Annotated in this window: 51 protein-coding genes and 1 riboswitch (1 of these 52 running past the window's edge); of the genes, 16 read left to right on the forward strand and 35 right to left on the reverse strand. The window is 73.5% G+C overall.

Features of this window, described 5'->3' with window-relative positions:
• On the reverse strand, window positions 1–2,041 hold the 5' portion of the coding sequence (locus ACFYNO_RS02500; RefSeq protein WP_388003912.1) for an alpha/beta fold hydrolase. Its footprint begins 695 nt before the window's first position; only the first 2,041 of its 2,736 coding nucleotides appear in the window; the start codon lies at window positions 2,039–2,041; the stop codon falls past the left edge of the window.
• Window positions 2,042–2,160: 119 nt separating this feature from the next.
• Here ACFYNO_RS02500 and ACFYNO_RS02505 point away from each other — a divergent pair, with 119 nt between their 5' ends.
• A complete protein-coding gene (locus ACFYNO_RS02505) occupies window positions 2,161–3,159 on the forward strand; it encodes a mechanosensitive ion channel family protein (RefSeq protein ID WP_388003915.1) in 999 nt (332 codons plus the stop codon).
• A gap of 7 nt (window positions 3,160–3,166) precedes the next feature.
• On the opposite strand, the gene ACFYNO_RS02510 is transcribed toward ACFYNO_RS02505, so the two are convergent.
• The 5 genes from ACFYNO_RS02510 to ACFYNO_RS02530 form a co-directional block, all read right to left on the reverse strand.
• Entirely contained in the window at window positions 3,167–3,652 is a 486-nt protein-coding gene (locus ACFYNO_RS02510) for an LURP-one-related/scramblase family protein (protein WP_388003918.1), read from the reverse strand.
• Between the two features lie 30 nt (window positions 3,653–3,682).
• Window positions 3,683–4,141 carry a GNAT family N-acetyltransferase gene (locus tag ACFYNO_RS02515; RefSeq protein WP_388003921.1) on the reverse strand — a complete coding sequence of 153 codons (459 nt, stop codon included), beginning with the start codon at window positions 4,139–4,141 and terminating at the stop codon, window positions 3,683–3,685.
• Entirely contained in the window at window positions 4,141–5,079 is a 939-nt protein-coding gene (locus tag ACFYNO_RS02520; protein ID WP_388003924.1) for an RluA family pseudouridine synthase, read from the reverse strand. Before ACFYNO_RS02520 ends, ACFYNO_RS02515 begins: the two co-directional genes overlap by 1 nt.
• Window positions 5,080–5,107: 28 nt before the next feature.
• A complete protein-coding gene (lspA, locus tag ACFYNO_RS02525; protein ID WP_388003927.1) occupies window positions 5,108–5,680 on the reverse strand; it encodes a signal peptidase II in 573 nt (190 codons plus the stop codon).
• Between the two features lie 191 nt (window positions 5,681–5,871).
• Complete coding sequence (locus tag ACFYNO_RS02530) at window positions 5,872–6,384, reverse strand: TraR/DksA family transcriptional regulator (RefSeq protein ID WP_388003930.1); 513 nt, start codon at window positions 6,382–6,384, stop codon at window positions 5,872–5,874.
• 616 nt (window positions 6,385–7,000) lie between these two features.
• Between ACFYNO_RS02530 and ileS the strand changes: the two genes are divergently transcribed.
• Window positions 7,001–10,147, forward strand: a complete 3,147-nt coding sequence (gene ileS, locus ACFYNO_RS02535) for an isoleucine--tRNA ligase (protein ID WP_388003933.1) — start codon at window positions 7,001–7,003, stop codon at window positions 10,145–10,147.
• 119 nt (window positions 10,148–10,266) lie between these two features.
• On the opposite strand, the gene ACFYNO_RS02540 is transcribed toward ileS, so the two are convergent.
• The 15 genes from ACFYNO_RS02540 to rsmH form a co-directional block, all read right to left on the reverse strand.
• Entirely contained in the window at window positions 10,267–11,619 is a 1,353-nt protein-coding gene (locus ACFYNO_RS02540; protein WP_388003936.1) for a DivIVA domain-containing protein, read from the reverse strand.
• Window positions 11,620–11,669: 50 nt separating this feature from the next.
• On the reverse strand, window positions 11,670–11,960 hold the full coding sequence (locus tag ACFYNO_RS02545) for a YggT family protein (protein ID WP_388004326.1): 291 nt from the start codon (window positions 11,958–11,960) through the stop codon (window positions 11,670–11,672).
• A 91-nt stretch (window positions 11,961–12,051) separates the two neighbouring features.
• A complete protein-coding gene (locus ACFYNO_RS02550) occupies window positions 12,052–12,669 on the reverse strand; it encodes a cell division protein SepF (protein WP_388003939.1) in 618 nt (205 codons plus the stop codon).
• A 271-nt stretch (window positions 12,670–12,940) separates the two neighbouring features.
• On the reverse strand, window positions 12,941–13,684 hold the full coding sequence (locus tag ACFYNO_RS02555) for a YggS family pyridoxal phosphate-dependent enzyme (RefSeq protein ID WP_388003942.1): 744 nt from the start codon (window positions 13,682–13,684) through the stop codon (window positions 12,941–12,943).
• 111 nt (window positions 13,685–13,795) lie between these two features.
• Window positions 13,796–14,995, reverse strand: coding sequence for a cell division protein FtsZ (gene ftsZ / locus ACFYNO_RS02560; protein WP_388003945.1), 1,200 nt, complete (start codon window positions 14,993–14,995; stop codon window positions 13,796–13,798).
• Between the two features lie 368 nt (window positions 14,996–15,363).
• A complete protein-coding gene (locus ACFYNO_RS02565; protein ID WP_388003948.1) occupies window positions 15,364–16,155 on the reverse strand; it encodes a cell division protein FtsQ/DivIB in 792 nt (263 codons plus the stop codon).
• Window positions 16,148–17,254, reverse strand: a complete 1,107-nt coding sequence (murG, locus tag ACFYNO_RS02570) for an undecaprenyldiphospho-muramoylpentapeptide beta-N-acetylglucosaminyltransferase (protein ID WP_388003951.1) — start codon at window positions 17,252–17,254, stop codon at window positions 16,148–16,150. The genes ACFYNO_RS02565 and murG overlap by 8 nt, the downstream gene beginning before the upstream one ends.
• Window positions 17,255–17,260: 6 nt before the next feature.
• Window positions 17,261–18,574: a putative lipid II flippase FtsW gene (gene ftsW, locus ACFYNO_RS02575; protein ID WP_388004329.1), complete on the reverse strand. Its 1,314-nt coding sequence runs from the start codon at window positions 18,572–18,574 to the stop codon at window positions 17,261–17,263.
• 85 nt (window positions 18,575–18,659) lie between these two features.
• On the reverse strand, window positions 18,660–20,117 hold the full coding sequence (gene murD / locus ACFYNO_RS02580) for a UDP-N-acetylmuramoyl-L-alanine--D-glutamate ligase (RefSeq protein WP_388003954.1): 1,458 nt from the start codon (window positions 20,115–20,117) through the stop codon (window positions 18,660–18,662).
• Window positions 20,117–21,178, reverse strand: a complete 1,062-nt coding sequence (mraY, locus tag ACFYNO_RS02585; RefSeq protein WP_388003957.1) for a phospho-N-acetylmuramoyl-pentapeptide-transferase — start codon at window positions 21,176–21,178, stop codon at window positions 20,117–20,119. The genes murD and mraY overlap by 1 nt, the downstream gene beginning before the upstream one ends.
• Window positions 21,175–22,581, reverse strand: coding sequence for a UDP-N-acetylmuramoyl-tripeptide--D-alanyl-D-alanine ligase (gene murF, locus ACFYNO_RS02590; protein ID WP_388003960.1), 1,407 nt, complete (start codon window positions 22,579–22,581; stop codon window positions 21,175–21,177). The genes mraY and murF overlap by 4 nt, the downstream gene beginning before the upstream one ends.
• Complete coding sequence (locus tag ACFYNO_RS02595) at window positions 22,578–24,239, reverse strand: UDP-N-acetylmuramoyl-L-alanyl-D-glutamate--2,6-diaminopimelate ligase (protein ID WP_388003963.1); 1,662 nt, start codon at window positions 24,237–24,239, stop codon at window positions 22,578–22,580. Before ACFYNO_RS02595 ends, murF begins: the two co-directional genes overlap by 4 nt.
• Window positions 24,240–24,243: 4 nt before the next feature.
• Complete coding sequence (locus ACFYNO_RS02600) at window positions 24,244–26,328, reverse strand: peptidoglycan D,D-transpeptidase FtsI family protein (RefSeq protein WP_388003966.1); 2,085 nt, start codon at window positions 26,326–26,328, stop codon at window positions 24,244–24,246.
• Window positions 26,325–26,951, reverse strand: coding sequence for a cell division protein FtsL (locus tag ACFYNO_RS02605; protein WP_388003969.1), 627 nt, complete (start codon window positions 26,949–26,951; stop codon window positions 26,325–26,327). Before ACFYNO_RS02605 ends, ACFYNO_RS02600 begins: the two co-directional genes overlap by 4 nt.
• Before the next feature lie 45 nt (window positions 26,952–26,996).
• Window positions 26,997–27,962, reverse strand: a complete 966-nt coding sequence (gene rsmH, locus ACFYNO_RS02610) for a 16S rRNA (cytosine(1402)-N(4))-methyltransferase RsmH (protein WP_388003972.1) — start codon at window positions 27,960–27,962, stop codon at window positions 26,997–26,999.
• 343 nt (window positions 27,963–28,305) lie between these two features.
• Between rsmH and ACFYNO_RS02615 the strand changes: the two genes are divergently transcribed.
• The 4 genes from ACFYNO_RS02615 (at window position 28,306) to ACFYNO_RS02630 (ending at window position 33,721) form a co-directional block, all read left to right on the forward strand.
• Window positions 28,306–28,839, forward strand: a complete 534-nt coding sequence (locus tag ACFYNO_RS02615; protein ID WP_388003975.1) for a beta-class carbonic anhydrase — start codon at window positions 28,306–28,308, stop codon at window positions 28,837–28,839.
• A 154-nt stretch (window positions 28,840–28,993) separates the two neighbouring features.
• Entirely contained in the window at window positions 28,994–29,971 is a 978-nt protein-coding gene (locus tag ACFYNO_RS02620) for an AAA family ATPase (protein ID WP_388003978.1), read from the forward strand.
• 1 nt (window position 29,972) lies between these two features.
• The gene (locus ACFYNO_RS02625) at window positions 29,973–31,310 is read left to right on the forward strand and encodes a DUF58 domain-containing protein (RefSeq protein WP_388003981.1); all 1,338 of its coding nucleotides are present in this window, start codon (window positions 29,973–29,975) and stop codon (window positions 31,308–31,310) included.
• Entirely contained in the window at window positions 31,307–33,721 is a 2,415-nt protein-coding gene (locus ACFYNO_RS02630) for a transglutaminaseTgpA domain-containing protein (protein ID WP_388003984.1), read from the forward strand. The genes ACFYNO_RS02625 and ACFYNO_RS02630 overlap by 4 nt, the downstream gene beginning before the upstream one ends.
• Before the next feature lie 97 nt (window positions 33,722–33,818).
• On the opposite strand, the gene ACFYNO_RS02635 is transcribed toward ACFYNO_RS02630, so the two are convergent.
• The 3 genes from ACFYNO_RS02635 to ACFYNO_RS02645 form a co-directional block, all read right to left on the reverse strand.
• A complete protein-coding gene (locus tag ACFYNO_RS02635; protein ID WP_388003987.1) occupies window positions 33,819–34,211 on the reverse strand; it encodes a DUF3040 domain-containing protein in 393 nt (130 codons plus the stop codon).
• Window positions 34,212–34,453: 242 nt separating this feature from the next.
• Entirely contained in the window at window positions 34,454–35,206 is a 753-nt protein-coding gene (locus ACFYNO_RS02640; RefSeq protein WP_388003990.1) for a methyltransferase domain-containing protein, read from the reverse strand.
• Window positions 35,207–35,309: 103 nt separating this feature from the next.
• Window positions 35,310–35,753: an SAV_6107 family HEPN domain-containing protein gene (locus ACFYNO_RS02645; RefSeq protein WP_388003993.1), complete on the reverse strand. Its 444-nt coding sequence runs from the start codon at window positions 35,751–35,753 to the stop codon at window positions 35,310–35,312.
• A 176-nt stretch (window positions 35,754–35,929) separates the two neighbouring features.
• On the opposite strand from ACFYNO_RS02645, the gene ACFYNO_RS02650 reads away from it, so the two are divergent.
• Complete coding sequence (locus tag ACFYNO_RS02650; protein WP_388003996.1) at window positions 35,930–37,324, forward strand: phytoene desaturase family protein; 1,395 nt, start codon at window positions 35,930–35,932, stop codon at window positions 37,322–37,324.
• 10 nt (window positions 37,325–37,334) lie between these two features.
• Here the strand turns inward: ACFYNO_RS02650 and ACFYNO_RS02655 are convergent, their stop codons facing one another.
• Together ACFYNO_RS02655 and metF are read right to left on the reverse strand one after the other, a co-directional pair.
• Window positions 37,335–38,138 (reverse strand): hypothetical protein, encoded by an 804-nt coding sequence (locus tag ACFYNO_RS02655; protein WP_388003999.1) that lies wholly within the window; start codon window positions 38,136–38,138, stop codon window positions 37,335–37,337.
• A 98-nt stretch (window positions 38,139–38,236) separates the two neighbouring features.
• Window positions 38,237–39,151 (reverse strand): methylenetetrahydrofolate reductase [NAD(P)H], encoded by a 915-nt coding sequence (metF, locus tag ACFYNO_RS02660; RefSeq protein WP_388004002.1) that lies wholly within the window; start codon window positions 39,149–39,151, stop codon window positions 38,237–38,239.
• Between the two features lie 123 nt (window positions 39,152–39,274).
• Here metF and ACFYNO_RS02665 point away from each other — a divergent pair, with 123 nt between their 5' ends.
• The gene (locus ACFYNO_RS02665) at window positions 39,275–40,381 is read left to right on the forward strand and encodes a polyprenyl synthetase family protein (protein ID WP_388004005.1); all 1,107 of its coding nucleotides are present in this window, start codon (window positions 39,275–39,277) and stop codon (window positions 40,379–40,381) included.
• Window positions 40,382–40,431: 50 nt separating this feature from the next.
• Here the strand turns inward: ACFYNO_RS02665 and thiE are convergent, their stop codons facing one another.
• From thiE to ACFYNO_RS02680, 3 genes are read right to left on the reverse strand one after another with little or no spacing between them, the layout of a single operon-like run.
• Window positions 40,432–41,088 carry a thiamine phosphate synthase gene (thiE, locus tag ACFYNO_RS02670; RefSeq protein ID WP_388004008.1) on the reverse strand — a complete coding sequence of 219 codons (657 nt, stop codon included), beginning with the start codon at window positions 41,086–41,088 and terminating at the stop codon, window positions 40,432–40,434.
• Complete coding sequence (locus ACFYNO_RS02675) at window positions 41,085–41,453, reverse strand: Rv2175c family DNA-binding protein (protein ID WP_388004011.1); 369 nt, start codon at window positions 41,451–41,453, stop codon at window positions 41,085–41,087. Before ACFYNO_RS02675 ends, thiE begins: the two co-directional genes overlap by 4 nt.
• A 16-nt stretch (window positions 41,454–41,469) precedes the next feature.
• Window positions 41,470–42,660 (reverse strand): NAD(P)/FAD-dependent oxidoreductase, encoded by a 1,191-nt coding sequence (locus ACFYNO_RS02680; RefSeq protein WP_388004014.1) that lies wholly within the window; start codon window positions 42,658–42,660, stop codon window positions 41,470–41,472.
• A gap of 77 nt (window positions 42,661–42,737) precedes the next feature.
• Window positions 42,738–42,850: riboswitch (TPP riboswitch) on the forward strand.
• Between ACFYNO_RS02680 and thiO the strand changes: the two genes are divergently transcribed.
• The 4 genes from thiO (at window position 42,842) to pknB (ending at window position 47,004) form a co-directional block, all read left to right on the forward strand.
• The gene (thiO, locus tag ACFYNO_RS02685) at window positions 42,842–43,996 is read left to right on the forward strand and encodes a glycine oxidase ThiO (protein WP_388004017.1); all 1,155 of its coding nucleotides are present in this window, start codon (window positions 42,842–42,844) and stop codon (window positions 43,994–43,996) included. It overlaps the preceding riboswitch by 9 nt.
• On the forward strand, window positions 43,993–44,202 hold the full coding sequence (gene thiS, locus ACFYNO_RS02690; protein ID WP_388004020.1) for a sulfur carrier protein ThiS: 210 nt from the start codon (window positions 43,993–43,995) through the stop codon (window positions 44,200–44,202). The genes thiO and thiS overlap by 4 nt, the downstream gene beginning before the upstream one ends.
• 2 nt (window positions 44,203–44,204) lie before the next feature.
• Window positions 44,205–45,002 (forward strand): thiazole synthase, encoded by a 798-nt coding sequence (locus ACFYNO_RS02695; RefSeq protein WP_388004023.1) that lies wholly within the window; start codon window positions 44,205–44,207, stop codon window positions 45,000–45,002.
• A 76-nt stretch (window positions 45,003–45,078) separates the two neighbouring features.
• Window positions 45,079–47,004, forward strand: a complete 1,926-nt coding sequence (gene pknB, locus ACFYNO_RS02700; protein WP_388004332.1) for a Stk1 family PASTA domain-containing Ser/Thr kinase — start codon at window positions 45,079–45,081, stop codon at window positions 47,002–47,004.
• A gap of 28 nt (window positions 47,005–47,032) precedes the next feature.
• Here pknB and ACFYNO_RS02705 read toward each other — a convergent pair whose 3' ends face one another.
• Window positions 47,033–47,662 (reverse strand): sulfite oxidase-like oxidoreductase, encoded by a 630-nt coding sequence (locus ACFYNO_RS02705; RefSeq protein ID WP_388004026.1) that lies wholly within the window; start codon window positions 47,660–47,662, stop codon window positions 47,033–47,035.
• 205 nt (window positions 47,663–47,867) lie between these two features.
• Here ACFYNO_RS02705 and bfr point away from each other — a divergent pair, with 205 nt between their 5' ends.
• Entirely contained in the window at window positions 47,868–48,350 is a 483-nt protein-coding gene (bfr, locus tag ACFYNO_RS02710) for a bacterioferritin (RefSeq protein WP_388004029.1), read from the forward strand.
• 33 nt (window positions 48,351–48,383) lie between these two features.
• Here bfr and ACFYNO_RS02715 read toward each other — a convergent pair whose 3' ends face one another.
• Both ACFYNO_RS02715 and ACFYNO_RS02720 read right to left on the reverse strand, forming a co-directional pair.
• The gene (locus ACFYNO_RS02715) at window positions 48,384–48,656 is read right to left on the reverse strand and encodes a bacterioferritin-associated ferredoxin (protein WP_388004032.1); all 273 of its coding nucleotides are present in this window, start codon (window positions 48,654–48,656) and stop codon (window positions 48,384–48,386) included.
• Window positions 48,657–48,777: 121 nt separating this feature from the next.
• Window positions 48,778–50,112: a class II 3-deoxy-7-phosphoheptulonate synthase gene (locus tag ACFYNO_RS02720; protein WP_388004035.1), complete on the reverse strand. Its 1,335-nt coding sequence runs from the start codon at window positions 50,110–50,112 to the stop codon at window positions 48,778–48,780.
• A 288-nt stretch (window positions 50,113–50,400) separates the two neighbouring features.
• On the opposite strand from ACFYNO_RS02720, the gene ACFYNO_RS02725 reads away from it, so the two are divergent.
• Together ACFYNO_RS02725 and ACFYNO_RS02730 are read left to right on the forward strand one after the other, a co-directional pair.
• Window positions 50,401–52,353: an anthranilate synthase family protein gene (locus tag ACFYNO_RS02725; RefSeq protein ID WP_388004038.1), complete on the forward strand. Its 1,953-nt coding sequence runs from the start codon at window positions 50,401–50,403 to the stop codon at window positions 52,351–52,353.
• 164 nt (window positions 52,354–52,517) lie between these two features.
• On the forward strand, window positions 52,518–53,174 hold the full coding sequence (locus tag ACFYNO_RS02730) for an NADPH-dependent F420 reductase (RefSeq protein ID WP_388004041.1): 657 nt from the start codon (window positions 52,518–52,520) through the stop codon (window positions 53,172–53,174).
• Window positions 53,175–53,196: 22 nt separating this feature from the next.
• Here ACFYNO_RS02730 and ACFYNO_RS02735 read toward each other — a convergent pair whose 3' ends face one another.
• The 3 genes from ACFYNO_RS02735 to ACFYNO_RS02745 are packed head-to-tail and all read right to left on the reverse strand — an operon-like array spanning window position 53,197 to window position 55,929.
• Window positions 53,197–53,850: a response regulator gene (locus tag ACFYNO_RS02735; RefSeq protein WP_388004335.1), complete on the reverse strand. Its 654-nt coding sequence runs from the start codon at window positions 53,848–53,850 to the stop codon at window positions 53,197–53,199.
• Between the two features lie 40 nt (window positions 53,851–53,890).
• Window positions 53,891–55,054: a MacS family sensor histidine kinase gene (gene macS, locus ACFYNO_RS02740; protein ID WP_388004044.1), complete on the reverse strand. Its 1,164-nt coding sequence runs from the start codon at window positions 55,052–55,054 to the stop codon at window positions 53,891–53,893.
• A 41-nt stretch (window positions 55,055–55,095) separates the two neighbouring features.
• The gene (locus tag ACFYNO_RS02745; RefSeq protein WP_388004338.1) at window positions 55,096–55,929 is read right to left on the reverse strand and encodes a lysophospholipid acyltransferase family protein; all 834 of its coding nucleotides are present in this window, start codon (window positions 55,927–55,929) and stop codon (window positions 55,096–55,098) included.
• Window positions 55,930–56,096: 167 nt separating this feature from the next.
• On the opposite strand from ACFYNO_RS02745, the gene ACFYNO_RS02750 reads away from it, so the two are divergent.
• Complete coding sequence (locus tag ACFYNO_RS02750; RefSeq protein WP_388004047.1) at window positions 56,097–56,879, forward strand: alpha/beta hydrolase; 783 nt, start codon at window positions 56,097–56,099, stop codon at window positions 56,877–56,879.
• Window positions 56,880–56,896 lie beyond the last annotated feature (17 nt).

Raw genomic sequence — 56,896 nt, forward strand, 5'->3', positions numbered from 1 at the left:
GGGAGAGCACCGGAGCACCGGGCCGCACGGCGTGCCCGAAGATCTGGATCTCGCCCTGGTCGGGGCGGATCAGGCCCATCAGCATCCGCAGCGTGGTGGTCTTGCCCGCGCCGTTCGGCCCGAGCAGGCCGAGCACCTGGCCGGGCTCGACGGTGAACGAGAGGTCGCGCACGGCGTACCGGTCCTGGGCGCCCTTGTAGCGCTTGCTCAGGCCGGTGATCTTCAGCGGCACCCCGGCCAGCTCCGGGTCCGGCGGCGGCATCGCCCGGCGGCGCCGCCCGGTGAGAAGCAGCGCGGCGGCGATCGCCACGGCGACCAGCGGCAGGATCCAGACCCGGTCGGGCAGGGTCAGCGGTTCGGCGGCCAGCAAGCTGTCGGTCGGGATGCCGATCGCACCGGAGACGGCGACCTTGTAGGTGGCCGGCTCGGCCGGCGAGGCGTAGGCCAGGTCGGTGCTGGCCAGGGTGAGCCGCAGCCTGTGGCCGGCCGGGAAGGAGTAGTCCACGGCCGGCAGCCGCACCGTGACGGTCCGTCCGCCCGGCGCGTCGGCGCCGGTCACCCGCAGCGGGGCGGCGAGCTGCTGGGGCAGCGTGGTCTTGCCGTCGGGGGCGAGGTCGTAGAGCTTGGCGAAGAGCACCGCGTCCGGCCGGTCGGCCTCGACGGTGAGGCTGACCTCGGGCGCGCCGGTGAGCTGCAGCGAGCCGTCCAGCGGCGCGGAGTCGAAGCCGGCGGACTGCCCGGGGAAGTCCATCGAGAGGCTGAGGCCGAGCTGTGCGGCCTGGGTGAGCGCACCGAGGCCGGGCACGGTGGAGATGGCGGGCGGTGCGCCGCCGGGCGGGTTGGCGATCGCCTGCTGACCGCCGGTCAGCGGGACCTGGCGGGTGGCGGTGCCGGAGAGGCCGGGGTAGCGGTCGGCGTCGGCGCCGTTCAGCACGGCCTGGAAGCCGGTGGAGTCCACCCCGCCGGTCCGGGTGACCCGGAAGGCCGGGCCGGTGGAGACCGGTTTCTGCTTGAGGTAGCGGTCGAACCAGGCGGTCACCCGGTCCTGCACCCGGGCGCTGGTCTCCAGCCCGCCGTCGTGGCCGCCGGCGAACCAGTCCACCGAGACCGGCTGGCCGTTGGCGGCGATCGCCTTGGCCATCTGGTCGCCCTGGTCGAGCGGGAAGAGCGAGTCCTGCTGGCCCTGCACCACCAGGGTGGGCACCTTGATGGCCGAGGCGTAGGCGGCGGGGCTGGACTTCTCCAGCAGCGCGGCGGCCGCCGCGTCGGGCCGGCCGGCGGCGGCCACCCGGTTGTACATCGCGCACAGCTCGGGGGTAAACCGGCCGCAGCCGATCGGCCCGCTCTGCTGCGCGGGCTTGCCACTGCCGGAGAGGTCGCCGGCCGAGCCGGTGGTGAAGAAGATGCCGGCCCAGAGCTTCTTGAAGACCCCGTCGGCCGGCTCGGCGCCCTGCACGGCCTGCGGGAAGAGCGCCTGCGGCAGGTCCCACCAGGTGATCGCGGGCGCGATGGCGTCGATCCGCGGGTCGGCCGAGGCGCTGAGCAGCGCGATCGCGCCGCCGTAGGAGCCGCCGGCCATGCCGACCCGGGGGTCGCCGGGGTGGTCCAGCTGCACCTCGGGACGGGTGGCCAGCCAATCGACCAGCTGCTTGACGTCCTGGACCGAGCCGTCCATCGAGTTCAGGTCGATCTGGCCGGTGGACCTGCCGAAGCCGCGGGCCGACCAGGTGAGCACGGCGTAGCCGGAGCGGGCCAGCGCGCGGGCCTGGTCCGCCTCGTCGGTCTTGCTGCCGCCGAAGCCGTGGGCCAGCAGCACGGCGGGGCGCGGGCTGCCGCCGGTGGTGAAGAAGGAGGTGTCGATGCTGACCTGGTCGCTACTGCCGGGCGCGGCGGGCACCGAGAGGAACTGGTCCTGCTCGCGCACCGGTGCCGGCTGGTTCGCCACGGCGGTGGCGGTGCCGATGCCGGCCACGGCGATCAGGGCAAGTCCGGCCGACAGCACCCGGCGCCGGGTCAGCTGGATACGTCCGCGCAGCCTCATGGTGAGTGATCCTATGCGGCGGCCGTGAGGAACAGCTAAAACTTTCGAGTACGCACCAATCACTCGGCGATTTGCCCGAGTTGTCGGGAAACAACCGGTTGGCGGCGTATCGTGGTGCCGTGCTCTGGCTGCTGCTCCTGCTCGCCGCCCTCGCGGTCACGCTGGCGGTCGGCTGGGCGGTGGACCTGACGCTGCGCCGGCTGAGCGAGCGCCACCCGGGCGAGCGGGTCTGGGCGCCGCTGCGGCGCTGCCGCCTCCCGCTGCAACTGGTGCTGCTGCTCGGGCTGCTGATGGCCAGCGGGCCGGTCCGCCGCACCGACCACGAGCTCTGGCACGCGCTGCTGCTGGGGCTGATCGCCGCCGTCGGCTGGCTGGCCGCCCGGGTCGCGGCGGCCGTGCTGGAGGCGGCGCTGGCCCGCTACGAGGCGGTCACCGGCGACCCGGCCCGGCTCAGCCGGGTGCGCACCCAGCTCGGCCTGGCCCGCCGGGTGCTGACGGCGCTGATCGCGGTGGTCACCGTCGCGGTGATGCTGCTGACCTTCGGCGCGATGCGCACCGTCGGCGCCAGCCTGCTGGCCTCCGCCGGGATCATCGGCATCGTGGCCGGCATCGCCGCCCAGTCCACCCTGGGCAACTTCTTCGCCGGCCTGCAGATCGCCCTCGGCGACACCGTGCGGATCGGCGACACCGTGGTGGTGGACGGCCAGCAGGGCATGGTCGAGGAGATCACCCTGACCACCCTGGTGGTCCGGCTCTGGGACGACCGGCGGCTGATCGTGCCGATCTCCTACTTCGTCAGCAAGCCGTTCGAGAACTGGACCCGGCGCGATCCCTCGCTGCTCGCCTCGGTGCTGCTGCACCTGGACCACTCGGTGCCGGTGCCCGAGCTGCGCGAGCGGCTGCGCGCGGTGCTGGCCGACTGCCCGGCCTGGGACGGGCGGGACTGGGGCCTGGTGGTGCTGGACACCACGCCCAGCACCCTGCTGCTGCGGGCCACCATGACGGCGGCCGGGCCCGACCAGGCCTTCGTCCTGCGCTGCGCCGTCCGCGAGCGGCTGGTGGCCTACCTGTACGAGCGCCACCCGGGGGCGCTCCCCCGGATCCACACCGGCGACTGACCGGCGCTCAGTCCCGCTGCTCGTGCAGGATGTGGTCGACGCAGACCGCCAGCACCAGCAGCAGGGTGGCGTCCGGCGGGCTCAGCACGTCCACCGTGTAGGAGTCCCGGATGCTGAACCAGCGCCGGGAGATGTGCGCCAGCGTGGTGCCCTGGAACTGGATGTCGAACTCGCGGTCCCACAGGTTGCCGACGATCTTCAGCCGCCGGCCGTCCTGCAGCTTCACCACGAACCGGTCGCCGAAGATCTTCAGGAACCTGCGGCTGACCGTGGCGATCCGCTGCCCGTCGTGCTTGATCAGGATGGTGTGGTGCCAGGTCAGCGCCTTGCGGACGATGGTCGCCACCACCTCGCCCCGGGTGTCCACGAAGGCGAAGGTGTTGCGCAGCCGCAGCAGCTTCTTGTTGACCTTGAACACCTTCTCGCGGTGCTCGGTCTCGATCCAGGCTTCCTCGTGGAAAGCGAACATGCGGTCGCGCACCAGGTAGCGCACGGACGTTCCCCCCTGTGTGACGGGTCGCGGCTACAGCGCCTTGACCATGGTGCGGTGCGGGATGCCCGCGTCGTCGTAGACCGGGCCCTCGGCCGTGTAGCCGAGCCGCTCGTAGAAGCCGAGTGCCTGGACCTGGGCGTGCAGTTCGCACTCCTTGGCGCCCAGCTCCCGCCCGGCCCGCTCGACCGCACGGACGAGCGCCGCCCCCAGTCCGGTTCCACGCGCCGCGGCCAGCACGGCGAGCCGGCCCAGCAGCACCCGGCCGGCGATCCCGGTCAGCGCGAGCGCCTGCTCGCCGCTGATCAGCCGGGCGGTGCCCAGCGGGGTGCCGTCGGCGGCGCGGGCCAGCAGGTGGGTGCTGGTGGCGTCCAACTCGTCGTACTCCAGCTCGGCCGGGATCTCCTGCTCGACCACGAAGACCGCCTGGCGCACCGCGAAGGCCTCGTCCAGCGCCTGCTGCCCGACCGCCACCTCGATCGCGACGGTCATCAGCTCTCCCCGGCGATCACGTCGAGGGCGCGCTGCAGGTCGTCCGGGTAGGTGCTGGAGAACTCCACCCACTCGCCGTCGGCCGGGTGCTCGAAGCCCAGCGAGACCGCGTGCAGCCACTGCCGGGTCAGGCCCAGCCGCTTGGCCAGCACCGGGTCGGCGCCGTAGGTGAGGTCGCCGACGCAGGGGTGGCGCAGCGCCGACATGTGCACCCGGATCTGGTGGGTGCGGCCGGTCTCCAGCTTCACCGCGAGCAGCGAGGCGGCCCGGTAGGCCTCGATCAGGTCGTAGTGGGTGACCGAGGGCTTGCCCTCCCGGGTCACCGCCCACTTCCAGTCCGAGCTGGGGTGGCGGCCGATCGGGGCGTCCACCGTGCCGCTCATCGGGTCGGGGTGGCCCTGGACCAGGGTGTGGTAGCGCTTGTCGGTGATCCGGTCGTGGAACTGCCGCTTGAGGTCGGTGTAGGCGCGCTCGGACTTGGCGACCACCATCAGGCCCGAGGTGCCGACGTCCAGCCGGTGCACGATGCCCTGGCGCTCGGCGGCGCCGGAGGTGGAGATCCGGTAGCCGGCGGCGGCCAGGTGGCCGATCACGGTCGGGCCGGTCCAGCCGGGGCTGGGGTGGGCGGCGACCCCGACCGGCTTGTCGACCAGCACGATGTCCTGGTCGTCGTGGACGATCCGCATGCCCTCGACGTGCTCGGCGACCACCTGCACGGGGGCGGCGGGCGCCGGGATCTCGACCTCCAGCCAGGCGCCGGCCATCACCCGGTCCGACTTGCCGGCCGGGGAGCCGTCGATCCGGACCTTGTTGTCGGCGGCCAGCTCGGCCGCCTTGGTCCTGGAGAAGCCGAACATCCGGGCCAGGGCTGCGTCGAGGCGCTCGCCCTCCAGGCCGTCCGGGACAGGGAGGGTACGGATCTGCGCTGCGGTACTCACCCGTACGAGTATGCCGTAACGGCGCCTCCTACTCGGCCCGCTCCTCGGGGCGGGGCTCCTCGCCCGACGGCTCGGCCGGCGCCGCGGGCTCCTCGGGAGCGGCGGTGCGGTGCGTGGTCCCGTCCGGATTGCTGCCGCGGAAGGAGAGCAGCACCACCAGGATGCCGCCGCAGACGATCGCCGAGTCGGCCAGGTTGAAGACCGCGAAGTGCTGCACCGAGATGAAGTCGACCACGTGGCCGCGGAAGGTGGCCGGCGAGCGGAAGATCCGGTCCGCCAGGTTGCCGACCGCGCCGCCGAGCAGCAGGCCGAGCGCGATCGCCCAGGGCAGGCTGTAGAGCCGGCGGGAGATCCGCCAGATCACCACGACCACGGCGGCGGCGATCACGGTGAAGACGATGGTCATCGTCTGGCCCATGCCGAAGGCGGCACCGGAGTTGCGGATCACCTGGAGGGAGACCGCGTCGCCGATGATCCGGATCGGCGAGCGGCCCTCCAGCTTGGCGACCACCAGCAGCTTGCTGCTGAGGTCGATCAGGAAGACCAGCAGGGCGACGGAGAAGAGCACGGTGAGCCGGCGGCGGCGGACCGCGGCCTTCACTCCGGTCGCTCCGGCCGCCTCGGGGGCGCCTGCGGCTCGGGACTCCTCGTCCTGCGTCTGGGGAGAACCTGGGGTAGTGATGATCCGCTCCGCTGCCGAGAAAGGGGCCGACGTTACGAGGTCGAGCGTACGGCACGCACCCGGCGGCCCGGCTCGACCCCGCCCCCGTGGGCCCCCTCGGTCCCCCTGGGTCAGCGGCGCTCCTGCTTCGCCTTGCAGGAGATGCAGAGCGTGGCGCGCGGGAAGGCCTGCAGCCGGGCCTTGCCGACCGCCTGGCCGCAGGACTCGCAGACGCCGAAGCCGACGCCCTCCAGCCGGGCCAGCGCGCGCTCGCTCTGGTCCAGCATGTCGCGGGCGTTGTTGGCCAGCTGCAGCTCGCTCTCGCGGTTGATGTTCTTGGTGCCCGCGTCCACCTGGTCGTCGCCGGCGCCGTCGTTGGAGTCGCGCATCAGGCCGGTGAGCGCGGCCTCGGCGGCCTCGATCTCCTGCTTGAGCCGCTGCACGTCGTCGGCCAGCTCGGCGTGCACCTCGGCGACCTCGGCCGCGGTCCACGCCTCCTCGCCGGCCCGGACCGGCAGCTCGGCCGGGTCGACCGACTCGGCCCCCGCCGCCCGGGCCCCGCCGCCCGCCGGGGTGTGGTTGCGGCCGGCGGCCGCGGAGCGCCCGCTGGTGGTGCTGGTCTTCCGCCGTGTCGTCGTGGTCACGGAACCCTCCCCTTGGTCGCCTGCCACGGCCTTCCGGATCCGCCTGGTGGCGGTACCCGCGCCCGTTGCCTTCTCAGCCATGGCTCGACCCCATCTACGAATGACTCCGGCCGCCGGTTCCCGGCGGCCGCCGGTGCCGGAACGATAATCCTGATCGAATCCGGTCACAACGGGACATACCGATGTCACACGGCGAACCCACTCGGGCAGCCGTGACCACCGCAGTCCCCGGGCAGTGACAAGGTTGTGCCCAGCCCGGCTCCGGTTAACCGCCCAGCTCAGCCCGCGCACGGGCGGCGCGGGCCCGGTTGGCCGAATCCGGTTGCCCCGGGTCTGTAGACTGGGCCGGCAAGGCGCAGATGGGACGAGTACCGACGTACGCAGCCATGAGCGACCCGGGGACGGTGTGAGCCCGGGGGTGTGCGCGGCGGGAAGATCACCCCGGAGCCGCCGGAAGAACGGCCGAAAGCGCGTTTCGGCCCACTAGACCCGGCAGCAAAGCCCAAGGAGTGGGCCGTCGGCAGTGCGCGGCGGCCAAGGAGGGTGGTACCGCGGGGCGCCGTTTCGCCTCGTCCCTCCGTCGGAATGCCCGTCCACGCATCCGCCGGAGGCGCCAGTGAGCACGTACAACCCCGTCCCCGCCCAGGTCGACCTGCCCGCCCTCGAGCACGGCATCCTCAGCTTCTGGCGGGACCAGGACGTCTTCCGGCGCAGTCTGGAGCAGTCCGAGGGCCGCCCCGAGTGGGTGTTCTACGAGGGTCCGCCGACCGCCAACGGCATGCCGGGCGCGCACCACATCGAGGCCCGGGTCTTCAAGGACGTCTTCCCGCGCTACCGCACCATGAAGGGCTACCACGTGGCCCGCAAGGCCGGCTGGGACTGCCACGGCCTGCCGGTGGAGCTCGCGGTGGAGAAGGAGCTGGGCTTCTCCGGCAAGCCGGAGATCGAGAAGTACGGCATCGCCGAGTTCAACGCCAAGTGCCGCGAGTCGGTGACCCGGCACACCGACGAGTTCGTGAAGCTCACCGAGCGGATGGGCTACTGGGTCGACCTCGACCAGGCCTACCGGACTATGGACCCGTCCTACATCCAGTCGGTCTGGTGGTCGCTCAAGCAGATCTTCGACAAGGGCCTGCTGGTCCAGGACCACCGGGTGGCGCCCTGGTGCCCGCGCTGCGGCACCGGCCTGTCGGACCACGAGCTGGCCCAGGGCTACGAGACCGTGGTGGACCCCTCGGTCTTCGTGCGGTTCCCGCTGACCAGCGGTCCGCTGGCCGGCCGGGCCGCCCTGCTGGTGTGGACCACCACCCCGTGGACCCTGGTCTCCAACACCGCCGCCGCCGTGCACCCGGAGGTCACCTACGTGGTGGCCACCGACGGCACCGAGCAGCTGGTGGTCGCCGAGCCGCTGGTCGGCAAGGCGCTGGGCGAGGGCTGGGAGACCACCGGCGAGTCCTTCACCGGCGCCGAGATGGAGCGCTGGGCCTACCGGCGCCCGTTCGACCTGGTCGCCATTCCTCCTGTCGAGGGGGGCGTGGACGCGCACTACGTGCTGAACGCCGACTACGTCACCACCGAGGACGGCACCGGCATCGTCCACCAGGCCCCGGCCTTCGGCGCCGACGACCTCGCGACCTGCCGCAAGTACGGCCTGCCCGTGGTCAACCCGGTGGAGAGCGACGGCACCTTCGCGCCCGAGGTCCCGCTGGTCGGCGGGGTCTTCTTCAAGAAGGCCGACGAGGCGCTGGTGGCCGACCTCAAGGAGCGCGGCCTGCTCTTCCGGCACCTGCCGTACGAGCACAGCTACCCGCACTGCTGGCGCTGCCACACCGCGCTGCTCTACTACGCGCAGCCGTCCTGGTACATCCGGACCACCGCCGTCAAGGACGCGATGATCCGGGAGAACGAGGCCACCAACTGGTACCCGGAGACGGTCAAGCACGGCCGCTTCGGCGACTGGCTGAACAACAACATCGACTGGGCGCTCTCCCGCAACCGCTACTGGGGCACCCCGCTGCCGATCTGGCGCTGCGAGGAGGGCCACCTCACCTGCGTCGGCTCGCTGGCCGAGCTCTCCGAGCTGACCGGCACCGACCAGAGCGGCCTCGACCCGCACCGCCCGTTCATCGACGAGGTCGCCTTCGACTGCCCGCAGTGCGCCGGGCGGGCCGTCCGGGTGCCCGAGGTGATCGACGCCTGGTACGACTCGGGCTCGATGCCGTTCGCCCAGTACGGCTACCCGTACCAGAACAAGGAGCTGTTCGAGAGCCGCTACCCGGCCCAGTTCATCTCCGAGGCGATCGACCAGACCCGCGGCTGGTTCTACACGCTGATGGCGGTCGGCACCCTGGTCTTCGACAAGTCCTCCTACGAGAACGTGGTCTGCCTGGGCCACATCCTCGCCGAGGACGGCCGCAAGATGTCCAAGCACCTGGGCAACATCCTGCAGCCGATCCCGCTGATGGACCAGCACGGCGCCGACGCGGTGCGCTGGTTCATGGCGGCCGGCGGCTCGCCCTGGTCGGCCCGCCGGGTCGGCCACGGCACCATCCAGGAGGTGGTCCGCAAGACCCTGCTCACCTACTGGAACACCGTCGCCTTCCAGGCCCTGTACGCGCGCACCGCGGGCTGGGCGCCGAGCGCCTCGGACCCGGCGCCGGCCGACCGGCCGCTGCTCGACCGCTGGGTGCTCTCCGAGCTGAACCAGCTGGTCAAGGAGGCCGACGCGGCGCTCTCCGACTACGACACCCAGCGGGCCGGCAAGCTGCTCTCCGGCTTCGTCGACGACCTGTCCAACTGGTACGTGCGGCGCGGCCGCCGGCGGTTCTGGCAGGGCGACGCCGCCGCGCTGGCCACCCTGCACGAGGCGCTGGAGACGGTGACCCGGCTGATGGCGCCGCTCACCCCGTTCATCACCGAGCGGGTCTGGCAGGACCTGGTGGTGCCGGTGGCCCCGGAGGCGCCGCTCTCGGTGCACCTGGCGAGCTGGCCGGAGGTGGACGAGGCGCTGATCGACACCGACCTGTCCCGGCACATGGCGCTGGTCCGCCGGCTGGTCGAGCTGGGCCGGGCCACCCGCGCCGAGTCCGGGGTGAAGACCCGTCAGCCGCTCTCCCGCGCGCTGATCGCGGCCCAGGGCTGGGAGGAGCTGCCCGCCGACCTGCGCGCGCAGATCGCCGAGGAGCTGAACGTGGCGGCGCTGGAGTCGCTGGCCACCGTCGGAGGCTCGCTGGTGGACACCACGGCCAAGGCGAACTTCCGGGCGCTGGGCAAGCGGTTCGGCAAGGGCGTGCAGGAGGTGGCCAAGGCGGTCGCCGCCGCGGACGCCGCCCGGCTGGCCGCCGAGCTGCGCGCCTCGGGCGGGACCTCGGTGCTGCTGGAGGGAGAGCCGATCACCCTCTCGCCCGATGAGGTGATCATCACCGAGACCCCGCGCGAGGGCTGGGCCGTGGCCAACGAGTCCGGGGCCACCGTCGCCCTCGACCTGGCGATCACCCCGGAGCTCAAGCTGCTCGGCATCGCCCGCGACGCCATCCGCCAGATCCAGGAGGCCCGGAAGAACTCCGGCCTGGACGTCGCCGACCGGATCGTGCTGCGCTGGCGGTCCGAGGCCGCGGAGACCGTGACCGCGCTCACCGAGCACGGCCCGCTGGTCGCCGAGGAGGTGCTGGCCACCGACTTCGCCGCCGGTGCGGCGGACTGGGAGTCGGAGAGCTTCACCGACGAGGGCACGGGGCTGGTGTTCCAGTTGCGCAAGGCCTGATCGGAGAACGGCGCCGGGGTCCGGGATGCTCGGCCTCGCTTGCCGGTGGCATACGAAAACCGAGGGCGCCCCCACCGCATCGCGGTAGGGGCGCCCTCGGTGGTGCTACTGGCGCGGCGTCAGTTGTCGCCGTCCTCGTCGATCAGGAAGCCGCGCATCGGGGCCGGGGCCTGCTGCATGGGCTGCATCGGCTGCGGCGGCTGCGGGCGGACCGAGGCCATCGGCTGGGTCATGCCGGCCGGGGCCATCTGCTGGGCGCCGTTGGGAGCCTGCTGGCCGCCGAAGGCGGGCTGGCTGCCGCCGCCGAACGAGGGGGTGTTGCCGCCGAAGGACGGGGCGCTCCCGCCGAAGGAGGACTGGCCGCCGAAGGACGGGGCGCCGGTGGAGGCCATCGAGGAGGCCGCCGGCGGCAGCGAGGCCGTGGCCGGGATCCGCGGCGGCGCCAGCGAGTCGTCCGCCTGCGACTCCAGCTGGCGCAGCTGGGTCTCCAGGTAGGACTTCAGGCGGGTGCGGTACTCGCGCTCGAAGGCGCGCAGGTCCTCGACCTTGCGCTCCAGGGTGGCGCGGGCGGACTCCAGGGAGCCCATCGCGACGCGGTGCTTCTCCTGGGCGTCCCGCTCCAGGGCGTCGGCCTTGGCGCGGGCGTCCCGCTCCAGGCCCTCGGCGCGGCTGCGGGCCTCGCCGACGATCTTGTTGGCCTCGGAGCGCGCCTCGGAGATCGCCTGGTCGGCGGTCTGCTGGGCGAGCGCCAGCACCCGGGCGGCGCTGTCGCCGCCGGGGCCCTGCTGCTGCATCGGGGCGCCGAGCGGACCGCCCAGCGGGTTGCCCATCGGCGCCAGCTGCTGCTGGCCGCCCATGGTGCCCATGCCCTGCTGCGGCATGCCCTGCTGCATCTGCTGCATCGGCTGCATCTGGCCGGGGCCGCCCTGCATCGGGCCGCCCATCGGCATCATCTGACCGCCCATCGGCTGCACCAGCTGCTGCTGGCCGCCCATGGTGCCCATGCCCTGCTGCGGCATGCCCTGCTGCATCTGCTGCATCTGCTGCATCTGACCGGGACCCTGCTGGCCCGGCAGCTGACCCTGCTGGGGCTGCATGCCCTGGCCGGCCGGGAGCTGCGGCGCGCCGGACGGCAGGCCGAGCGGCTGGCCGCCCATCTGCTGCTGCTGCGGCTGCTGCTGGCCCGGGCCCTGCTGGCCGGGGACCGGCGGGCCGGATATGGCCGCGGGAACCGGGGCACCCGGACGCTGACCGTCCTGCGGCTGCTCCTTGCGCATGTTCGCCTGGTTCTGCGCGGCGGCCCGGGTCGCGGCGGCGAGCTTGGCCCGCAGGTCCTCGTTCTCGCGCAGCAGGCGGGTCAGCTCGGCTTCGACCTCGTCGAGGAAGGCATCGACCTCGTCCTCGTCATAGCCTTCGCGCAAGCGGACGGTCGTGAACTGCTTGTTCCGAACGTCCTCGGGGGTCAACGGCATCTCTTCACCTCAACGTGATCGTCGGCACAGATGGCATCCTGCCGCATCGCTCACCACGGCAGACGCTGCACGAGCGAGATCAGGGCATACACAATGATCATCAGTACGAAGAAGGACAGGTCGAGCGCCACGCCCCCGAGACGCAACGGCGGGATAAACCGCCGAAGAAGCTTGAGTGGCGGATCCGTGACAGTGTACGTGGCCTCCAGCAGCACCACCATGGCCCTTCCGGGTCGCCACGAGCGGGCGAACTGGAAGACCCAGTCCATGACCAGGCGGAACAGCAGAATCACCAGGAAGACGGTCAGTGCGTAGTAGAGCACTGCCCCCACGATCCCCATCGGGTATCCCACTCCCAGCTTCTGCTTGTTCCACGTACTACTGCTTGGTCACGCACTGTCCATCAGGTCCACACATGACGTCGTGGCCGGGTCAGCTCTGGTTGAAGAACCCACCCTCGGCGATCCGAGCCTTGTCCTCCGCCGTGACATCGACGTTAGCAGGAGACAGCAGGAACACCTTCTGCGTCACGCGCTCAATGCTGCCGTGCAGACCGAAGACGAGTCCAGCGGCGAAGTCTACGAGTCGCTTGGCGTCCGTGTCGTCCATCTCGGTCAGATTCATGATCACCGGGGTGCCGCCGCGGAACTGTTCCCCGATGGTACGGGCCTCGTTGTAGGTCCGCGGGTGCAGCGTGGTGATGCGGTACGGCTCCCGCTCGTTCACGACCTTGGGCATGATCACCGGGGCACTCTTCTCCAGGTTCTGACGGCGTTCGGGTGTGATGGACGACACGGGGGCCATCCGCGGCTGCTCGCTGCGGATCGGCACCGCGGCCGCCACCGGCTGGGGCTGGGGCGCGATCGAGGCGACCTGCGCCGTCGGGGGCGTCACGGGCGCCGCGGGGCGCGGGATGTCCTCGGTCCGGCCGGTCCGGATCGGCTCGGGGTCCGTGTCGTAGTCGTCGTCCGGGTCGTAACCCTGGCCGTCGTACGTCTCGTCCTCCACGAGGCCGAGGTAGACCGCCATCTTGCGCATTGCGCCGGCCATGCTCCTGTCCTCCGCTCTGTGGTGGATCGGGTTCCGACACCGCTCGGCCCGCGAAACCCGGCTCCGTCGAGTACGGTGGCCCGTAGTCGGGGAGTCGGATGTCCAGGACCGCGGTCCGCCCACCTTCCGTCGGACTCGGGCCGGTTGGGGCCGAGGGTCCGTCAGTCCGTGTGCGTGGCCGCGGACATACGATCCACAGTGATTGCTTGAGCCGGCCCCATCGGTGCTTTGTCCCGATTTGTCCGGCAGTCTGATCTACTACCCGGTGACGTTACCCGAGGGGTGACCGCGCACCGAGCACCGCCGTACCGACGCGTACATGTGTCGCTCCGGCGGCGATCGCCTGCTCGAGGTCCCCGCTCATGCCCGCCGACACCATCGTGGCAGCCGGATGGGCCGCGCGTACCCCGGATGCGATTTCCGCCAGCCGCTCGAAGGCGGCCGCCGGGTCGCCGGCCAGCGGCCCGGTCAGCGGAGCGACGGTCATCACACCGTCCAGCCGCAGCCCGGGCGTGTCGGCGATCATGTCAGCCAGCGCCGACACCTCGTCAGGCCCCGCGCCGGCCCGGCCCTCGGCCGTGCCGCCGTCCAGCGCGACCTGCACCAGGCAGCCCAGCTCCGGCCGCTCGGCCCGCAGCACCGCCTCGGACAGCGCCGTGACCAGCCGCGACCGGTCGATCGAGTGGACGTGGTGCGCGTAGCGCGCGACCGAGCGCGCCTTGTTTGTCTGCAACTGTCCGACGAAGTGCCAGACCAGCGGCAGGTCGGCGCACTCGGCCGCCTTGGGCGCGGCGTCCTGGTCCCGGTTCTCGGCCACCTCCCGCACCCCCAGCGAGGCCAGCAGCCGGGTGTCGGAGGCCGGGTAGGTCTTGGTGACCACCACCAGGCTGACCTCCGAGCGCGGCCGGCCGGCGGCCGCGCAGGCCGCGCCGATCCGCCGTTCGACCACGGAGAGCCCTTCGCGCAGCTGCTCCAGACGGGTCGCCGGGAACTCCTCCGGCTGCCGGTTCGTCATGTCCCTTGCCCGTCCCTCGTTCTCGCCGCAGCGCTCCGACACACCGATGCCCACCCCGGCCGGTTCGCCGGGGTGGGCATCGAAGCCTAAAAAGTCTTACAAACTATCGCACTACTTCAGGAAGTCCGGGACGTCCAGCTCCTCGGCCGGGCTCTCCACGTAGGGCAGCTTGGCCGGCTGCACCTGCGGCGGGACCGGCGGGGCGACCGCGGTCTCGGTCCGGCCCGCGCCGGCCTCCTCGGCCGAACGGCCCGTCACCGAGCCCACGCCACCGTACGGACGGGTGCTCGGGCGCTCCGGCGCCGGGGTGGACGCGGACTGGGTGGTGGACTTCACCACCGGCTCGCGCACGATGGCCGGCGGCTGCCCGCCGTCGAAGCCGGCCGCGATCACGGTGACCCGCACCTCGTCGCCGAGCGCGTCGTCGATCACCGCGCCGAAGATGATGTTGGCCTCCGGGTGGGCCGCCTCGCTGACCAGCTGCGCCGACTCGTTGATCTCGAACAGGCCGAGGTCGGAGCCGCCGGAGATGGAGAGCAGCACGCCGCGGGCGCCGTCGATCGAGGCCTCCAGCAGCGGCGAGGAGATCGCCATCACCGCGGCCGCCTTGGCGCGGTCCTCGCCGCGCGCCGAGCCGATCCCCATCAGCGCCGAACCGGCGTCCGACATGACCGACTTGACGTCGGCGAAGTCGAGGTTGATCAGGCCCGGGGTGGTGATCAGGTCGGTGATGCCCTGGACACCGGAGAGCAGCACCTGGTCGGCCGAGCGGAACGCGTCCAGCACGCTGACCTGGCGGTCGGAGATGGAGAGCAGCCGGTCGTTCGGGATGACGATCAGGGTGTCCACCTCCTCGCGCAGCGAGGCGATGCCGTCCTCGGCCTGGTTGGCCCGGCGGCGGCCCTCGAAGGTGAACGGGCGGGTGACCACGCCGATGGTCAGCGCGCCGAGCGAGCGGGCGATGTTGGCCACCACCGGCGCGCCGCCGGTGCCGGTGCCGCCGCCCTCGCCGGCGGTGACGAAGACCATGTCGGCCCCCTTGAGGACCTCCTCGATCTCCTCGCGGTGGTCCTCGGCGGCCTTGCGGCCGACCTCCGGGTTCGCACCGGCGCCGAGGCCGCGGGTCAGCTCGCGGCCGACGTCGAGCTTGACGTCGGCGTCGCTCATCAGCAGGGCCTGCGCGTCGGTGTTGATCGCGATGAACTCGACGCCCTTCAGCCCGACCTCGATCATCCGGTTGATGGCGTTCACACCACCGCCGCCGATTCCGACGACCTTGATGACTGCGAGGTAGTTCTGCGGTGCTGCCACGTCGAAGGCCTCTCGCCTCGGATGTCCGGGTCGGCCCCCTGGGTCTGGGAGAGCCGACGGATGTCGATGGGTGGGGAGCCCGGTTCCTGACTGATTGTCCGAAATGGAGACCGCCGACCCGAACCCTAAACTTGACGTTGAGGGTTCACTCCGCGCCTGCGTCAGTGAGCCGCGAGGCACAGCCTGGTGACACAGGACACTAAGTGCCGGGCGGGCCCGTGTTCAACGAACACGCCGAGCTTCCCTTTTTTCTTTTGAGCCTATGTGATCACTGCCCGGTCGGAAGGACCGGGGTGGGACCACCCAGAGTCGGGGAGGCACCGACGGATCGTCAATGACCCCCGAACACCAGAACCTACCGGATTCGGTCAACCCGAGATCGCCGGGGCGTCAGGAGCGGTCACGTCGTAGACCTTCGCCGACTGCTTCATCAGCGCCCGCAGCACCACGGACTTGCGGTCGGTCCGCTCCGGACTCCCCCAACGGACCGTCACCCCGCTGGGCAGCCGCACCTCAATGTCGTCATACGAACGGACCAGCATCGAGGGGGCCTGACTGGCCACGTCGGCCGGCAGGCCGGCCGCGACCTTGACCGCGCCCTGCACCAGCGCGGCCTCCGGGAGCACCTGGGCGGCGTCCTGGGCGGGCTGACTGAGCTGCAGTTCCACCACCGGAACCCCGCGCGGCGGGGTCGAGTCGGTGGCGAAACTCACCCCAGATGCATCCATTTCGGTGAACTTGCCGTCAGATCCCTTGACAGCCGCAACAGGCTGACGCTCGATCACCTTGACCCGCAGCGTGTGCGGCCAGCCCCGCCAGACCTCGGCCCGGGCCACCCGCGGGATCGCCTCCACCCGGTGCTGCACCGCGTCCAGGTCCACCCGGGCCAGCGGCCCGTGCTGCACCGGCCCTATCGCCTGCCGCACCTGGTCGACCGTCAACTGGTCGTTGCGCAGGCCCTGCACCGCCACCGTCCGCACGTCCAGCAGCGAGGAGAAGAAGACGACCCAGCCGGCCACCGCGAGCAGCAGGGCGGTCAGACCGCCGAGCACCACGATGCCACGCCGGGAGAGCCGCAGCGGGACGCGTTCGTGTTCGTCCTCCGCGAACTCGTCCTCGACCGCGTCCTCCCGGTCCGCCGTGGCCGACTGGTCAGCCACGCCGCCGGCCCCCGCGCGCCGCCTCGATCGCCTCGTACACCATCCCGACCAGCAGGTCGTCGGCGTCCCGGCGGCCGAACTCGGCGGCCGCCCGGCTCATGTCCCAGAGCCGCTGCGGGTCGGTGAGCACCGGCAGCACGTTGCGCAGCACCCAGTCCGGGGTCAGCTCGGCGTCGTCCACCAGCAGGCCGCCGCCCGCCTTGACCATCGGCTGGGCGTTCAGCCGCTGCTCGCCGTTGCCGATCGGCAGCGGCACGAAGGCGGCGGGCAGGCCGACCGCGGCCAGCTCGGCCACCGTCATCGCGCCGGCCCGGCAGAGCATCAGGTCGGCGGCGGCGTACGCCAGGTCCATCCGGTCCACGTAGGGCAGCGCCCGGTACGGCGGCATGCCGGGGATGTCGTCGACCTGCGGCAGCTCGTTCTTCGGGCCGACCGCGTGCAGGATCTGCACCCCGTACTGCTGCAGCCGCGGCGCGATCGCCTGCACCGTCTCGTTCAGCCGGCGGGCGCCCTGCGAGCCGCCGGAGACCAGCAGCGTGGGCAGCCGCTGGTCGAGGCCGAAGTAGGCGCGGGCCTCGGGGCGGGTGGCGTGCCGGTCCAGGGTGGCGATGGTGCGGCGCAGCGGGATGCCGATGTAGCGCGAGTCGCGCAGCTTGCTGTCCGGGGTGGAGACCGCGACGAAGTCGCTGTAGCGGGCGCCGATCTTGTTGGCCAGACCGGGGCGGGCGTTCGCCTCGTGCACCACGATCGGCACGCCGGCGCGCTTGGCGGCCAGGTAGGCGGGCATCGCCACGTAGCCGCCGAAGCCGACCACCGCGTCCGCCTTGACCCGCTCGATGATCTCCTGGGCGGCCCGCACGGTCCCGCGCAGCCGGCCCGGCACGGTGATCAGCTCGGGGGTGGGCTTGCGCGGCAGCGGGACGGCCGGGATCAGCTCCAGCTGGTAGCCGCGCTCGGGCACCAGCCGGGTCTCCAGGCCGCGCTCGGTGCCCAGCGCGGTGATGCCGACCCCGGGGTCGTGCCTGCGCAGCGCGTCCGCGAGCGCCATGGCCGGCTCGATGTGACCGGCGGTGCCTCCACCGGCGAGTACGACATGCACCGAAATTCACCGCTCCCTGCGCGGCGCCCGGGGGGCCGGGCGCGCTGTGGTTCGTCGTCGTGGCAGCACCCGGCGCAGACCTGTCCTGAACCGGGACTTCGAGCTCCGGGCGGCCAGCGCCGCCTTGGCTCCGGGGATGCTGCGGGCGAAGCAGAGCAGCATCCCGAGTGCCGTCATGGCCGACAGCATGGCGGATCCCCCGTAGGAGAACAGCGGCAGGGGTACGCCCGCGATGGGCAGCAGTCCCAGTGCCGACCCCAGGTTGATCATGGCCTGGGCCATGATCCACGTGGTGGCGGCTCCCGCGGCGTACCTGACGAAGGGGTCCTTCGTGCCGATGGCCACTCGGATACCCGCATACCCTAGTGCCGCGAAGAGACCGATCACCGACAGCGTCCCCACCAGACCCAGCTCCTCGCCGGTGGCCGCGAAGATGAAGTCGGTGTGCGCCTCGGGCAGCTGGCCCCACTTCTCGTAGCCCGCCCCGAGCCCGGTGCCGAAGGTGCCGCCCAGACCGAACGCGTAGATGCCGTGCAGGGCTTGGAAGCAGTCGCTGCTGCCGCCGGTCGGCGGTTTGGTGATGCCGATGCAGGCCAGCCGGTCCAGCCGGTGCGGCACCGTGATGATCAGCGCGGTGCAGGCCACCACCGCGATGCCCAGGGTGGCCACGAAGAGCCGCAGCGGGGCGCCGACCATCCAGAGCAGTGCGAAGACCATCGCCACCAGGATCATCGAGGTGCCCATGTCGCCGCCGAGCATGATCAGCATCAGCAGCAGTAGCGCGCCCGGCACCAGCGGCACCAGCAGGTGCTTCCACTGGGTCAGGGTGCCCGCCTTCTGCTTGCGGGCCAGCAGGTCGGCCGCCCAGAGCAGCAGCGCCAGCTTGGCGAACTCCGACGGCTGCACCTGGAAGAAGCCGAAGTTCAGCCAGTTCCGGTTGCCGTTGACCTTCATCCCGATGCCGGGGATGGCCACCAGCACCATGGCGCCGATCGAGCCGAGCATCACCGGGTAGGCCAGCACCCGGTGCACCGCCACCGGCACCCGGGCGGCGGCCAGCAGCAGCCCGCCGCCGAGCACCACCGCGACCAGCTGCTTGCGGAAGTAGTAGGGCCCGGGCAGGCCCTGGTGGATCGCGGTGATGGTGGAGGAGGAGAAGACCATCACCAGGCCCAGCACCAGCAGCAGCGAGGCCGAGCCCAGCAGCAGGTAGTAGGGGGTGAGCGGCCGGCCGAGCAGCCAGCGCAGCCGCTCGCGCAGCGCCTTCAGCCGGCCGATCGCCCCCTCGGCCTTGAAGACCGTCGTGGTGGCCGAGATCAGCGCGGGCCCGCCCCCCTGCGGCGGTGCGGCCTCTTCCGTCTTGCCCTGCCCCGCCACCGCTCGGCCCCTCTCCCCTACCGGACTGCTACTCCGTCGACTCCGCCAGACCACGCACCGCCCCGGCGAACAGGTCGCCCCGCTCGCCGTAGTTGGTGAACATGTCCATCGAGGCGCAGGCCGGGGCGAGCAGCACGGTATCGCCTTCCCGGGCGAGGCCGGCGGCCGCCCGGACCACCTCCGCCATCGCCGTCGCGCCAGTCTGGCCCTCGGCCGCTTCGATCACCGGCACATCCGGGGCGTGTCGCGCCAGCGCCTGCCGGATCAGCGCCCGGTCCTGGCCGATCAGCACCACGGCCCGCAGCCGGTCCCTGGCGTCCTGCACCAGTTCGTCGAAGACGGCGCCCTTGGCCAGTCCGCCGGCGATCCAGACGACCGGGTCGTAGGCCCGGAGCGAGGCGGCGGCGGCGTGGGTGTTGGTCGCCTTGGAGTCGTTCACGTAGACCACGCCGCCGACCTCGGCGACGTGCGCGATCCGGTGCGCGTCCGGCTTGAAGGCCCGCAGGCCGTCCCGGACCGCCTTGGCGTCCACACCGTAGGCGCGGGCCAGCGCGGCGGCGGCCAGCGCGTTGGTGATGTTGTGCGGGGCCGGCGGGTCGATGTCGGAGACGGCGCCGATCTCGGCGGCGTTCTTCGCCCGGTCCGGCACGAACGCCCGGTCCACCAGCAGGCCGTCCACCACGCCGAGGGTGGAGAGGGCCGGGGCGGCGAGGCCGAAGCCGATCGCCCGGCAGCCCTCCTCCACGTCCGCCTCGCGGACCAGCTCCTCGGTGGCCGGGTCGGCCAGGTTGTAGACGCAGGCCACCTGGTTGCCCTGGTAGATCCGGCCCTTGTCGGCCGCGTAGGCCTCCATCGAGCCGTGCCAGTCCAGGTGGTCGGGGGCCAGGTTGAGCACCGCGGCGGAGTGCACCCGCAGGCTGGGCGCCCAGTGCAGCTGGTAGCTGGAGAGCTCCACGGCCAGCACGTCGTAGGGCTGCGAATCCGTCTCGAAGCCGGCCAGCACGGCGTCCAGCACCGAGACGCCGACGTTGCCGACGGCCGCGGTGTGCTTGCCGGCCGCGGTCAGGATCGAGGCCAGCATCTGCACCGTGGTGGTCTTGCCGTTGGTGCCGGTGACGGCCAGCCAGGGGGCCGGCTCGCCGGTGCCGGGCAGCGGCCTGCGCAGCCGCCAGGCCAGCTCGACGTCGCCCCAGATCTCCACCCCGGCCGCGGCGGCCGCGGCGAACAGCGGGCTGCTCGGCGGCCAGCCGGGCGAGGTGACGACCAGTCGGGTGCCCTCGGGAAGCGAGTCGCCGTCACCGAGCCGCACCGCGATGCCGGTCAGCTCCGCGGCCCGGTCGCGCAGCACCGGGCTGTCGCCGCCGTCCACCACGGTGACCGCGGCACCCAGCCGGTGCAGCACCCGGGCCGCGCTGATCCCGGAGACGCCCAGGCCCGCGACGGTGACCGGAAGGCCGTTCCAGTCGGTCAGTTGGTCATGGGGCATCAGTTGCTCACCCAGCCCGCGTAGAAGAGGCCGAGTCCGACGGCCACGCAGAGGCCCTGGATGATCCAGAACCGGACCACGATGAGCACTTCGCTCCAGCCCTTGAGCTCGAAGTGGTGTTGCAGCGGTGCCATCTTGAAGACCCGCTTGCCGGTCATCCGGAACGAGCCGACCTGGATGATCACCGAGAGGGTGATGATCACGAAGAGGCCGCCGAGCAGCGCCAGCAGCATCTCGGTGCGCGAGCAGATGGCCAGGCCGGCCAGCGCGCCGCCGAGGGCCAGCGAGCCGGTGTCGCCCATGAAGATCTTGGCCGGCGAGGTGTTCCACCACAGGAAGCCGAAGCAGGAGCCCATCAGCGCGGAGGCGACCACCGCCAGGTCCAGCGGGTCGCGCACCTCGTAGCACTTGGCGGTGGCGGTGATGACGTTGGCGCAGCTCTGGTTGTACTCCCAGATGCCGATGAAGGTGTAGGCGCCGAAGACCATCACCGAAGCACCGGTGGCCAGGCCGTCCAGACCGTCCGTCAGGTTCACGCCGTTCGACATCGCCGCGATCATGAAGTACGCGAACATCACGAAAAGCACCGGCCCGACGGACCAGCTGAAGTCCTGCACGAAGGACAGGTGGGTGGAGGCCGGGGTGATCCCGCGGTTGTCGCTGAACTGCAGCGACAGCACCGCGAAGGCCAGGCCGACGATCGACTGGCCGGCCAGCTTCGCCTTGGCCCGCAGGCCCAGGGAGCGGCGCTTGACCACCTTGATGTAGTCGTCCAGGAAGCCGACCAGGCCCAGGCCCGCCATCAGGAAGAGCACCAGCAGGCCGGAGGCCCGCGGCGGCACCCCGACGATCGCCTTGGTCGCGAAGTACGCGATCAGGGTCGCCAGGATGAAGGCGATGCCGCCCATGGTGGGCGTGCCCTTCTTGCTGTGGTGCGCCTTCGGGCCGTCGTCCCGGATGTACTGGCCGTAGCCCTGCTTGGCCAGCAGCTTGATCAGGGCCGGGGTGCCGAAGAGCGACAGCACCAGGCCGATCATGCCGGAGAAGAGGATCTGCTTCACCGGGCGGCACCGTCCGCGAGGATGGCCTCGGCCACCCTCTCCAGGCCCACCGAGCGGCTGGCCTTCACCAGCACCACGTCCCCTGGCCGCAGCTGACCGCGCAGCAGTTCGACCGCCGCGTCCGCGTCGGACACCAGCACCGACTCCTCACCCCACGAACCTTCGTTCCTCGCGCCCAGTTCCATGTGCGCCGCCTCGCGTCCCCCCACCGCCACCAGCTTGGTGACGTCGAGTCGGACCGCGAGCCGGCCGATGGCGTCGTGCTCGTCGAGGCTGTCCTCGCCGAGCTCCCGCATCTCGCCGAGCACCGCCCAGGTGCGGCGGCGCCCAGGGCCGCGGCCGCCCATCGTGGCCAGCGCGCGCAGCGCGGCCCGCATGGACTCCGGGTTCGCGTTGTACGCGTCGTTCACGACGGTCACCCCGTCGGCCCGCTCGACGACCTCCATGCGCCAGCGGGACAGCGCACCCGCCTCGCCGAGGGCGGCGGCGGTGTCGTCGACGGACAGCCCGAGCTCCGTCGCCACCGCGGCGGCGGCGAGGGCGTTCGAGACGTGGTGCTCACCGTACAGGCGCAGTCGTACCGGAGCGGAACCGGCCGGGGTGGTCAGCGTGAACGATGGACGGCCGGTGGAGTCCAGGCGAACGTCCTGTGCCCGCACGTGCGCGTCCGGCCCCTCCCCGAAGAGCACCACCTTGGCCCGGGTGCGCGCGGCCATCGCCCGCACCAGCGGGTCATCGGCGTTCAGCAGCGCGGTGCCGTCCGCGGGCAGCGACTCCACCAGCTCGCCCTTGGCTTGGGCGATGCCCTCCTTGGAGCCGAACTCGCCCAGGTGGGCCGAACCGACGTTCAGCACCAGGCCGATCGACGGGCGGGCCAGCTCGCACAGGTAGGCGATGTCGCCGCGGTGCCGGGCGCCCATCTCCAGCACCAGGAACCGGGTGTCCTCCTCGACCCGGGCGGCGGTCAGCGGGAAGCCCAGCTCGTTGTTGAGCGAGCCCTCGGTGGCCACCGTGGGGCCGAGCCGGGCCAGCAGCTGGCCGATCAGGTCCTTGGTGCTGGTCTTGCCGGCCGAGCCGGTCAGCGCCACCAGCCGGGCGCCCTTGGCCCGCTCCACCACGGCCCGGCCGAGCAGGCCCAGCGCGCGCTGGGTGTCCGGCACCACGACGGCGGGCACGCCCACCGGGCGCTCGGCCAGCACGGCGACGGCGCCGGCCGCGACCGCGCGCTCGGCGTAGTCGTGGCCGTCCACCTGCTCGCCGCGGAAGGCGGCGAACAGGCCGCCCGGCGCGACCTTCCGGGAGTCGATCACCACCGGTCCGGTGATCAGGGCCTGGGGGTCCGTCACCTCGGACAGCTCGCCGCCGGTCGCCGCCGCCAGCTCGGCCAGGGTCAGTGCGATCACCGCTGCTCCACTCCTCGCTGCTCCGGCCGGCCGTGCGCGATCGCCTCGCGCAGCACCTCCCGGTCGTCGAACGGGCGGACCTCGCCCTTCACGTACTGGCCCAACTCGTGGCCCTTGCCGGCCACCAGCACGGTGTCGCCGGGGTGCGCCCGGGCCACCGCGTCGGCGATCGCCTCGGCCCGGTCCGGCACCACCAGCACCTCGCCGCGCTCGCTCTCCGGCACCTCGGCGGCGCCGGAGAGCATGCTGGCCAGGATCGCCAGCGCGTCCTCGGAGCGCGGGTTGTCGCTGGTCAGCACCGCGGTGTCGGCCAGCTGGGCGGCGATCGCGCCCATCGGCCCGCGCTTGTAGGGGTCGCGGTCGCCGCCGCAGCCGACCACCACGTGCAGCCGGCCCTTGGTCACCTCGCGCAGCGAGCTCAGCACCGCCTTCAGCGCGTCCGGCTTGTGCGCGTAGTCCACCACGGCCACGTACTCCTGGCCGGCCTCCACCCGCTCCAGCCGGCCGGGCACGCCGGGCGCGGCCGCCACGCCGGCGGCCGCCTGCTCCAGCGGCAGGCCGGCGGTGACCAGGGCGGTGATCGCGGCCAGCGCGTTGGAGACGTTGAACGGGCCGGGCAGCGGCGCCTCGGCGCGCACCGAGCGGCCGTCCGGGCCGACCACGGTGAAGGCCGAGGTGGCCGGGCCGAGCCGGACGTCCACCGCGCGCCAGTCGGCGGCCGGGTCGCCGGCGGCCGAGAAGGTGGTCACCGGCAGCGCGGTCTCGCCGGCCAGCCGCCGGCCGTAGGCGTCGTCCAGGTTGACCACCGCGGCGTTGGAGCGGCCGGGCTCGAAGAGCCGCGCCTTGGCCCGGTAGTAGTCCTCCATGTCCGGGTGGAAGTCGAGGTGCTCGGGGGTGAGGTTGTTGAAGACGGCGACGTCGTACTGCACGCCGTCCACCCGGCCGTAGACCAGCGCGTGGCTGGACACCTCCATCACCACCGAGTCCGCGCCGCGCTCGCGCATCACCGCGAGGATCGCGTGCAGGTCGGTGGCCTCCGGGGTGGTGCGCTCGCTCTTGATCCGCTCCTCGCCGACCCGCATCTCCACGGTGCCGATCACCCCGGGGAACCGGCCGGCGCCCTTGAGACCGGCCTCCACCAGGTAGGAGGTGGTGGTCTTGCCGTTGGTGCCGGTGATCCCGATGGTCAGCAGCGCCCGGGACGGCTCGCCGTGGATCCGGGCGGCCAGCCGGCCCATCCAGGCCCGCGGCTGCTCGACCACCAGCACCGGCACCGCCAGCGGACCGGCCAGCTCGGCGCCGGCCGGGTCGGTGAGCACCGCCGCCGCGCCCGCGGCGACCGCGCCGGCGGCGAAGGCCGCGCCGTGGTGGTTGGCCCCGGCGAACGCCACGTACACGTCGCCCGGCCGCACCGCGCGGGAGTCGTGGGTGATCCCGCTGGCCGTCCCGCCCGCGACCGGGGCGAGGCCCAGCAGCTCGGCCAGCTCGGCGAGCGGGGTGGGCACCGTCGCGGTCGGTCGGGGCGGGCTCACACTGGTTTGGTCTGATTTCGGCACGGCGGGCAGGCTATCGGGCGCGGGGTGCTGGAAGCCAAGTGAGCCCTCCGCGGGCCCGTGGGACGGGCGGGAGCCGGCGGTTCCGGGGGTGACGTGGTTCACAGGTTCAGGGCTTCCACTCGACGGGCAGGTTCGGGGCCTCGCTGCCGCTCGGCGGCACCTGGAGGGTCTTCAGGGTGAACTCCATCACCTGCTTGAACACCGGTCCGCAGAGCTGGCCGCCGAAGTGGCCGTTGACCGGGTTCTGGATCACGCAGGAGACGGTCACCCGGGGAGCGTCCGCGGGGGCGAAGCCGATGAAGGAGGCGGTGTAGCCGTTGTACTTCCCGGTCTTCGGGTCCACCCGGTTGGCGGTGCCGGTCTTGCCGGCCACCCGGTAGCCGGGGATCTGGGCGGCGTTGCCGGTGCCCTGCTCGTCGGTGACGACGGACTCCAGCATCTCGCCCAGCGTCTTGGCGGTCTCCGGCTTGACCACCCGGGTCTGCGCGCCGGACGCGGCCGGGGTGAACCGGCCGTCCGGGCCGGTGGTGCCGGCCACCAGGGCGGGGGCCACCCGGACCCCGCCGTTGGCGATGGTGGAGAAGACCGAGGTGGCCTGCAGGGCGTTGACCGACAGGCCCTGGCCGAACGGGATGGTGTACTGCTGCGAGCCCTGCCAGCTCTTCGGGTCGGCCAGCAGGCCCTTGGTCTCGCCGGGGAAGTCCAGGCCGGTGGGCTGGCCGATGCCGAACTTCTGCAGGTAGCCGCCGAGCACCTGGTTGGCCTGCGACTGGGTCGGGCCCAGGTGCTCCGCGGCCTCGATGGTGCCGATGTTGGAGGACTTGGCCAGCACCCCGGCCAGGGTCAGGTACCAGGTGTCGTGGTCCACGTCGTCGTGGAAGACCCGGTCGCCGCGCTGCAGCGTGCCGGGCACCGTGACGTGGGTGTCCCAGCCGGCGGTGCCGGTGTCCAGCACCGCGGCCATGGTCATCAGCTTGGCGGTGGAGCCGGGCTCGTAGACGTCCTGCAGCGCGGTGTTGCCCAGGTCCTCCGGGCGGGCGGTGTTCAGGTCGTTGGGGTCGAAGGTGGGCGAGGTGGCCATCGCCAGGACCTGACCCGTCTTCACGTCCTGGACGATCACGTAGCCCTTCTCCGCGCCGGCCGCCGTCACCTGGTCGGTGATGGCCCGCTGGGCGGCCCACTGGATGTCCCGGTTGATCGTCAGCCGCACGTCGGTGCCGGGGACCGGGTCCTCCTGGGAGCCGCCGGCGGTGGGGATCTGCTGGCTGCCGGAGAACGCGGAGGTGCGCCGGCCGTCCTTGCCGGACAGCAGCTTCTGGTACTGCAGCTCCAGGCCGCCGGCCCCGGCGCCCTCGCCGTTGACGAAGCCGACCAGGTTGGCGGCGAGGCCGTCGGCCGGGTAGACCCGGGCGGTGGTCTCGGCCGAGAGCACGCCCTCCAGCGGGTTGGCGCAGGCCGGGTCGATCGAGCCCTTGCCGCCCTGGGCGACCGCCTTGGCCGCCTTGGCCTTCTGGGACCGGCAGCTCGCCGTGTCCACCTTCTTGATCAGCGCGCTGCGCAGGTCGGCGATCTGGTTGCGGGTCTGCGGGGTCTGCTTGGCGGCCAGCGTGACGCCCCGGGTCTTCGGGGTGCGCAGCTTCGCCACCAGCTTGTCCTGGGGCAGGTCGAGGATCGGCGCCAGCAGCGCGGCGGCCTGCTCCGGGCCGTCCGGGACGTAGAGCGCGTTCTGGGTGAACATCGTCGGGTCGGCGGTGATGTCGTAGGCGTCCACGGTGGTCGCCAGCGCCACCCCGTCCGCGGTCGTTATCGAGCCGCGGGTGGCGGGCAGCACCTGGTCCACGTAGCGGTAGGTGCTGGCGTCGGCGGCCAGCGCGGAGGAGTCCAGCAGCTGGATCTGCACCAGCCGGCCGGCGAAGACCGAGAGCACCACGGCCACCGCGACCATCACCACCCGCAGCCGGCGCCGCGGGTCGGCCAGCTTCAGCCGCTTGGGCTGCGGGCGCGCCGCCGGACGGCGGGCCGGGCCGGCTCCGGCGCGCGGCGGACCGGGCCGGCGGGCCGCCTCGGGGCGCGGCCGCTCCGGGCGCGGGCCGCCGGGGCGCGGCGGGCGGGCGGGCGGCTGCGAGCGGCCGCCGGGCTGCTGCGGACGGCTGGGGCGGCGCGGGCCGCGCGGGCCCTGGGAGGCGGTCATCGGGGGGTGCTTCCGCTCGGGCTGGCTGACGGGCTCACGGGGTCGACCCGCAGCGCGCCCTCACCGGTGGCGGCCGGGTCGGGAGCGGCGGGCGGGCTGGCGGGGCCGGGGTCCTGGCCGGGCGGCGGCGGAGCGGCCGCGGGCGAGGGGGACGGCGAGGGCTGGCCGGAGCCCGGCCACAGGCCGCCGCCGGAGCGCTTGACCGGCGGGCTGTCCTTGGCCGGGGCCGGGCTGCCGAGCACCGTGCCGTCGTCCTTCAGGAAGGCCGGGTCGCCGCCGGGCACCATGCCGAGCTGCCGGGCCGCGTTCTCCAGCGCGTCGGGCGCCGAGTCGTGGTCGATCTGCTGCTGCAGCGCCTGCTGCTGGTCGGTCAGGGTGTTGGTCTGCTTCTGCAGCTTGGAGAGCTCGAAGGCGTCCTCGTTGAGCGCCGTGTTGAGCATCAGCAGCCCCAGCAGACCCGCCGTCAGCAGCAGCCCCACCAGCATCGCGAACGGCGTGCGGCCGCGCCCGCTGCCGCGCGGCGGCTTCCCGGGACGCACGGTGATCCGTGCCCGCCCCAGCTGCCCCGGCAGCAGCCGGCCCTGCGCTGTGCCCTCGCCGGCCCGCACCGTCGTCTCCCTCATCGCTCGCCCGCCCTGCCCCCGCTCGGGTCCGGTGCCCCGGGACCGCTACTTCCGCTCCCTGATCCTCTCCGCCACCCGCAGCCGCACGGGGGCGGCGCGCCGGTTCTCCTCGATCTCCGCCTCCGTGGCGAGTTCGGCGCCGCGGGTGACCAGCTTGAGCCACGGCTGGTGCTCCTCCGGCACGAACGGCAGCTCCGGCGGGGCGGTGCTGGTCGCGCCGGCCGCGAAGTACTGCTTGACCAGCCGGTCCTCCAGCGACTGGTAGGACATCACGGCGATCCGGCCGCCCACCGCCAGCACGTCCAGCGCCCCCGGGATCGCCCGGTCCAGCACCTCCAGCTCGCCGTTGACCTCGATCCGCAGCGCCTGGAAGGTCCGCTTGGCCGGGTTCCCGCCGGTTCGCCGGGTGGCCGCCGGGATCGCGTTGCGCACCAACTCCACGAGACGCGCGCTGGTGGTGAACGGTTCCTTCGCCCGCTCCCGCAGGATCACCGAGGCGATCTTCCCGGCGAACCGCTCCTCGCCGTAGACCTTGAGGATCCGGGCCAGGTCGCCGTGGCTGTAGGTGTTCAGCACCTCGGCGGCGCTGATCCCGCGGGTCTGGTCCATCCGCATGTCCAGCGGGGCGTCCTGGGCGTAGGCGAAGCCGCGGTCGGCCTCGTCCAGCTGCATCGAGGAGACGCCCAGGTCGAAGAGGAGGCCCTGCACCCGGGCCAGGCCCAGTTCGGCCAGCACCTCGGGGATCTCGTCGTAGACCGCGTGCACCAGGGTGGCCCGGTCGCCGAACGGCGCCAGCCGCTCGCCGGCCAGCCGCAGCGCCACCGGGTCGCGGTCCACCGCGATCAGCCGGACCTCGGGGAACTGGGTGAGCAGCGCCTCGCTGTGGCCGCCCAGGCCCAGGGTGGCGTCCACCACCACCGCGCCCGGCCCGGAGATCGCCGGTGCCAGCGCGTCCATGCAGCGCTGCAGCATGACCGGGACGTGCTTGGGATCCGGGGTGCCAGTGGGCATGCGCGCGGGCGCCTTTCGTCGGTGCGGTACCGCTCGCCCGGGCCGCGGTGCGGCCGGGGGCGGAGGATCGGACCATTCTGGCCCACCGCGCCGGCCGGTCCTGACGCCGCCCGTGGTCCCCGCCCGCTCGCTGGGGGGAAGGCGGTGCCGCCAGGCGCCGGGGAAGGTGCGCCGGGTGGCAGGGAGCGGGAGGAGGCCGCGGGCTGCGTACGGACCGTCAGACTACCGTCCGCGCCCGCGCCGCCCCGTGCCGCCACGCGCGCCGTATGCGCTCCGTCACAACGGGCCGCCCCACCGTCCCACTCGCTCCCCCGGCCCGCGGATTCCTACTACGGTCGTACCCATGAGCGACCACCCGGCCCCCACGGCCCCCGCCGACTCCGACGTCCCGACGATCATCGACCGGTTCGTCGAGGCCAACCGCCGCTACGCCCCCACTTTCCGGGACGGCGGCATGGATGCCCGCCCCGTCCAGAAGGTCGCCGTGGTGGCCTGCATGGACGCCCGGCTCGACCTGTTCGCCGCGCTCGGCCTGGACCTCGGCGACGCGCACATCATCCGCAACGCGGGCGGTGTGGTCACCGACGACACCATCCGCTCGCTGACCATCAGCCAGCGCGCCCTGGGCACCCGCTCGGTGGCGCTGATCCACCACACCGGCTGCGGCCTGCTCGGCCTGACCGAGGACTTCCGGCGCGAGCTGGAGCTGGAGGTCGGCCAGCGCCCGACCTGGGCGGTGGAGTCCTTCGTGGACCTGGACGGCGACGTCCGCCAGTCCATGCAGCGGGTGCGGACCTCCCCGTTCGTACCGCACACCGAGGATGTCCGCGGTTTCGTCTTCGACGTCCACACCGGTCTGCTCCGCGAGATCGTCTGACCCCCCGCCACCTCCGCGCGCTCCGGGCCCGATCTGTTCGGGGCCCGGTCGTCGCTCCTTCGGGTGACTTTCGGCCACCCGTCAGGGAAGAATGCGCCTACGGCCGGGTTCCGGACAGGCGGACCGGCGCGAGGAGGGGCGAGGAGCACTCAGGGTGACGAGCTACAACGAGCAGACCGGGACGGCGGGTCTGCCCGAACTGAACGCGGTCATCGAGCGGGTCCGCGCTTCGGTGGAGAGTGTGATCGAGGGCAAGCCGGAGGCGGTCCGGCTCGCCCTCACCGTGATGCTGGCCGAGGGCCACCTGCTCCTGGAGGACGTGCCCGGGGTCGGCAAGACCATGCTCGCCAAGGCGCTCGCCCGGTCGGTGGACTGCACCGTGCGCCGGATCCAGTTCACCCCCGACCTGCTGCCGTCCGACGTGACCGGCACCAACGTCTTCGACCAGCAGCGGATGGACTTCGAGTTCCGTCCCGGCGCGATCTTCGCGCAGATCGTGGTCGGCGACGAGATCAACCGGGCCTCGCCCAAGACCCAGTCGGCCCTGCTGGAGTCGATGGCCGAGCGCCAGGTGACCATCGACGGCACCACCTACGAGCTGCCCTCCCCGTTCATGGTGATCGCCACCCAGAACCCGGTGGAGATGGAGGGCACCTACCCGCTGCCGGAGGCCCAGCGGGACCGCTTCATGGCCCGGATCTCGATCGGCTACCCGAGCCCGGAGGCCGAGCTGGCGATGCTGGACGTGCACGGCGGCGCCTCGCCGCTGGACGACCTGCAGCCGGTCGCGCACGCCGCCGACATCCTCAAGCTGGTCGACCTCGTGCGCACCGTGCACGTCGCCGACGCGGTGCGCCGCTACGCGGTGGACCTGGTGACCGCCACCCGCACCTCCCCCGAGCTGCGCCTGGGCGCCTCGCCCCGGGCCACCCTGCACCTGATCCGGGCCGCCCGGGCCGCCGCCGCGCTGGCCGGCCGGGAGTACGTGGTGCCGGACGACATCCAGACGCTGGCCGTGCCGGTGCTGGCGCACCGGCTGCTGCCCACCGCCGAGGCCCAGCTGAGCCGGCGCAGCGCCGAGCAGATCGTGCTGGAGCTGGTGCGCCGGCTGCCCGTCCCGCAGGGGCGCTGAGGTGGCCGCGGCGGGGGAGGCCGCGACCGGTTTCCGCACCGGACTGCGCGGCCTGACCACCCGCGGGCGCTCGTTCGTCGCGGCCGGCGGCACCGCGGTGCTCTGCTCCTTCCTGCTCGGCCAGGGCGCGCTGCTCCAGGTCGGCGTGCTGCTGGCCGGGCTGCCGCTGCTGGCCGGCTCGCTGGTGCTGCGCACCCGCTACCGGGTGGCCGGCGGTCGGCGGCTCACCCCGCACCGGGCGCCGGCCGGCTCGGAGGCCCGGGTGCACCTGCGGGTGGACAACATCTCCCGGGTGCCCACCGGGCTGCTGATGCTGGAGGACAAGGTCCCGTACGTGCTCGGGCCGCGCCCGCGGTTCGTGCTGGACCGGGTCGAGCCGCGCGGCTTCCGGGAGGTCTCCTACCGGGTCCGCTCCGACCTGCGCGGCCGCTACCCGCTGGGCCCGCTGCAGCTGCGGCTCAGCGACCCGTTCGGGATGTGCGAGCTGACCCGCTCGTTCAGCAGCTCCGACATTCTGACCGTGGTGCCGCTGGTGCAGCCGCTGCCGGCGATCAAGCTGGCCGGCGAGTGGGCCGGCTACGGCGAGAGCCACTCCCGCGCGGTGGCGCTGGCCGGTGACGACGACACCGTGCCGCGCGAGTACCGGCAGGGCGACGACCTGCGCCGGGTGCACTGGAAGTCCACCGCCAAGTACGGCGAGCTGATGGTCCGCCGGGAGGAGCAGCCGCTCAAGGCCCGGGCCACCGTGCTGCTGGACACCCGGGAGATCGGGCACCGCGGCTCCGGCCCGGCCTCCTCCTTCGAATGGGCCGTCAGCTGCGCCGCCTCGGTCGGCCACCACCTGCTGGAGCGCGGCTACCAGACCCGGCTGCTCACCGACACCGGCACCCAGGTCCCGCAGACCAGGACCAACGGCGGCACCTCGGTCAGCGAGTCGATCGGGCTGCTGCTGGACGCCCTGGCGGTGGTCGAGCACTCCACCGGCGGCGGCCTGCGCCGGGCCGGGGAGGCGCTGCGGCAGAGCGGCGAGGGCCTGCTGGTGGCGATCGTCGGCGAGCTGGACGACGACCAGGTGGCCGAGCTGGCCCGGCTGCGGCGCAGCGCCGGCGCGGCCGTGGTCTTCGCGCTGGACACCGGCAGCTGGGCCGGCCTGCGGGCGCTGATCCCGGGCGGCGCCTCCGGCGAGGCGCGCCAGCAACAGCTGCGCCGGCTGCGGGAGAGCGGCTGGACGGTGCTGGAGGCCAAGGCCGGCGACACGGTGCCGGACCTGTGGCGGCTGGCCGACGTACGGGCCCAGGGGGCCGCGGCGGCCCCGGGCCGGAAGGGGGCGGGGGCGTGATCAGCACCCAGAACAGGCTGACCTTTTACGCGGCGCTCGCCACGTTGCTGGCGGCCGCCAGCCTGACACCGCTGCTGGCCACCAACAACTGGGTGATGCCGGCGGCGCTGCAGATCGCCGTGGTGGCCGGGATCGGCGCGGGCCTGCGCCGGCTGCCGGTGCCCCGGGTGACCATCCCGCCGGTGCAGCTGGTGGTGATGCTCTACCTGCTGCTGTTCGGCTCGGTCAGCAGCTCGCTGGACTACGGCGTGCTGCCGGGCGCGCGGGCGCTGCAGGCCTTCGCCGACCTGCTGAACGCGGCCGGCAACGACATCTCCACCTACTCCATCCCGGCGCCCGCCACCCCCGGCCTGCGGCTGGTGCTGGTCGGCTCCACCGCGCTGGTGGCGGTGCTGGTGGACACCATGGCGGTCACCTTCCGCCGGGCCGCGCTGGCCGGGCTGCCGCTGCTGGCGCTCTACTGCGTGGGCAGCGGGCTGAACGCCGCCGGGGAGGGCGGCGCCCGCTGGCTCTGGTTCCTGCTGGCCGGCACCGGCTACCTGATGCTGCTGTTCGCCGAGGGCCGGGACAAGCTGACCCGCTGGGGCCGGGTGTTCCGCGGCACCGGCACCGTGGACAACCGCGGCGGGCTGCCCACCGGCGGCCACGGGATCGGCGTGCTGGCGCTGGCCTGCGCCCTGGTGATCGGCGCCGCGGTACCGGCCACCACCGGGCTGGACCTGGTCACCGGCGGCTTCGGCAACGGTGACGGCAACGGCCACGGCGGGTCGATCAACGCGCTCAACCCGGTGGTCTCGCTCACCGACGGCCTGCGCAAGCAGACCAACCAGACGCTGATCCGCTACCACGGCGACGACCCGGCACTGCGCGACGCCTACCTGCGGATCACCGCGCTGGACGAGTTCGACGGCACCTCCTGGAAGCCGGCCACCGAGAGCATCGAGGCGGTGCCGGGCACCCTGCCGCTGCCGGACGGCCAGGACCCGGGCCTGCCCGCCACCGACATGACCACCCAGGTCTCGATCGAGAACACCCTGAGCACCCAGTGGCTGCCGGCCCCGTACCCGATGAAGCAGCTGCACGCCCCGGGCAACTGGCGCTACGAGCCGGCCACCCGCTCGGTGATCGGTGACAACGGCCAGCAGGCCGCCGGGCTGAGCTACTCGGTGGTGTCGATGAAGGTCGACCCGACCGCCGACCAGCTGCGCCAGGCCGGCCAGGCGCCGCAGGCGGTCATCGACCGCTACACCAAGCTGCCGGAGAACATGCCCTCGATGGTGGCCGACCTGGCCCGCCAGGTGACCGGCGGCAAGCAGACCGCCTACGACCAGGCGGTGGCGCTGCAGGACTGGTTCACCACCACCGGCGGCTTCACCTACAGCACCGAGGTGGACGCGGGGATCGGCGCCGACGCGATCGCCAAGTTCCTGGAGGACAAGAAGGGCTACTGCGTGCACTTCGCCGCCTCGATGGCGGCGATGGCCCGCACCCTGCACATCCCGGCCCGGGTGGCGGTCGGCTTCGCGCCCGGCGAGGACCTGGGCGACGGCAACTTCCAGGTCGGCTCCAAGGACTACCACGCCTGGCCGGAGCTGTACTTCGCGGGCGTGGGCTGGCTGCGCTTCGAGCCCACCCCGAGCCGCGGCGTCACCCCGGACTACAGCGGCCCGGTGACCGCCCCGGCGCCGACCGCGGCTGCGCAGCAGCCGACCGCCGCGCCCTCCGCGCAGACCGGCCCGACCCCGGAGTCCACCTTCTCCTGCCCGCCCGAGGCACGTCGCCAGGGCGCCTGCCGGAGCGAGGAGACGGCCCTTCCGGTGGCCCTCGGCACCGGGCAGGGCGGTGTGCCGTGGCAGCTGCCGGCCGCGCTGGCGGGCGGTCTGCTGGTGCTGCTGCTCCTGCTCAGCCCGATGCTCTGGCGGCGCGCGCTGCGCCGGCGGCGGCTCGGCGGCGGACGGCGCGGGCCCGGTGGGCCGGGCGGCGGCGAGCTCTCCGAGCAGCAGGTGCTGGCCGCCTGGGCGGAGCTGATCGACACCGCCTGGGACCTCGGCATCCCGCCGGACGACGCGCTCAGCCCCCGGCACACGGTGCGCCGGATCAGCGAGGCCGGCGAGCTGGACGAGCCGGGCCGGGAGGCCGTGGGCCGGGTGGCGCTGGCCACCGAGCGGGTGCTCTACGCCCGCGACCCCGGGCTCTCGGCGCCGCTGGGTGCGGACGTCCGCACCGTGCGGGACGGGCTCTGGGCCAGGGCGGGCCGGCGCCGCCGGGTCCGCGCGGTGCTGCTGCCGCCTTCGGCGGCCCGGGTGCTCTGGCGCGGCGGGGACCGGATGCAGGCGCTGCGGCGCGGGCTGCGGGCCCGCACGGCGGCGGTCGGCGAGCGGCTGCGGCCGCGCCGGCGGCGGGCGGACTGACCGCCAGAGCGGTGGCGGCGCAACGAGGACGGGCGGGTGATCCTTTCGGATCACCCGCCCGTCGCGGTCAGTGGCAAGAGGAGCTGTCGCAGTGGGCTCAGAAGCCGTCGTGCTCGTCGCGGCGCCGTTGCCAGCGCTGCTCCATCCGGTCCATCACACCGGCTCCGCGGCGCACCGGCGGGGCGCTGCCCAGGCCGTTGCCGGGGCCGACCACCGGACTGCGGCGCCAGCCCGCCACGGCGAGCACGGCACACCCGAGCATCACCAGGAAGCCGACCACGCTCAGCCAGATGAACCGCTGCTGCACGATCATGCCTCCCATCAGGAGGCCCACTCCCAGCACGAACCCCGCCGTCGCGAAGTACACCCGGCGCCGGGTGTAGGTGCGCAGGCCGGTTCCCTCAAGCGCCGACGCGAACTTGGGATCTTCGGCGTACAGCGCTCGCTCCATCTGATCGAGCAGTCGCTGCTCGTGCTCCGAGAGCGGCACGGAGTCCTCCTACTCGTCGGTCGCGGGGCGACCGGTCCGCCACCTGGCCCTGTCCTGGTCCATATGCCCCAAGGGTCTGGCCGTCATGCGTTCTGGCTTTACCCAGATCATACGGTCAGACCGTGGGATACGGGGTGGGCTGGAATCCGTCGTGTCCGACACACCGGGCCGGTCCCCGCACCGGTGCAACGCTCCCGGTGGCTGTGAAGTTTCCGTCAACGCGCTGTCGGTTTTCCGGGGACTCAGACGAGCGCGGCCAGCAGGTGCAGCTGGGTGGCCACCGCGTGGAAGGAGGGCTCGGCCGCGGCCGACTCCTCCAGCTTCAGCAGCGCCTCCAGCGCGCCGGGCTCGGTGTCCACCAGGACGCCGGGCACCAGGTCGGCGAAGACCCGCACGCCGTGCACCGAGCGGACCTCCAGGCCGGCCGCGTCGGCCAGCCCGTGCAGCTCGTCCACGGTGAACCGGCGCGGCATCGGGTCGCCGGTGCCCCAGCGGCCGTCGGCGGCGCCGAGCAGGGTGCGCGCCTCCTCGAAGTGGCCGGCCAGCGCCCGGGCCAGCACCGCGCCGTTCCGGTTGGCGGCCAGCAGGCTGACCAGGCCGCCCTTGTGCAGGGTGGCGGTGAGGTGGCCCAGCGCCTCGGCCGGGTCGTCCACCACCTCCAGCACGCCGTGGCAGAGCACCGCGTCCACCGAGGCGGGGGCGACCACCTCGGGCAGCGTCTGGGTGTCGCCCTGGACGGCCCGCACCAGGTCGGTCACCCCGGCCTCGGCGGCCCGGCGCTCCAGCGCGAAGAGCGCGTCCGGGCTGGGGTCCACCACCGTCACCCGGTGGCCCAGCCGGGCCACCGGGACGGCGAAGTTGCCGGTGCCGCCGCCGGTGTCCAGCACGTCGAGGACCGGCTGGTCCAACTCGGCGACCCGGCGCTCCAGCGCCGCCCGGACCACCTCCCAGACCACGGCGGTGCGCAGTGCGCTGCGGGGGCGCGAGGGGTACACGAGCGGGCTCCTCTGATGGGCGGTCTGACGTTCACTCCACCTTAGGCCCTCGGTCAGTTGGGGAGCGGCGTCGCGCCGCCCGGGCTCGCGCCCGGCCGAGGACCTAGGTGCCTGCCAGTCCGAGCACCTTCGCCACCAGCCGCAGGAAGAGCGCGGTGTTGCGGATCAGGTCGTCCGCGTCCCGGGCCGTGGCCGCGCCGCGGACGCCGGCCTCGGCGGCGGCCCGCTTGGCGGCGCCGGCCGCGAAGTAGACGGCCCACTCGGACAGCTCGGGCGCCACCTCCGGCAGCAGGTCCCAGGCGCTGCGGATCGCGGCCCGCCGACGCGGGTTCTTCTCGGGCCGGCCGCGCACGGCGAGCACCGCGGCGGTGGTGCGCAGGGCGGCCAGGTGCGCGGTGGCGTAGCGCTCCAGCGGGTCCTCGGCGGCGTCGGCCGCCCGCAGGGTGCGCTCGGCCTGGGCCAGCAGGTCGCGGGCGGCCGGCGGGGCGCCGGCCCGCAGCAGCACGGGGTGGACGTCCACCGAGTTCAACGGGATCTGCTCGGGCACGCGCGGCTTGCTCTGATCAGAACGGTGGCGGTCAGGGTTCGGGAGTTCGGTGACGGTCATGGTCGGTCTCCCCCGGATCCGGAGCAGTCGTCGGGCGGCCGGTCGGTCCGTCCACTCGCCATGCTCGCCCGCGGCACTGACAACGGGCCGGGCCCCGGCGGTTAGGATCCCCCGCTGTGGCACGGATCGTGATCGTCGGAGCAGGCATCAGCGGGTTGGCGGCGGCGGCGCGCCTCGCCACCCTCGGGCACCGGGTGACGGTGTACGAGGCCGCACCCGGGCCGGGCGGGATGGTCGGGCGCTACCGGCGCGACGGCTTCGCCTTCGACACCGGGCCGACCCTGCTCCCGCTGCCCGCGGTCTTCCGGGACCTGGCGCTGAAGACCGGCCGGGAGCCGCTGGAGCAGCTGGTCGGCCTGTCCCCGGTCGACCCGGAGAGCCACCACCTGTTCGCCGACGGCACCGGGCTGACCCTGCCCAACGCCTCCCGCGGCGGCGTCGGCCGGGCCCTGGACCAGGCGCTCGGTGCCGGTTCGGGCGAGCGCTGGGCCGCGGTGATGAACCGCGGCCGGGCGGTCTGGGAGGCGACCCGCCGCCCGCTGCTCGAGGAGCCGCTGCCCGCCGACCCCGGCACCCTCGCCGCCGACCCCTACCCGGCCGCGAAGCGCGGACTGGCCCGGCTCTTCGGCGCCGGCGGCCGCCGCACCCTGGCCGAGCTGGCCCGGCAGGAGCTGGGCGGCGACGACCGGCTGGCCGCGCTGCTCACCGAGTGCGCGCTGCGCTTCGGTCTGGACCCGCGGGCCACCCCGGCCGGCGCCACCGTGCTCCCCTACATGGAGCAGACCTTCGGCGTCTGGTCGGTCCGCGGCGGGATGCGCGCCCTGGTGGACGCGATGGTGCTGCGCTGCGAGCAGCGCGGGGTGGAGTTCCGGTTCGGCTCCGCGGTGGCGCCGGGACAGGAGTTCCCGGAGGCCGGGCTGGTGCTGCGGCCGGAGCCGCCGGAAGCCGGGCTGCCGAGCCGGTTCACCATGCTGCTGGCGCTGCGCGGCGCGCGGCCGCCCGGCACCCCGCAGCGGACCGTGGTGCACACCCCGCTGCCCCGCGAGGAGCTGGCGTCGATCTTCGACTCCCCCGCGCTCTGCGAGCTGCCGACCGTGCAGGTGCTGCGTCCTGACGACCCGTCGGCCGTGCCCGACCCGGAGCACGAGACGGCGGTGCTGACCTGCACCGTGCCCTCGCAGGCCGCGCTGGACTGGACGGCGCCGGGGGTGGCGAAGGAGTTCGCCGACCGGGTGCTTACCCACCTCCAGGCGGCCGGGCTGGACCTGGGCGAGCGGATCCTGTGGGAGCGGTGGCGCACCCCGGCCGACCTGGAGCGGGAGACCCTGGCCCCGGGCGGCGCGGTGGCCCGTCCGGCGCTGGCCGGCTTCGGCGGGGAGTTCCTGCAGCCGCCCAACGCGACCGACGAGCCGGGCCGCTACCGGCTCGGGCAGGCGGCGCACCCGGGCGGCGGGCTCTCCCGGGCGGGCATGTCGGCCTGCGTGGTGGCGGGCCTGGTCGGGCCGGCCTGAGCCGCGGGGCTCACTGCCAGCCGTGCTGCCAGCCGTGCTCGGTCTGCTGGTACGGCTGCTGCTGGGGCTGCTGCGGCTCCTGGTAGTACTCCTGCGGCACCTGGTGCTGCTGGTGCTGCTGCTCGTAGCCGGTCTGGTAGTGGCCCTGCTCGTACGGCTGCGGCTGCGGCTGTTGCTGCCACTGCTGCTGGTCCGGCACGGCGTAGCCGCCGTACTCCTGGTAGGCCGGCTGCTGGTACTGGGCCTCCTGGTAGGGCTGCGGCTGCTGCTCGTAGTACCCGCCGTAGGCCTGCTGGTAGCCGTACTCCGGCTGCTGCTGGGGCTGCTGGGCCTGCTCCTCGTACCCCTGGTAGCCGCCGGCGGTGTCGTAGATCCCGTAATCGCCCTCCTCCACGGCCGGCTCGGGCAGCGGTTCGGCGTCGGCCGCCGGGTCCTCTATCGGACCGACCTCGCCGACCCGCGCCGGCTCCGGGGCCTCGGCGGGGGCGGCGGCGCCGTCGGTGGCGGCGGAGAGCAGCGGCACCTTGGCGAGCGGCCCGGGCAGCGAGCCGTCGGCGCCGCGCAGCGACCAGGCGGTGGTCCGCCCCGCCCGCACGGCCAGCGTGGTGAGCAGCTGCCCGACCAGGAAGACCAGCGCGCCGCAGCCCACCAGCAGCGTGGAGTGCGCGCCCATCCCGGCCACCACCAGCAGGAACCCGAGCAGCGCCTGGGCCCGCCAGTGCAGCGGGGCACGGCTCTGCAGCAGCAGCTCGGCGAGCAACCAGAGCCCGACCACGGCGAGGGCCGCGTACAACACCAGCATCCCGATGCCCATCGGCCTGTCCTCCAGCACGTGCCCAGCGCGTGCGGCGACTGTACCGGGTAACCGTTCGCCGCCCCACATCCCGGGCCAGGACTGGCGGACCTCCGCCGTCAGCTGCTGTGCAGGCCGAGGTCCTGGTAGATCTGCAGGGTGGCCGTGGAGCCGTTGAGGGTGATGAAGTGCAGGCCCGGGGCGCCCTCGGAGAGCAGTCGCTCGCTCATCTCGGTGGCGTGCTCCATGCCGACCGCGCGCAGCGCCACCGGGTCGTCGACCACGGCGGTCAGCCGGGCCTCCAGGTCGGCCGGGAAGGCCGAGCCGCTGAGCTGCGGGAAGCGGACCAGCTGCTTGGCGTTGGTGACCGGCATGATCTCCGGGATGATCGGCACCTCGCAGCCGGCCGCCACCACCCGGTCGCGCAGCCGCAGGTAGTCCTCCACCTCGAAGAACATCTGGGTGATCGCGTAGTCGGCGCCGGCCCGCACCTTGGCGACGAAGTGCTTGGTGTCCTCGTCCCAGTCGGTGGACCGCGGGTGCATGTTCGGCGAGGCGGCGACGCCCACGCAGAAGTCGCCGATGCCCTTGATCAGCTCGACCAGCTGGTAGGCGTAGGTGACGCCCTGCGGGTGGGTGACCCACTCGCCCATCGGATCGCCCGGCGGGTCGCCGCGCACCGCGAGGACGTTGCGCACGCCCTGGTCGGCATACTGGCCGATGATGTTGCGCAGCTCGGCGATCGAGTGGTCCACCGCGGTCAGGTGGGCCACCGGGGTCAGGGTGGTCTCGCCGGCGATCCGGCCGACCATGTTGACCGTGCGGCCGCGGGTCGAGCCGCCGGCACCGTAGGTCATGCAGACGAAGTTGGGGTTGAGCGGTTCCAGCCGGCGGATCGCCGACCAGAGCTTGTGCTCGGCGGCCTCGGTGCGCGGCGGCATGAACTCGAAGGAGAAGGAGCGCCGGCCGGCCGCCAACAGCTCGCGGACCGTGGCCGCGTGGTCGGTTCTGGTGGAGGGGACGCCGAGTGCCATGTCCGCAGGTTATCCGCCGGAGGAGGCGCCCGGACAAACGCTGTCCAGAAACTGAGACCAAATGTCCAGAAACACCAGTCCGATATTCTGACTCCCATACTCATGTGACTCCGGAGGGCCCCTGTGACCCCGCCCAGCCCCGCCCCCGCGCTGCCCCTCGACGTCGAGGCGGTGCGCACCCGGGTGGACGCCGCGCTCGCCCGGTTCATGGCCGGCCGCCACCAGCAGCTCAGCGCCATCTCCCCGGACCTGGTCGCGGCCGCGGACGCCCTGCGCGACTTCCTGCTCGACGGCGGCAAGCGGCTGCGCCCGGCCTTCTGCTACTGGGGCTGGCGCGGCGCCGGCGGCCCGGCCGACGGCGAGGGCATCGCCGGCGCGGCCGCCGCCCTGGAGCTGCTGCAGGCCAGCGCCCTGGTGCACGACGACCTGATGGACCGCAGCGACACCCGCCGCGGCCTGCCCTCGATCCACCGCCGGTTCGAGGCGCTGCACCGCGAGCAGGGCTGGCGCGGCGACCGCGAGCAGTACGGCGCGGCGGCCGCGGTGCTGCTCGGCGACCTGCTGCTGATCTGGTGCGACGAGCTCTTCGTCGGCTGCGGCCTGGAGCCGGCCGCGGTGCTGGCCGCCAAGCCGGTCTTCGACCTCATGCGCACCGAGGTGATGGCCGGCCAGTACCTGGACGTGCTGGAGCCGGTGGCCGGCGACTCCACCGACGACCGGGCGCTGGAGCGGGCCCGGACCGTGCTGCACTACAAGTCGGCCAAGTACACCATCGAGCGCCCGCTGCAGGTGGGCGCCCGGCTGGCGGGGGCGGACGAGGAGCTGGTGGCGGCCTACGGCGCCTTCGGCCTGCCGCTCGGCGAGGCCTTCCAGCTCCGCGACGACCTGCTCGGCGTCTTCGGCGACCCGGCGGTCACCGGCAAGCCGGCCGGCGACGACCTGCGCGAGGGCAAGCGCACCCTGCTGGTGGCACTGGCGCTGCGCGGCCTGGGCCCGGCCGATGCGGCCCGGCTGGACCAGCGGCTCGGCGCCCCGGGGCTGACCCCGGATGACGTGGCCGAGCTGCGCGACCTGGTCGCGGCCAGCGGGGCGGCCGAGCGGGTGGAGGAGCGGATCGAACAGCTGATGGCCGAGTCGCTGAAGGCCCTGGCGGCCGCGCCGCTGGCCGACGAGACGGCCCGCCGGACCCTGCTGGCGCTGGCCGAGGCGGCCACCGTCCGCCGGTACTAGAACTGCCTGACGGCGGGTCACCGGACCCGCCGTCAGCCCTCCGTGGACCGTCAGCCCGCCGCCCGCACCCGCCGGGCCAGCTCGGCCGCGGCGGCTCCCGGATCGTCCGCGGCGGTGATCGCCCGGACCACCACCACCCGCCGGGCGCCGGCCGCCAGCACCTGGTCCAGGTTCCCCAAGTCGATGCCGCCGATCGCGAACCACGGCCGCTCCGTGCCCAGCCCGGCCGCGTACTCCACCAGGCCCAGGCCCGGCGCGGGCCGCCCCGGCTTGGTCGGGGTCGGCCAGACCGGGCCGGTGCAGAAGTAGTCCACACCGGGCTCGACGGCGGCCGCGGCCACCTCCGGCTCGGCGTGGCAGGACCGCCCGATCACCGGGTCGGCCCCGATGATCGCCCGGGCGGCCGGCACCGGCAGGTCGTCCTGCCCCAGGTGCAGCACCTGGGGCCGGGCGGCGTGCGCCACGTCGGCCCGGTCGTTCACCGCGAACAGCTTGCCGTGCTTGGCCGCGGCGGCCGCGAAGAGCTCCAGGTACTCGAGCTCCTGCCGGGCCTCCAGGCCCTTGTCCCGCAGCTGCACGATGTCCACGCCGCCGGCCAGCACCGCGTCCAGGAACTCCGGCAGGTCGCCCTGCTCGCGCCGGGCGTCGGTGCACAGGTAGAGCCGGGCGTCGGCCAGCGCCGCCCGGTACTCCTGGCCCGCCGTCACAGCGAGAGCGCCTGGGCCCGGCGCTTCACCTCGGTGCCGCGGTTCTCCCGCAGTGCCTGGATCGGGCTGCCGGGCAGCGACGGGTCCTCGGTGAAGAGCCACTCGAGGATCTCCTCGTCGCTGAACCGGCCGTCCCGCAGCACGGTCAGGGTGCCGACCAGGTGCTTGACCGGGCCGTCGTCGTCGATGAACGCGGCCGGCACCTGCAGCGCGTTGTTCGGGCCGCGGCGCACCGCGATCAGCTTGCGGTCCTTGACCATCTGGCGGACCTCGGTGACCACCACACCCCAGCGCTCGGAGATGTCCGGGAGGTACAGCCACTCGGTAACCAGCTGCTCAACAGTCGAATGCGTCTCACTACTCACGGCACCAGCCTGCCACCTATCCGGCCGCGACCGCACCAACCGCCGTCTTGAGCGGCACCGCGGGGTCGGCGGCGAGCGCCGGATCGATCAGCGTGCCGTGCTCCACCAGCCGCCTCCCCTGGGCGAAATCTCGCGGGCTGCCGACGGTCAGCACCGCGCTCAGCGCGCCCTCGCGCAGCCAGAGCGCCGTCCAGGCGGGCTGGTCCGGCGAGCCGCGCCAGAGCAGTTCGTCGCCGTCGCGGTGCCGGCCGACGTACTGCACCATCCGCCCGAACTGCTCCGACCAGAAGTACGGCACCGGGTCGTAGGGCTGGTCGGCGCCGAGCAGCCCGGCGGCCACCGCCCGGCCGGAGCGCAGCGCGTGGTCCCAGTGCTGCACGGTGATCCGCTCGCCGGAGCGGGCCGAGGGGTAGCTGACGCAGTCGCCGGCCGCCCAGACGCCGGGCAGCGAGGTGCGCAGCCGGTCGTCGGCGAGCACGGCGCCGGTGCGGTCCAGCTCCAGGCCGCTGCCGGCCAGCCAGCGGGTGTCGGGGCGGGCGCCGATGCCGACCACCACCAGGTCGGCGGCCAGCTCGGTGCCGTCGGCCAGCCGGACGGCGCCGGGCTCGACGGCGGCGACCCGGGCGCCGAGCCGCAGGTCCACCCCGGCCTCGGCGTACCAGCGCACCATCGGCGCGGTCAGCTCGGCGGGCAGCGCCCCGGCCAGCGGCGCGGCGGCGGCCTCCAGCACGGTGACCTCACAGCCCAGGGCCTTGGCGGCGGTGGCGGTCTCGGCGCCGATCCAGCCGGCGCCCACCAGCACCAGGCGCAGGCCCGGCCGCAGCTCGGCGCGGATCGCCCGGGAGTCGTCCACGGTGCGCAGGGCGCGGACGGCGCCGGGCAGGGTGACGGCGGCGGCGCCGGTGGCGATCACCAGGTGGTCGTAGCCGACCGGGCCGGCGTCGGTGGCCAGCTCACCGGGGGCCAGGCCGGTGGCGGTGCGGCCGAGCAGCAGCTCGACGTCCAGCCGCTCCCAGTCCAGCTCGAACTCGGTGCCCTCGATCTCGCCCGACAGCACGCCCTTGGAGAGCGGGGGCCGGTCGTAGGGCCGGTGCGGTTCGGCCCCGACCAGGGTGACCGGGCCGGTCCAGCCGCCCTCCCGCAGCCCGATCGCGCACTGTGCCCCCGCCAGTCCGGCGCCGATGATCACTGCTCGCTGATCCGTCACCCGGCCACTGTAGCGAGCACCCTCGTTCCGGCCCTCGAGAGCGGCTACAGGGGAGAAGTCACCCGGCGTTATGGTGGGGCTGTCCTCACGGGAGCCCGGCGCACCGGGCTGAGAGGCGGGCTGCGGCGGCCCGCGACCGTCCGAACCTGATCCGGGTCATTCCGGCGAAGGGAGAATCGCTTTGGCACGCCTTCCCGTGCCCGACGTGCTGGTGGTCGGCGGCGGCATCATCGGCCTCGCCACCGCCTGGCGGACGGCGCAGCGCGGGCTCGCCGTCACCGTGCTGGACCCGGTGCCCGGCGGCGGTGCCGCGCAGGTGGCGGCCGGCATGCTGGCCCCGGTCACCGAGCTGCAGTACGGCGAGGAGCCGCTGCTGCGCCTGGGCATCGCCTCCAACGTCCGCTATGCCGACTTCTGCGCCGAGCTCGCCGAGGCCAGCGGCGGCCTGGAGACCGGCTACCGGGCCACCGGCACCCTGGCCGTGGCGCTGGACGCCGACGACAAGGCCGAGCTGGGCGAGCTGCACGCCTTCCACCAGCGGCTCGGCCTGGACTCCCGGTGGCTGACCGGCCGGGAGGCCCGCAAGCTCGAGCCGATGCTGGCCCCGGGCGTGCGCGGCGGCCTGCATGTGGCCGACGACCACCAGGTGGACGGCCGCCGGCTGCTCACCGCCCTGCTGGCCGCCTGCGAGCGGTCCGGCGTGCGACTGCACCGGGCCGCGGCCGCCGAGCTGCTGGTCGAGGACGGCCGGGCGGCCGGGGTGCTGACCGACGCCGGCGAGCGGCTGGCCGCCGGCCGCACCGTGCTTGCCGCAGGCTGCCGCAGCCACCTGCTGCCCGGCCTGCCCGAGGGCGTGCTGCCGCCGGTGCGCCCGGTCAAGGGGCAGATCCTGCGGCTGCGGATGCCGCCCGCCTTCGGTCCGTTCCTCTCCCGCAACCTGCGTGCCGTGGTCCGCGGCGGGCACCTCTACCTGGTGCCCCGGGCCGACGGCGAGCTGGTGGTCGGCGCCACCACCGAGGAGCAGGGCCACGACACCACCGTCACCGCGGGCGGCGTCTACGAGCTGCTCCGGGACGCCCACGAGCTGCTGCCCGGGATCACCGAGCTGCCGCTGGTGGAGACCTCGGCCGGGCTGCGCCCCGGCTCCCCCGACAACGCCCCGCTGCTCGGCCCCACCGCGCTGCCCGGCCTGCTGGCCGCCACCGGCCACTACCGCAACGGCGTGCTGCTCGCCCCGGTCACCGCCGACCTGCTCGCCGAGACGCTGGCGACCGGCGCCGTCCCCGCCCTCGCCGCCCCGTTCTCCCCCAGCCGCTTCGCCAGGAGCCCGCAATGAGCCTGATCCCCCTCACCGTCAACGGCGAGCCCCGCGAGGTGCCCGCCGGGGCGACCCTCGCCGAGCTGGTCGCCGAGCTGAGCACCGCCCCGTCCGGCGTGGCCGCCGCCCTCAACGAGACGGTGGTGCCGCGGGGCAGCTGGCCGCGGACCCCGCTCACCGCGGGCGACCGGGTGGAGATCCTGACCGCCGTCCAGGGAGGCTGACCATGGCTGACGACCCGTTCCTGATCGGTGACACCGCCTTCTCCTCCCGGCTGATCATGGGCACCGGCGGCGCCCCCAGCCTGGAGGTGCTGGAGCAGGCGCTGCAGGTCTCCGGCACCGAGCTGACCACGGTGGCGATGCGCCGGGTCGACCCGGGCACCCAGGGCTCGGTGCTGGACGTGCTGACCCGCAACAGCATCCGGGTGCTGCCCAACACGGCCGGCTGCTTCACCGCCGGCGAGGCCGTGCTGACGGCCCGGCTGGCCCGCGAGGCGCTGGGCACCTCCTGGGTGAAGCTGGAGGTGATCGCCGACGAGCGGACCCTGCTGCCCGACCCGATCGAGCTGCTGGACGCCGCCGAGACCCTGGTGGACGACGGCTTCACCGTGCTGCCGTACACCAACGACGACCCGGTACTGGCCCGCAAGCTGGAGGACGTGGGCTGCGCCGCGATCATGCCGCTGGGCTCGCCGATCGGCTCCGGCCTGGGCATCCGCAACCCGCACAACTTCCAGCTGATCGTGGAGGGCGCCGGCGTGCCGGTGGTGCTGGACGCGGGGGCGGGCACCGCCTCGGACGCCGCGCTGGCGATGGAGCTGGGCTGCGCGGCGGTGATGCTGGCCTCGGCGGTCACCCGGGCGCAGCAGCCGGTGCTGATGGCGGAGGCGATGCGCAAGGCGGTGGAGGCGGGCCGGCTGGCCCACCGGGCGGGCCGGATCCCGCGCCGGTTCCACGCCGAGGCCTCCTCCGCGATGGCCGGCCGGGCCGACCTGGACCACCGGGAGCGGCCCGCCTTCTGACGGCTCGTGGTGCACAACCATGACAGGCGCTACACCCAACCGTGCTCCGCCCACCCCTACACTCCTTCGAGTGGACATGACGGTGAACGACGCCCTGATCGGAACGCTCCTCGACGGCCGGTACCTGGTCGAGGAGCGGATCGCCGTCGGCGGCATGGCCACGGTCTACCGCGGCACCGACACCCGGCTGGACCGGGTGGTGGCCCTGAAGGTGATGCACCCGCAGTTCGCCGCCGACCCGGAGTTCGCCGAGCGGTTCATCCGCGAGGCCAAGGCGGTGGCCCGGCTCTCGCACCCCAACGTGGTCAACGTCTTCGACCAGAACGCGGACGGCGGCACGGCCTTCCTGGCCATGGAGTACGTGCCGGGCCGGACGCTGCGCCAGGTGCTGGCGGACCGCGGCGCGTTCTCGGTGCGGGCCGCGCTGGACGTGCTGGAGCCGGTGCTGGCCGCGCTCGGCGCCGCGCACCGGGCGCACCTGGTGCACCGGGACGTCAAGCCGGAGAACGTGCTGATCACCGACGGCGGCCTGGTCAAGGTGGCCGACTTCGGCCTGGTCCGGAGCACCGCCGGGGCCGGCGCGGCGGTCACCACCACCACGCCCGGTGTGATCATGGGCACGGTCTCCTACCTGGCGCCCGAGCAGATCCAGCCGACCGGGCCGACCGACCAGCGGGTGGACGTCTACGCGGCCGGCATCCTGCTCTTCGAGCTGCTGACCGGTAGCAAGCCGTTCACCGGCGAGAACCCGATGCAGGTGATCTACCGTCACCTGGAGGAGGACGTGCCGCCGCCGTCCCGTTCGGTGCCCGGCCTGCCGCCGGAGCTGGACGCGATAGTCGCCGCCGCCACGGCCCGCGACCGGGAGGCCCGGCCGTGGGACGCCGTCGAACTGCTGGCCGCGCTGCAGCGGCTGCGCCGCGGCCTGACGCCGGCCCAGCTGGACGCCGAGCCGCCGGCCTCCAACCGCCCGGCCGCCCGGTTCGGCAGCAGCGAGGCCACCTCGGTGCTGCCGCCGCTGCCGGTGGACGACCGGACGGCGGTGCTGACCCCGCGCCGCGAGCGGCTGCTGCCCAGCCGCCCCTACGACGAGCCGCCGCCGCCCCGCCCGGCCCGCCTCCGGCGCAGCCGCCGCCCGGTGCTCTGGAGCGGGGTGCTGGCCGCCGTGGTCGCGGTGGTGGCGGTCACCACCTACCTGCTCTCCGGCGCGGTGTACGCGACGGTGCCGAGCGTGCTCGGGCAGTCCCAGAGCCAGGCGTCGAGCACCCTGGGCGGGGCCGGGCTGCGGGCCAGCTTCAGCCAGGCGTTCAGCGAGACCGTCCCGGCCGGGCAGGTGATCAGCAGCGATCCCGGGGTCGGGCAGAAGGTCCGCAAGAGCGACGCGGTGAAGGTGGTGCTCTCCAAGGGCCCGGAGCGGATCGCGGTGCCGGACGTCAGCGGCAAGCCGCTGGACCAGGCCAAGCAGCTGCTCTCCACGGCCCGGCTGACCCCGGGCGACAGCCGTGAGGACTACAGCGCGACGGTGCCGGCCGGCTCGGTGATCTCCACCGACCCGGCGGCCGGGCAGCAGCTGGCGGTGAACACCCCGGTCTCGCTGCTGGTCAGCAAGGGCGCGCAGCCGGTGCCGGTGCCGAACGTGACCGGGCAGTCGGCCGACCAGGCGCAGGCCGCGCTGACGGCGGCGGGCTTCAAGGCGGCGCTGGCGCCCGACCAGGCCTTCTCGGACACCGTGCCGGCCGGTTCGGTGGCCTCGCAGAGCCCGACCGGCCCGGCCGCGCCCGGCAGCACCGTGACGCTCACCCTCTCCAAGGGACCGCAACCGGTGGCCGTGCCCAGCGTGACCGGGATGAGCGAGGGGGACGCCACCAAGGCGCTGACCGCGGCCGGCTTCAAGGTGCGCAGCACCGGGCTGAACTTCTTCGGCCTGAGCAACGTCTCCGACCAGTCGCCCTCGGCCGGGACCATGGCGCCCAAGGGCAGCACGGTGACCATCAAGTTCTGACGGCCTCGGCGGGCGAGGGGCGGGCCGCTCAGCTGAGCGGCCCGTCGCCGGGCTCCTCCTGGTGGGCGTAGCGCTGCTCGCGCCAGGGGTCGGCCAGGTTGTGGTAGCCGCGCTCCTCCCAGAAGCCGCGGCGGTCGGCGGTCATGTACTCCACCGCCCGGACCCACTTGGGCCCCTTCCAGGCGTACCGGCCCGGCACCACCAGCCGGACCGGGAAGCCGTGCTCGGCGGTCAGCGGCTCGCCGTCGTGGTGGGTGGCGAGGAGCGTGCGGGGATCGGCGAACTCGGCCATCGGCAGGTTGGCGCTGTAGCCGTACTCGGCCCAGACCATCACATGGGTGGCCGCCGGGTCCGCCGGGACCAGCTCCAGCAGGGTGCTCGCGGCGACCCCGCTCCACTCGTTGTCCAGCATCGAGAACCTGGTCACGCAGTGGAAGTCGGCCCGCACGGTGCTGCGCGGCAGCCGGTGGAACTCCTCGTGGCCCCAGCTCTGCTTGTCGCCCGAGGCGGTGGCGCCGAACACCTGGAGGTCCCAGGTCAGCGGCTTGAACCGGGGGATCGGGCCGTAGTGCAGGACCGGCCAGCCGCGCTGCACGCGCTGGCCCGGGGGGAGCCTGGGGTCAGTCGGCTGCTGCGGTTCCTGCTCGGACTGACCCATGGCTCCCATGGTGACAGACGGCGGGCGCCGCAGGCCGCGCGCCCCTCAGCGGTCGGCGCGCGCTCCTCCGTTCGCGGGAGTCACCGGTAAATCGGGCAATCCGACACTTACCGGGGTGAGTGTGAACTTACTGGAACCATCACCCGCCACGGTGCCAGGATGCGTCCCACCAGAGTGTCCGGCGCAGCCCAGGAAGGCCACACCCATGCAGGGCGACCCCGAGGTCATCGAGTTCCTGAACGAGCAGCTCACCGCCGAGCTGACCGCGATCAACCAGTACTTCCTGCACGCGAAGATGCAGGAGAACTTCGGCTGGACCAAGCTCGCCCGGTACACCCGGCACGAGTCCTTCGACGAGATGAAGCACGCCGAGGTGCTGACCGACCGGATCCTGCTGCTCGACGGGCTGCCGAACTACCAGCGGCTCTTCCACGTCCGGATCGGCCAGACGGTCAAGGAGATGTTCGAGGCCGACCGGCAGGTGGAGGCCGAGGCGATCGACCGGCTGCGCCGCGGCATCGTGGTGATGCGAGCCAAGAACGACATCACCTCGGCGAACGTCTTCGAGGCGATCCTGGCCGACGAGGAGCAGCACATCGACTACCTGGACACCCAGCTGGCGCTGGTCGAGAAGCTGGGCGAGGCGCTCTACCTCTCCACCCTGGTCGAGCAGCCCGAGGAGAGCTGACCCCGGGAGGAACCCGGCCCGGTCCTCAGCAGGTCAGGCGATCCGGCGCGGACCGGCCAGCGGCGCGGGCGCGTTGCGCTGCTCCGCCGCCTCGGGGTCGGCCAGCCCCAGCCTGGCGGCCAGCCGCGCCGTCGGGCACGGGCGGCCGCCGTGCTCGCCGAGCAGGGCCTGGATCCGCCGGACGCAGGAGCCGCAGTCGGTCCCGGCCTTGCAGCCCTGGGCTATCTGCCGGGGCGAGTTCGCCCCCTGGTCGATCGCCGACTTCACCTGGTCCTCGGTGACCGCATGGCACATGCAGACGTACATCGCGGACTCTCCCAGGTGGTACGGGCGACACTGAGCTAAGGCTTACCTTACCCGGGCCCGCGCGGGTACGAGAAGGCCCTGCCCCCGATCGGGGACAGGGCCTTCGTCACACCAGGGGGGCTCAGTGCTCCCGGTACATCTCCGCGACCAGGAACGCCAGGTCCAGCGACTGGCTGCGGTTGAGCCGCGGGTCGCAGGCCGTCTCGTAGCGCTGGTGCAGGTCGTCGACCAGCACCTCGTCGCCGCCGCCGACGCACTCGGTGACGTCGTCGCCGGTCAGCTCCACGTGGATGCCGCCCGGGTGGGTGCCGAGCGCGCGGTGCACCTCGAAGAAGCCCTTGACCTCGTCCAGCACGTCGTCGAAGCGGCGGGTCTTGTGACCGGTCTCCGCCTCGTAGGTGTTGCCGTGCATCGGGTCGCAGATCCACACCGGCTGGGCGCCGGAGGCGGTGACCTTCTCCACCAGGGTGGGCAGGTGGTCGCGGATCTTGCCCGCGCCCATCCGGGTGATGAAGGTGAGCCGGCCCGGCTCGCGGTTCGGGTCCAGCCGCTCGATCAGGGTCAGCGCCTCGTCCACCGTGGTGGTCGGGCCGAGCTTGACGCCGATCGGGTTGCGGATCCTGGAGGCGAACTCGATGTGCGCGTGGTCCAGCTGGCGGGTGCGCTCGCCGATCCAGACCATGTGGCCGGAGACGTCGTAGAGCTCGCCGGTGCGCGAGTCCACCCGGGTCAGGGCGGTCTCGTAGTCCAGCACCAGCGCCTCGTGCGAGGAGTAGAACTCGACCGTCTTGAACTCCTCCGGGGCCACCCCGCAGGCGTTCATGAAGGACAGCGCCTTGTCGATCTCCTTGGCCAGGCGCTCGTAGCGCTGGCCGGCCGGGGAGTTGCGGACGAAGTCCTGGTTCCAGGCGTGCACCTGGCGCAGGTCGGCGTAGCCGCCGGTGGTGAAGGCGCGGACCAGGTTCAGCGTGGAGGCGGAGGCGTGGTACATCCGCTTCAGCCGCTCCGGGTCCGGGCGGCGGGACTCGGGGGTGAACTCGAAGCCGTTCACCGAGTCGCCCCGGTAGACCGGCAGGGTCACGCCGTCGCGGGTCTCGGTCGACTTGGAGCGCGGCTTGGAGTACTGGCCGGCGATCCGGCCGACCTTGACCACCGGCACCGAGGCCGCGTAGGTCAGCACCGCGGCCATCTGCAGCAGCGTCTTGAGCTTGTTCCGGATGTGCTCCGCCGAGACACCGTCGAAGGCCTCGGCGCAGTCGCCGCCCTGCAACAGGAAGGCCTCACCACGTGCCACGGCAGCGAGCCGGGCGCGCAGCTGGTCGCACTCGCCGGCGAAGACGAGCGGCGGATACGAAGCGAGCTCTGCAAGGGCGGAGCGCAGCGCCTCAGGATCCGGCCATTCAGGCTGCTGCGCCGCGGGCAGGGACTGCCAGGAGTGGAGATTCGATGCGGTCACGGTGCCAGGCTACGGGGTGCGCGGCGCGGAACACGTCTCCTGATCGGCTAGTGAGACAAGAGCTGGACAATTCTCGGGAACCGGTTCGCCTGAAGAGCTGATCCGCTATCGTCCTTCCCATGACCGCGCCGCACACCTACTCCTGGTGGTGGACCATCCCCCGAGGTGGCCCACTGCTCGCGCGTTCCCAGTAGACGACACGACGGCCGCCCTCGGGCGGCCGTCGGCGTTCCAGGACCCGGCGATCCGCCCGCTGAGCAGCCCTTCTCCCTCGGAAAGAGGCCGCACGTGACCAGCATCACCGGCGCCGCCGACCTGCTCGCCCGCCTGACCGCGCCCGGTGCGCCCGCCTTCGCGCTGCTGCACCGGCGCACCCCGCGGCACGCCCCGGACACCGTCGAACTGCTGATCGGCGAGGTGGGCCGGTACGAGACGCTGGCCGAGCTGCCGGTGCGGAGCGGGGCCCCGGCCGACGGGCGCCCGCGGCACGACCTGCTCGCCCTGGTGCCCTACCGGCAGATCCGCGAGCGCGGCTACACCGCGCACGACGACGGCACCCCGCTGCAGGCGCTCGCGGTGGCCGAGCAGTACGCGCTGCCGATGGCCGAGGTGCTGGCGGCGCTGCCGCAGCTGCCGGTGGCGGTCGAGGACGGCGGCTTCGACATCTCGGACCCGGAGTACGCCCGGATCGTCCGGCAGGTGATCCAGGAGGAGATCGGGCGCGGCGAGGGTGCCAACTTCGTGATCCGGCGGGACTTCCGCGGCCGGCTGGCGGACTTCTCGCCCGCGCTGGCGCTGAGCCTGTTCCGCCGGCTGCTGGTGCAGGAGCGGGGCGCCTACTGGACCTTCCTGGTGAGCACGGGCGAGCGCATGCTGGTCGGCGCCTCCCCCGAGGTCCACGTCCGGCAGAGCGGCGGCACGGTGGTGATGAACCCGATCTCGGGCACCTACCGCTACCCGGCCGGCGGCGCGACCATGGACGGCCTGCTCGACTTCCTGCGCGACCCCAAGGAGCTCGAGGAGCTGACCATGGTGGTCGACGAGGAGCTCAAGATGATGTGCACCGTCGGCGACCTCGGCGGGCAGGTGCTCGGGCCCCGGCTCAAGGAGATGTCCCACCTGGCACACACCGAGTACGAGCTGCGCGGGCGCACCTCGCTGGACGTCCGGGAGGTGCTGCGGGAGACCATGTTCGCCGCCACCGTGACCGGCAGCCCGCTGCAGAACGCGACCCGGGTGATCGAGCGCTACGAGCGCACCGGGCGCGGCTACTACTCCGGCGCGCTGGCGCTGATCGGCCGCTCGGCGGGCGGCGGGCAGGAGCTGGACTCGCCGATCTGCATCCGCGCCGCGGACATCGACCCGGCCGACGGCTCGCTGGTGGTCCGGGTCGGCGCCACCCTGGTGCGGCACTCCGACCCGGACTCCGAGGTGGCCGAGACCCACGCCAAGGCCGCCGGCGTGCTGGCCGCGATCGGCGCCCGCCCCGCCGCGCCCGGCGGGGGCGCCGGCCGCGCGGGTGTGCCGCGGCTGGGCGAGGACCACCGGGTGCAGAACGCGCTGGACTCCCGGCGGGCCGGGCTGGCGCCGTTCTGGCTGCGGATGCAGCAGCCGGTGCCCGTCACCGGAACGGCGACCACCCTGGTGGTGGACGGCGAGGACACCTTCACCGCGATGCTGGCGCACCTGCTGCGCTCGCTGGGCCAGCAGGTCGAGGTGGTGCGCTTCGACGCCCCCGGTCTGCGCGAGCGGACCGCCGCCCACCAGGGCCCGCTGGTGCTCGGCCCCGGCCCGGGCGACCCGGCCGACCCGGCGGACGCCAAGATGGCCCTGCTGCGCCCGATCGTCGCCGACGCGCTGGCCGCCGCCCGGGCCGGCACCCGCCGCGACCCGCTGCTCGCGGTCTGCCTCAGCCACCAGCTGCTCTGCGCGGAGCTGGGCCTGGGCCTGCACCGCAAGGCGCACGTCTTCCAGGGCGCGCAGGAGGCCATCGACCTCTTCGGCACCCCCCGCACGGTCGGCTTCTACAACACCTTCACGGCCCGCGCCGACGACGCCGAGGCCGCCCGGCTGGCCACCACCGGGGTCGAGCTCGCCCGCGACCCCGCCACCGACGACGTCCTCGCCGTCCGCGGCCCGGGCTTCGCCGGCCTCCAGTTCCACCCGGAGTCCGTCCTCACCCTGGACGGCCCGGCGCTGCTGGACGAACTGCTCCGGGCGGCGGTCACGGCGGCCCGTTGAGAGGGACGGCCCGTCGGGGGGAGGGCGGGACGGTCGGGGGGCGTGCCGCCCGACCGCGCCGCCGGCGTCCCGGCGACGGGATACCCGGGCGACCGTCCCGCTCCTTTGCGGCGCGCCGGGTCGCTCCCCCGGGGCGGCGGCGACTTCTGCGCATAATGTCCCTTATGCGCATCGGAGTGCTGGGGACCGGGACCGTCGGGCAGACGCTCGGCAGCAAGCTGCTGACGGTGGGTCACGAGGTGATGCTGGGGTCGCGGAACGCCGAGGGGCAGGCCGCCGTCGGCTGGGCCGAGGCGGCCGGACCGCACGGGAGGCGGGGCAGCTTCGCCGAGGCCGCCGAGTTCGGCGAGCTGGTGGTGCTGGCCGTGCCGGGCACCGTGGCGCTCGACGCGCTCGCCGCGGCCGGGCCGGGGCCGCTGGCCGGCAAGGTGCTGATCGACGTCACCAACCCGCTGGTCTTCGCCCCCGACGGCCAGGTCACCCTGGACCCGGTGAACACCGACAGCGTCGGCGAGCGGATCCAGCGCGCCCACCCGGACGCCCGGGTGGTGAAGACGCTGAACACCATGGCCGCGCCCGTGATGGTCACCCCCTCCCGGGTGCCCGGCCACCACGCCGTCTTCGTGGCCGGCGAGGACCCGGTCGCCAAGCGGGAGGTGGCCCAGTTGCTGCTGACCTTCGGCTGGCCGGCCGACTCGATCACCGACCTCGGCGGGATCGCCTCGGCCCGCGGCCTGGAGATGCTGATGCCGTTCTGGATCAGCATGATGCGCCACCTGGGCCACACCGACTTCAACTACAGCTTCCCGGCAGCAGCCTGACGGGCAGTCGGCCGACGGACCGTCAGGCGGGCTCGTCCAGCCCCTGCTCGATCGCGTACCGGACCAGCTCCACCCGGTTGTGCAGCTGCAGCTTCCCGAGCGTGTTCTGCACGTGGTTCTGCACGGTCCGGTGCGACAGCACCAGCCGCTCCGCGATCTGGCGGTAGGACAGGCCCTTCGCCACCATCCGCAGCACCTCGGTCTCCCGCGTGGTCAGCCGCGGCGCGGCCGACTCACCGGCGGCGCCCGCCGGTCCGGCCGGCTCGGCGGCCAGCCGGCGGAACTCGCCGAGCACCAGGCCGGCCAGGCCCGGGGTGAAGACCGGGTCGCCGGCCGCCGTGCGGCGCACCGCCTCCAGCAGCTCCTCCCGCCCCGCGGACTTCACCAGATAGCCGGTGGCACCGGACTTGACGGCCTCCAGCACGTCCTGGTGCTCGCCGCTCGCCGAGAGCACCAGCACCCGCACCGCCGGGTCGGCCGCGACCACCTGGCGGCAGACCTCGGCGCCGGGCAGGCCGGGCAGGTTGAGGTCCAGCACCAGCACCTGCGGCCCGGCCGCCCGGGCCCGCCGCACCGCCTCCGGGCCGTCCCCGGCGGTGGCCACCACCGCGAAGCCCGCGTCGGCGAGGTCGCGGGCCACCGCCTCGCGCCACATCGGGTGGTCGTCCACCACCATCACCCGCAGCGCCTCCGCCGCCTGCCCAGCCGTCACCCCGTCACCCCTCCCTGGGAACCGTCATCTCGACCTCCACGCCCTCGCCGGGCGCGGAGTGGAAAATCGCCGTACCGCCGAGGTCGCGCAGCCGGCCCTCGATGGACTGCGCCACCCCGAGCCGCCCGGCGGCGCGGGCCTCGGCCAGCCGGCCGGGGGCGAAGCCGGGGCCGTCGTCGCGCACCGAGACGATCACCGCCGCGGGCTCGTCCTCGAGCAGTATCCAGGCCCGGGCCTGCTCCCCCGCGTGCCGGCGGACGTTGTCCAGCGCCGCCCGCACGGCAGCCGCCAGCTCGCCCGCCGCCACCGCCGGCAGCAGCACGGGCGTGGCGGGCGCGGAGACGGTGACCCGCTCCCCCGCGAACGGTGCCAGCAGCTCCCGCAGGTCCCGCTCGCCGTCCTGCCCCTCCGGGGCCTGCGCAGAGCGCTGCTCCGGGACGAGAGCACCCGTCATCAACGCGCGCAGTGCTCTCTCCTGCTCCCCCGCCAGCCGCCCCAGCTCGCCCGGCACCTGGCGCTGGGTCAGCGCCAGCACCTGGAGCACCCCGTCGTGGATGCTCCGGGTCAGCCGCTCCCGCTCCCGGGCGGCGGCCTCCACCTTGAGCGCCTGGGTGAGGGTGGCCTCGCTGGCCCGGGCCAGCTCCATCACGTAGCCGATCGCCACCCCGGCCATCATCAGCAGCACGGCGTTGTGCACGTTGTCGCCGGTGACCCCGCCGTGGAAGAGGATGTTGGCGGCCCCGATCACCAGCGCCGCCGCCGAGGCCGGCCGCCAGCCGCCCTTGGCCGCGCAGCCCAGCACCGTGCCGGCCGCCCAGATGGTGTCGAGGGTGAGCGCCCCGGCCGCGATCCGGTGCGGGTTGTCGTCGATGCCGCTGAGCACCACCCCGGCCACCGCCATGCCGAGGTCGGCCACCAGCACCGGCCAGAGCAGCCGGGTCGGGCTGCCGAAGGCGCGCAGCGTGGCCAGCGTCCAGATGACCAGCGCGCCCAGGTAGATCCAGCCCGACACCGGGTGCAGGTAGTGCCGGTAGGCGTCCGCGTACCGGGCCAGCGCATAGCCGAGCGCCAGCACGCGGAAGACGCTGATCGCCCGCCACATCGGCAGCTCGACCGACATGCCCCCGGCCCCCACCGCGCCGTCCGGGCCGCTGCGCAGCACCGCCATGCCCCCCGTGTCCCTTCTGGCCCCCGCCCCGCCGGAACGTGCTAGTCGCCCGACCCGTCCTCGCCCTTCGCCGACTCCTTCGCGGCGTCCTTCGAGGCGGCCTCGGCCGCCTTCTCCGCCGCCTGGCGCTCCTTCTCCGCCGCCTTCTCCGCGGCGCGCTCGGCGCGCTGCTCGGCCCGGCGCTCGGCGTCGGCCCGCTTCTTCTCCTCGGCGATCTGCCGCTTGGCGGCGGTCGCGTAGATGTCCACGTACTCCTGGCCGGAGAGCCGCAGGATCTCGTACATCACCTCGTCGGTGACCGAGCGCAGGATGAACCGGTCGTTCTCCATGCCCTGGTAGCGCGAGAAATCCATCGGCCGGCCGATCCGGATCCCCGGGCGCACGCCGAAGTTGGGGACCACCTGGCCGGGCGGCTGCACCTTCTCGGTGTCGATCATGGCCACCGGGATGACCGGCGCGCCGGTCTGCAGCGCCACCCGGGCCAGCCCGCCGACCTTGCCGCGGTACAGCTTGCCGTCGGGCGAGCGGGTGCCCTCGGGGTAGACCCCGAACAGCTCGCCGCGGTCGATCACCGCGACCGCGCTGCGGATCGCCGCCTCGCCGGCCCCGCGGACGCCGGAGCGGTCCACCGGCAGCTGGCCGACGCCCTTGAAGAAGGCGGCGGTGAGCCGGCCCTTGATCCCGGGCGTGTTGAAGTACTCGGCCTTGGCGATGAAGGTCACCCGGCGCTTCATCAGCGCGGGCAGGAAGAACGAGTCCGAGAACGACAGGTGGTTGCTGGCGATGATCGCCGGGCCCTCGTCCGGGATGTTCTCCATTCCTTCCGTCCACGGCCGGAAGAAGATCCGCAGCAGTGGTGCGACGATCATCTTCATCAGTCGGTAGAACAACCCGGACCTCCTGTGTTGCAGACCGGACGATCCTAATGCCCCGACCGCACCGCGGCCGCACCCGAGGGGGTGCGGCGGCGCCGGGTCTGTACGCGCGGGCGCGCGCGTGGGACGATCTGGATCTACCCGATTTCTCGCCGGAGGAGCCCCGGATGCCCCTGCTGCCCGGTGCCGAGCCCTACCACCACCGCGGTGGCCCGACCGGCGTGCTCCTCTGCCACGGCTTCACCGGCAGCCCGCAGTCGCTGCGCCCCTGGGCCGAGCGGCTGGCCGCCGAGGGCCACACCGTCGCCCTCCCGCTGCTGCCCGGCCACGGCACCCGCTGGCAGGACCTCCAGCTGACCCGCTGGCAGGACTGGTACGCGGTGCTCTCCCGGGAGTTGCTGAAGCTCTCCGCCGACTGCGAGCGGGTCTTCGTCTTCGGCCTGTCGATGGGCGGCGGGCTGGCCCTGAAACTGGCCGCCGAGCACGGCGACCGGGTGGCCGGCCTGGTCCTGGTCAACCCGTCGGTGCGCTCCGACGACCCGGCCACCGTCCTGCTGCCGGTGCTGCGCCACCTGGTGCCCAGCGTGCGCGGCATCGCCTCCGACATCGCCGCCCCGGACAGCGCCGAACTCGGCTACGACCGCACCCCGCTGCACGCGGCCTGGTCGCTGAGCCTGCTCTGGCGCGAGGTGCGGCGGGTGCTGCCCGAGGTCCGCCAGCCGGTGCTGCTGCTGCGCAGCCCGCAGGACCACGTGGTCTCCCCGGCGAACTCCGCTCTGGTCCTCGCCCGGATATCCTCGGTCGATGTGACGGAGCGGCTCTGCGAACAGAGCTACCACGTGGCGACCCTGGACCGGGACGCCGAACTGATCTTCGAGGAGTCCCTCGGGTTCGTCCGGCGCCTGTCCGGCGCCGCACAGCCCGCCGCAGCCTCCGACCAGCGGGGCTGAGGGCCACCAGGACCGAA

The organism is Kitasatospora sp. NPDC006697 (genome assembly GCF_042869935.1).
GTDB lineage: Bacteria > Actinomycetota > Actinomycetes > Streptomycetales > Streptomycetaceae > Kitasatospora.

What these genes read in the sequence shown, in the direction of transcription:
- ACFYNO_RS02695 (WP_388004023.1), top strand. Translation starts at nt 44,205, where the DNA reads ATGGCTGACGACCCGTTCCTGATCGGTGACACCGCCTTCTCCTCCCGG.
- ACFYNO_RS02555 (WP_388003942.1), bottom strand. Translation starts at nt 13,684, where the DNA reads ATGACGAACCGGCAGCCGGAGGAGTTCCCGGCGACCCGTCTGGAGCAG.
- ACFYNO_RS02515 (WP_388003921.1), bottom strand. Translation starts at nt 4,141, where the DNA reads ATGACCGTCGCGATCGAGGTGGCGGTCGGGCAGCAGGCGCTGGACGAG.
- ACFYNO_RS02745 (WP_388004338.1), bottom strand. Translation starts at nt 55,929, where the DNA reads ATGAAGATGATCGTCGCACCACTGCTGCGGATCTTCTTCCGGCCGTGG.
- ACFYNO_RS02730 (WP_388004041.1), top strand. Translation starts at nt 52,518, where the DNA reads ATGCGCATCGGAGTGCTGGGGACCGGGACCGTCGGGCAGACGCTCGGC.
- ACFYNO_RS02545 (WP_388004326.1), bottom strand. Translation starts at nt 11,960, where the DNA reads ATGGGGATCGTGGGGGCAGTGCTCTACTACGCACTGACCGTCTTCCTG.
- ACFYNO_RS02605 (WP_388003969.1), bottom strand. Translation starts at nt 26,951, where the DNA reads ATGAGGGAGACGACGGTGCGGGCCGGCGAGGGCACAGCGCAGGGCCGG.
- murD (WP_388003954.1), bottom strand. Translation starts at nt 20,117, where the DNA reads ATGCCCCATGACCAACTGACCGACTGGAACGGCCTTCCGGTCACCGTC.
- ACFYNO_RS02540 (WP_388003936.1), bottom strand. Translation starts at nt 11,619, where the DNA reads ATGCCGTTGACCCCCGAGGACGTTCGGAACAAGCAGTTCACGACCGTC.
- ACFYNO_RS02705 (WP_388004026.1), bottom strand. Translation starts at nt 47,662, where the DNA reads ATGGGTCAGTCCGAGCAGGAACCGCAGCAGCCGACTGACCCCAGGCTC.
- metF (WP_388004002.1), bottom strand. Translation starts at nt 39,151, where the DNA reads ATGGCACTCGGCGTCCCCTCCACCAGAACCGACCACGCGGCCACGGTC.
- macS (WP_388004044.1), bottom strand. Translation starts at nt 55,054, where the DNA reads ATGGCGGTGCTGCGCAGCGGCCCGGACGGCGCGGTGGGGGCCGGGGGC.
- ACFYNO_RS02715 (WP_388004032.1), bottom strand. Translation starts at nt 48,656, where the DNA reads ATGTACGTCTGCATGTGCCATGCGGTCACCGAGGACCAGGTGAAGTCG.
- ACFYNO_RS02550 (WP_388003939.1), bottom strand. Translation starts at nt 12,669, where the DNA reads ATGGCCGGCGCAATGCGCAAGATGGCGGTCTACCTCGGCCTCGTGGAG.
- rsmH (WP_388003972.1), bottom strand. Translation starts at nt 27,962, where the DNA reads ATGCCCACTGGCACCCCGGATCCCAAGCACGTCCCGGTCATGCTGCAG.
- ACFYNO_RS02655 (WP_388003999.1), bottom strand. Translation starts at nt 38,138, where the DNA reads ATGGGCATCGGGATGCTGGTGTTGTACGCGGCCCTCGCCGTGGTCGGG.
- ACFYNO_RS02615 (WP_388003975.1), top strand. Translation starts at nt 28,306, where the DNA reads ATGAGCGACCACCCGGCCCCCACGGCCCCCGCCGACTCCGACGTCCCG.
- ACFYNO_RS02750 (WP_388004047.1), top strand. Translation starts at nt 56,097, where the DNA reads ATGCCCCTGCTGCCCGGTGCCGAGCCCTACCACCACCGCGGTGGCCCG.
- bfr (WP_388004029.1), top strand. Translation starts at nt 47,868, where the DNA reads ATGCAGGGCGACCCCGAGGTCATCGAGTTCCTGAACGAGCAGCTCACC.
- pknB (WP_388004332.1), top strand. Translation starts at nt 45,079, where the DNA reads ATGACGGTGAACGACGCCCTGATCGGAACGCTCCTCGACGGCCGGTAC.
- ACFYNO_RS02735 (WP_388004335.1), bottom strand. Translation starts at nt 53,850, where the DNA reads ATGGTGGTGGACGACCACCCGATGTGGCGCGAGGCGGTGGCCCGCGAC.
- thiS (WP_388004020.1), top strand. Translation starts at nt 43,993, where the DNA reads ATGAGCCTGATCCCCCTCACCGTCAACGGCGAGCCCCGCGAGGTGCCC.
- ACFYNO_RS02600 (WP_388003966.1), bottom strand. Translation starts at nt 26,328, where the DNA reads ATGACCGCCTCCCAGGGCCCGCGCGGCCCGCGCCGCCCCAGCCGTCCG.